Source organism: Collinsella sp. BM28 (assembly GCF_054551995.1).
In genome coordinates, this window is record NZ_JBTOLJ010000001.1 from 688,464 (window position 1) to 745,380 (window position 56,917).

Annotated in this window: 53 protein-coding genes (2 of these 53 only partly in view); 25 read left to right on the forward strand and 28 right to left on the reverse strand. The window is 63.3% G+C overall.

The window, feature by feature from the left end:
* A protein-coding gene (locus ACX9NZ_RS02910) for a metallophosphoesterase (protein WP_294159833.1) crosses the window boundary here: on the forward strand, positions 1-4 show its final stretch. The gene continues 866 nt to the left of window position 1, outside the view; 4 of the gene's 870 nt are visible here — the last part of the coding sequence; the start codon falls outside the window, past its left edge; the stop codon is at positions 2-4.
* A 26-nt stretch (positions 5-30) separates the two neighbouring features.
* Here the strand turns inward: ACX9NZ_RS02910 and ACX9NZ_RS02915 are convergent, their stop codons facing one another.
* Positions 31-1,518, reverse strand: coding sequence for a lipopolysaccharide biosynthesis protein (locus ACX9NZ_RS02915; protein WP_199588866.1), 1,488 nt, complete (start codon positions 1,516-1,518; stop codon positions 31-33).
* Between the two features lie 259 nt (positions 1,519-1,777).
* Here ACX9NZ_RS02915 and ACX9NZ_RS02920 point away from each other — a divergent pair, with 259 nt between their 5' ends.
* The gene (locus ACX9NZ_RS02920; RefSeq protein WP_407495874.1) at positions 1,778-3,349 is read left to right on the forward strand and encodes an L-lactate permease; all 1,572 of its coding nucleotides are present in this window, start codon (positions 1,778-1,780) and stop codon (positions 3,347-3,349) included.
* A 285-nt stretch (positions 3,350-3,634) separates the two neighbouring features.
* On the opposite strand, the gene pckA is transcribed toward ACX9NZ_RS02920, so the two are convergent.
* From pckA to ACX9NZ_RS02945, 5 genes are all read right to left on the reverse strand, one after another.
* Positions 3,635-5,236, reverse strand: a complete 1,602-nt coding sequence (gene pckA, locus ACX9NZ_RS02925) for a phosphoenolpyruvate carboxykinase (ATP) (RefSeq protein WP_118653157.1) — start codon at positions 5,234-5,236, stop codon at positions 3,635-3,637.
* 236 nt (positions 5,237-5,472) lie between these two features.
* Positions 5,473-5,952 (reverse strand): hypothetical protein, encoded by a 480-nt coding sequence (locus tag ACX9NZ_RS02930; RefSeq protein ID WP_118653159.1) that lies wholly within the window; start codon positions 5,950-5,952, stop codon positions 5,473-5,475.
* A gap of 139 nt (positions 5,953-6,091) precedes the next feature.
* Entirely contained in the window at positions 6,092-6,364 is a 273-nt protein-coding gene (locus ACX9NZ_RS02935; protein ID WP_118653161.1) for a metal-sensing transcriptional repressor, read from the reverse strand.
* A gap of 7 nt (positions 6,365-6,371) precedes the next feature.
* Positions 6,372-6,593: a heavy-metal-associated domain-containing protein gene (locus ACX9NZ_RS02940; protein WP_118653163.1), complete on the reverse strand. Its 222-nt coding sequence runs from the start codon at positions 6,591-6,593 to the stop codon at positions 6,372-6,374.
* 200 nt (positions 6,594-6,793) lie between these two features.
* Positions 6,794-9,133 (reverse strand): heavy metal translocating P-type ATPase, encoded by a 2,340-nt coding sequence (locus ACX9NZ_RS02945; RefSeq protein WP_407495880.1) that lies wholly within the window; start codon positions 9,131-9,133, stop codon positions 6,794-6,796.
* Positions 9,134-9,673: 540 nt separating this feature from the next.
* On the opposite strand from ACX9NZ_RS02945, the gene ACX9NZ_RS02950 reads away from it, so the two are divergent.
* From ACX9NZ_RS02950 to ACX9NZ_RS03020, 15 genes are all read left to right on the forward strand, one after another.
* The gene (locus tag ACX9NZ_RS02950) at positions 9,674-11,461 is read left to right on the forward strand and encodes a DEAD/DEAH box helicase (RefSeq protein ID WP_118653167.1); all 1,788 of its coding nucleotides are present in this window, start codon (positions 9,674-9,676) and stop codon (positions 11,459-11,461) included.
* A gap of 268 nt (positions 11,462-11,729) precedes the next feature.
* Complete coding sequence (locus tag ACX9NZ_RS02955) at positions 11,730-12,431, forward strand: hypothetical protein (protein ID WP_118653169.1); 702 nt, start codon at positions 11,730-11,732, stop codon at positions 12,429-12,431.
* Positions 12,432-12,657: 226 nt separating this feature from the next.
* Positions 12,658-13,515 (forward strand): DegV family protein, encoded by an 858-nt coding sequence (locus ACX9NZ_RS02960; protein ID WP_118653171.1) that lies wholly within the window; start codon positions 12,658-12,660, stop codon positions 13,513-13,515.
* A 72-nt stretch (positions 13,516-13,587) separates the two neighbouring features.
* Positions 13,588-15,279, forward strand: coding sequence for a glucose-6-phosphate isomerase (gene pgi / locus ACX9NZ_RS02965; protein ID WP_294122920.1), 1,692 nt, complete (start codon positions 13,588-13,590; stop codon positions 15,277-15,279).
* Positions 15,280-15,471: 192 nt separating this feature from the next.
* A complete protein-coding gene (locus tag ACX9NZ_RS02970; protein ID WP_118653175.1) occupies positions 15,472-16,308 on the forward strand; it encodes a Cof-type HAD-IIB family hydrolase in 837 nt (278 codons plus the stop codon).
* 75 nt (positions 16,309-16,383) lie between these two features.
* Positions 16,384-17,142: a GntR family transcriptional regulator gene (locus ACX9NZ_RS02975; RefSeq protein ID WP_407495884.1), complete on the forward strand. Its 759-nt coding sequence runs from the start codon at positions 16,384-16,386 to the stop codon at positions 17,140-17,142.
* Between the two features lie 363 nt (positions 17,143-17,505).
* Positions 17,506-17,925, forward strand: a complete 420-nt coding sequence (locus ACX9NZ_RS02980; protein WP_294122917.1) for a PTS sugar transporter subunit IIA — start codon at positions 17,506-17,508, stop codon at positions 17,923-17,925.
* A gap of 102 nt (positions 17,926-18,027) precedes the next feature.
* Entirely contained in the window at positions 18,028-18,495 is a 468-nt protein-coding gene (locus ACX9NZ_RS02985; RefSeq protein ID WP_294122914.1) for a PTS sugar transporter subunit IIB, read from the forward strand.
* Positions 18,496-18,707: 212 nt separating this feature from the next.
* Entirely contained in the window at positions 18,708-19,493 is a 786-nt protein-coding gene (locus ACX9NZ_RS02990) for a PTS mannose/fructose/sorbose/N-acetylgalactosamine transporter subunit IIC (RefSeq protein ID WP_294159044.1), read from the forward strand.
* Positions 19,477-20,328, forward strand: coding sequence for a PTS system mannose/fructose/sorbose family transporter subunit IID (locus tag ACX9NZ_RS02995; RefSeq protein ID WP_118653185.1), 852 nt, complete (start codon positions 19,477-19,479; stop codon positions 20,326-20,328). The genes ACX9NZ_RS02990 and ACX9NZ_RS02995 overlap by 17 nt, the downstream gene beginning before the upstream one ends.
* Positions 20,329-20,495: 167 nt before the next feature.
* Positions 20,496-21,617: an SIS domain-containing protein gene (locus tag ACX9NZ_RS03000; RefSeq protein ID WP_407495890.1), complete on the forward strand. Its 1,122-nt coding sequence runs from the start codon at positions 20,496-20,498 to the stop codon at positions 21,615-21,617.
* A gap of 128 nt (positions 21,618-21,745) precedes the next feature.
* The gene (locus ACX9NZ_RS03005) at positions 21,746-22,423 is read left to right on the forward strand and encodes an HAD family hydrolase (RefSeq protein ID WP_118653189.1); all 678 of its coding nucleotides are present in this window, start codon (positions 21,746-21,748) and stop codon (positions 22,421-22,423) included.
* A gap of 50 nt (positions 22,424-22,473) precedes the next feature.
* Positions 22,474-23,244: a GntR family transcriptional regulator gene (locus ACX9NZ_RS03010; RefSeq protein WP_233546074.1), complete on the forward strand. Its 771-nt coding sequence runs from the start codon at positions 22,474-22,476 to the stop codon at positions 23,242-23,244.
* Positions 23,229-24,041: a GntR family transcriptional regulator gene (locus ACX9NZ_RS03015; protein ID WP_294122904.1), complete on the forward strand. Its 813-nt coding sequence runs from the start codon at positions 23,229-23,231 to the stop codon at positions 24,039-24,041. The genes ACX9NZ_RS03010 and ACX9NZ_RS03015 overlap by 16 nt, the downstream gene beginning before the upstream one ends.
* Positions 24,042-24,256: 215 nt before the next feature.
* Positions 24,257-25,318: an SIS domain-containing protein gene (locus tag ACX9NZ_RS03020; RefSeq protein WP_407495894.1), complete on the forward strand. Its 1,062-nt coding sequence runs from the start codon at positions 24,257-24,259 to the stop codon at positions 25,316-25,318.
* A gap of 702 nt (positions 25,319-26,020) precedes the next feature.
* Here the strand turns inward: ACX9NZ_RS03020 and ACX9NZ_RS03025 are convergent.
* On the reverse strand, positions 26,021-26,857 hold the full coding sequence (locus ACX9NZ_RS03025) for a TatD family hydrolase (protein ID WP_407495897.1): 837 nt from the start codon (positions 26,855-26,857) through the stop codon (positions 26,021-26,023).
* A gap of 47 nt (positions 26,858-26,904) precedes the next feature.
* Positions 26,905-27,723: a tRNA threonylcarbamoyladenosine dehydratase gene (locus ACX9NZ_RS03030; RefSeq protein ID WP_294122899.1), complete on the reverse strand. Its 819-nt coding sequence runs from the start codon at positions 27,721-27,723 to the stop codon at positions 26,905-26,907.
* Between the two features lie 420 nt (positions 27,724-28,143).
* Here ACX9NZ_RS03030 and ACX9NZ_RS03035 point away from each other — a divergent pair, with 420 nt between their 5' ends.
* A complete protein-coding gene (locus ACX9NZ_RS03035; protein WP_294122894.1) occupies positions 28,144-29,448 on the forward strand; it encodes an O-acetylhomoserine aminocarboxypropyltransferase/cysteine synthase family protein in 1,305 nt (434 codons plus the stop codon).
* Positions 29,449-29,605: 157 nt separating this feature from the next.
* Positions 29,606-31,285: an energy-dependent translational throttle protein EttA gene (gene ettA / locus ACX9NZ_RS03040; protein WP_118653203.1), complete on the forward strand. Its 1,680-nt coding sequence runs from the start codon at positions 29,606-29,608 to the stop codon at positions 31,283-31,285.
* A gap of 232 nt (positions 31,286-31,517) precedes the next feature.
* Here the strand turns inward: ettA and ACX9NZ_RS03045 are convergent, their stop codons facing one another.
* The 10 genes from ACX9NZ_RS03045 to ACX9NZ_RS03090 all read right to left on the reverse strand — a co-directional run bounded on the left by ACX9NZ_RS03045 (position 31,518) and on the right by ACX9NZ_RS03090 (position 42,049).
* Positions 31,518-32,798, reverse strand: coding sequence for a hypothetical protein (locus tag ACX9NZ_RS03045; protein ID WP_407495902.1), 1,281 nt, complete (start codon positions 32,796-32,798; stop codon positions 31,518-31,520).
* A 39-nt stretch (positions 32,799-32,837) separates the two neighbouring features.
* The gene (locus ACX9NZ_RS03050; protein ID WP_294122891.1) at positions 32,838-33,779 is read right to left on the reverse strand and encodes a hypothetical protein; all 942 of its coding nucleotides are present in this window, start codon (positions 33,777-33,779) and stop codon (positions 32,838-32,840) included.
* A 125-nt stretch (positions 33,780-33,904) separates the two neighbouring features.
* Positions 33,905-35,023: a glycosyltransferase family 2 protein gene (locus ACX9NZ_RS03055; RefSeq protein WP_407495905.1), complete on the reverse strand. Its 1,119-nt coding sequence runs from the start codon at positions 35,021-35,023 to the stop codon at positions 33,905-33,907.
* Positions 35,024-35,032: 9 nt separating this feature from the next.
* The gene (locus tag ACX9NZ_RS03060; RefSeq protein WP_407495908.1) at positions 35,033-36,169 is read right to left on the reverse strand and encodes a glycosyltransferase; all 1,137 of its coding nucleotides are present in this window, start codon (positions 36,167-36,169) and stop codon (positions 35,033-35,035) included.
* 163 nt (positions 36,170-36,332) lie between these two features.
* Positions 36,333-37,724, reverse strand: coding sequence for an aminopeptidase (locus ACX9NZ_RS03065; RefSeq protein WP_302741889.1), 1,392 nt, complete (start codon positions 37,722-37,724; stop codon positions 36,333-36,335).
* A gap of 228 nt (positions 37,725-37,952) precedes the next feature.
* A complete protein-coding gene (locus ACX9NZ_RS03070; RefSeq protein WP_118653215.1) occupies positions 37,953-39,035 on the reverse strand; it encodes a coiled-coil domain-containing protein in 1,083 nt (360 codons plus the stop codon).
* Between the two features lie 193 nt (positions 39,036-39,228).
* Entirely contained in the window at positions 39,229-39,597 is a 369-nt protein-coding gene (locus tag ACX9NZ_RS03075; RefSeq protein WP_199588870.1) for a GtrA family protein, read from the reverse strand.
* 264 nt (positions 39,598-39,861) lie between these two features.
* On the reverse strand, positions 39,862-40,254 hold the full coding sequence (locus tag ACX9NZ_RS03080) for a GtrA family protein (RefSeq protein ID WP_118653219.1): 393 nt from the start codon (positions 40,252-40,254) through the stop codon (positions 39,862-39,864).
* 61 nt (positions 40,255-40,315) lie between these two features.
* Positions 40,316-40,771, reverse strand: a complete 456-nt coding sequence (locus tag ACX9NZ_RS03085; RefSeq protein ID WP_302741892.1) for a YhcH/YjgK/YiaL family protein — start codon at positions 40,769-40,771, stop codon at positions 40,316-40,318.
* 189 nt (positions 40,772-40,960) lie between these two features.
* The gene (locus ACX9NZ_RS03090; RefSeq protein ID WP_118653223.1) at positions 40,961-42,049 is read right to left on the reverse strand and encodes a beta/alpha barrel domain-containing protein; all 1,089 of its coding nucleotides are present in this window, start codon (positions 42,047-42,049) and stop codon (positions 40,961-40,963) included.
* 206 nt (positions 42,050-42,255) lie between these two features.
* On the opposite strand from ACX9NZ_RS03090, the gene ACX9NZ_RS03095 reads away from it, so the two are divergent.
* Complete coding sequence (locus ACX9NZ_RS03095; protein ID WP_294122876.1) at positions 42,256-42,411, forward strand: hypothetical protein; 156 nt, start codon at positions 42,256-42,258, stop codon at positions 42,409-42,411.
* A 26-nt stretch (positions 42,412-42,437) separates the two neighbouring features.
* Here the strand turns inward: ACX9NZ_RS03095 and ACX9NZ_RS03100 are convergent, their stop codons facing one another.
* From ACX9NZ_RS03100 to ACX9NZ_RS03120, 5 genes are all read right to left on the reverse strand, one after another.
* Complete coding sequence (locus tag ACX9NZ_RS03100; RefSeq protein ID WP_407495915.1) at positions 42,438-43,397, reverse strand: RsmB/NOP family class I SAM-dependent RNA methyltransferase; 960 nt, start codon at positions 43,395-43,397, stop codon at positions 42,438-42,440.
* Between the two features lie 79 nt (positions 43,398-43,476).
* Complete coding sequence (locus ACX9NZ_RS03105) at positions 43,477-44,223, reverse strand: energy-coupling factor transporter transmembrane component T family protein (RefSeq protein ID WP_407495918.1); 747 nt, start codon at positions 44,221-44,223, stop codon at positions 43,477-43,479.
* Entirely contained in the window at positions 44,216-45,979 is a 1,764-nt protein-coding gene (locus ACX9NZ_RS03110) for an ABC transporter ATP-binding protein (RefSeq protein ID WP_317440213.1), read from the reverse strand. Before ACX9NZ_RS03110 ends, ACX9NZ_RS03105 begins: the two co-directional genes overlap by 8 nt.
* 106 nt (positions 45,980-46,085) lie before the next feature.
* Positions 46,086-46,661: a hypothetical protein gene (locus ACX9NZ_RS03115; protein ID WP_118653231.1), complete on the reverse strand. Its 576-nt coding sequence runs from the start codon at positions 46,659-46,661 to the stop codon at positions 46,086-46,088.
* Positions 46,662-47,131: 470 nt separating this feature from the next.
* Positions 47,132-48,043, reverse strand: a complete 912-nt coding sequence (locus ACX9NZ_RS03120) for a diacylglycerol/lipid kinase family protein (RefSeq protein ID WP_407495921.1) — start codon at positions 48,041-48,043, stop codon at positions 47,132-47,134.
* A 93-nt stretch (positions 48,044-48,136) separates the two neighbouring features.
* Here ACX9NZ_RS03120 and rnd point away from each other — a divergent pair, with 93 nt between their 5' ends.
* Together rnd and ACX9NZ_RS03130 are read left to right on the forward strand one after the other, a co-directional pair.
* Positions 48,137-49,270: a ribonuclease D gene (gene rnd, locus ACX9NZ_RS03125; RefSeq protein WP_294123264.1), complete on the forward strand. Its 1,134-nt coding sequence runs from the start codon at positions 48,137-48,139 to the stop codon at positions 49,268-49,270.
* Positions 49,271-49,298: 28 nt separating this feature from the next.
* Complete coding sequence (locus ACX9NZ_RS03130) at positions 49,299-50,066, forward strand: Cof-type HAD-IIB family hydrolase (RefSeq protein ID WP_294159012.1); 768 nt, start codon at positions 49,299-49,301, stop codon at positions 50,064-50,066.
* Positions 50,067-50,194: 128 nt separating this feature from the next.
* Here the strand turns inward: ACX9NZ_RS03130 and ACX9NZ_RS03135 are convergent, their stop codons facing one another.
* From ACX9NZ_RS03135 to rnhA, 4 genes are all read right to left on the reverse strand, one after another.
* Complete coding sequence (locus ACX9NZ_RS03135) at positions 50,195-50,614, reverse strand: Fur family transcriptional regulator (RefSeq protein WP_118653239.1); 420 nt, start codon at positions 50,612-50,614, stop codon at positions 50,195-50,197.
* A gap of 104 nt (positions 50,615-50,718) precedes the next feature.
* Complete coding sequence (locus tag ACX9NZ_RS03140; RefSeq protein WP_294123268.1) at positions 50,719-51,150, reverse strand: acylphosphatase; 432 nt, start codon at positions 51,148-51,150, stop codon at positions 50,719-50,721.
* 10 nt (positions 51,151-51,160) lie between these two features.
* The gene (locus ACX9NZ_RS03145; protein ID WP_407495924.1) at positions 51,161-52,246 is read right to left on the reverse strand and encodes a Gfo/Idh/MocA family protein; all 1,086 of its coding nucleotides are present in this window, start codon (positions 52,244-52,246) and stop codon (positions 51,161-51,163) included.
* 77 nt (positions 52,247-52,323) lie between these two features.
* Entirely contained in the window at positions 52,324-52,812 is a 489-nt protein-coding gene (gene rnhA, locus ACX9NZ_RS03150; protein WP_199588880.1) for a ribonuclease HI, read from the reverse strand.
* A gap of 179 nt (positions 52,813-52,991) precedes the next feature.
* Here rnhA and ACX9NZ_RS03155 point away from each other — a divergent pair, with 179 nt between their 5' ends.
* The 3 genes from ACX9NZ_RS03155 to ACX9NZ_RS03165 all read left to right on the forward strand — a co-directional run bounded on the left by ACX9NZ_RS03155 (position 52,992) and on the right by ACX9NZ_RS03165 (position 56,011).
* Entirely contained in the window at positions 52,992-54,158 is a 1,167-nt protein-coding gene (locus tag ACX9NZ_RS03155) for a Gfo/Idh/MocA family protein (RefSeq protein WP_407495927.1), read from the forward strand.
* On the forward strand, positions 54,155-54,829 hold the full coding sequence (locus ACX9NZ_RS03160; RefSeq protein WP_407495929.1) for a pentapeptide repeat-containing protein: 675 nt from the start codon (positions 54,155-54,157) through the stop codon (positions 54,827-54,829). The genes ACX9NZ_RS03155 and ACX9NZ_RS03160 overlap by 4 nt, the downstream gene beginning before the upstream one ends.
* Before the next feature lie 306 nt (positions 54,830-55,135).
* A complete protein-coding gene (locus tag ACX9NZ_RS03165) occupies positions 55,136-56,011 on the forward strand; it encodes a deoxyribonuclease IV (RefSeq protein ID WP_407495931.1) in 876 nt (291 codons plus the stop codon).
* Between the two features lie 274 nt (positions 56,012-56,285).
* Here the strand turns inward: ACX9NZ_RS03165 and ACX9NZ_RS03170 are convergent, their stop codons facing one another.
* Positions 56,286-56,917: the 3' portion of an ABC transporter ATP-binding protein gene (locus ACX9NZ_RS03170; RefSeq protein ID WP_407495933.1), read on the reverse strand. The gene runs 1,174 nt beyond the window's last position; only the last 632 of its 1,806 coding nucleotides appear in the window; its start codon lies off the right edge, out of view — the gene reads right to left on this strand; it ends in the stop codon at positions 56,286-56,288.

Sequence of the window (56,917 nt, forward strand, 5' to 3'; positions counted from 1 at the left end):
GTAACCCCTGCCGCATCGCAGCGCCGTGCATCAAGAGCGGAACGGCGAACGGTTGCGCTGCGAGAGGTTTTGCCTGATGCGGTAGTACTTGATGCCGAGGAGCGTCAATAGGAGTGTCATCGACGCGAGGTAGCCTATGACCGCGCCGTCGAGGCCTATGATCCAGATGAGCGCCGTGGGTACGACAAGGGCGAACGCGAAGGTGATGAGATAGGGTTTGGTCGCCGAGCTCTGATGACGCAGGACGGTGATGATGGCGTAGAGAAAGTCGATCGACGCGCTCACGCCTCCCGCGATGATCATGAGGTTCGCCGCCACACGGTATCGCTCGAAATCGATGCCGTACATGAAACTCATGACCGATATGCCTATCCAGCCCATGAACACGAGGGTCCCCAGGGTGAGCAGGGTGATGACGCCCAACATGGCGAGCACGATGAGGTCAAAGCGCTTGCGACGGCGTGGGTTGGACCAGATGTTCGCCAGCCTGAGCAGCTGGGGTTTATACATAAACCCGGAGGCGAGCAGAATGCCCTGCGCGGGAAAGAAGAGCGCGTTGAAGTAGAGCTGGTTATCGTAAGAGAGCATGCCCTCCATGGCGAACTTGGGCAGGCTCTCGATGAGGTTGAAAAGGAAAACCGCGGAGAACAGCGGGAAGCAGTGGCGGAAGAGGGAACCCACCTCTCCCATATTCCACGGGCGCGACCCTTCCGTTTCGAGCAGCGCGAGGGGAATGGAGACGAGGATGAGCGAGGCGACGGCGGCGATGGCCATTCCTGCCGCCGCGACGGCGCAGCTCCTGGTGAGGAACAGCAGGATGCAGAATGCCGCCATGGAGGCAAGGGAGCGCAGTGCCTGGCTGATGCCGGCGAGATAGAGTTTGTCCGCCTGCTGGAGACGACCCTCGTATACGTCGGCGAGGCCGTCGACGATCTTGTAGACGTAGACGCCCATGGACAACATGAGCATGCCGGGGCCGTAATCGCGAATGGTGCAGTACAGGAGTCCCATCACGAGTGCGATGATCGAGGTGATCCAGCGATTGAGCTGATAAGAGGCGAAGGAGTTCTTCTCGTCGATGTCAGATACTTGGAACGTCCGCACGCCGTAGTTCGACAGGAACATGAGCAGGGTGCCGGCGGCGAACGCCATGGAGAAGCGTCCTGCCTGTTCGGTGCCGGCGAGTTGGGTGGCGACGACGGTGAGCACGGGAAAGACCATGCCCCATACGCCGATGCCGATGGTGTTCCACACGTAGTCGCGCCGTGTTTCGCCGCTTTCGTACTCTGCCTCCTGTGCGGAGAGCCCACCGTCGTAAATCGATTCGATAAGCCGCGTCCACCAGGCATTCGCCAGGCGTGCGAGTGGACCAGGTTCGCGCGGGGAGGGTTGTTCCGCGGCTTCCGTGCGCGAGCTGCTGGGTCGTCCGCCTGCGATATACGCGCGGTTGCCATCTCCGTGACGCGTGTGGAGATCGCGGATTTTGACACGGAGGTTGTCGAGCGGATGTGAAGGCACGGGCATTCCAATCGGTTGGGTTGCTCGGAAGTATAGCCCCTTTGTTTTCCGAAGGGCGGCGTGGACGATTTGGAAGCGGCCCGATACGGACGGAGTCGACCGGAGCGTACGGCGGTGCGTCCCGACGGGGCGTCGGTTGGGGTGAGCGGGTGAGTGGTACTATGGTCCGGCGCGCGGCGGTGCGGTTGTTCAGCACGAGGCGTATGGCTCGTCGCGCATTGGACTCATTGTCGGATATCGGATGTCGTTAGGAGCCGTTTTGTCAATTGCCGACCTTGCCATCCCCTTCATATTGGCCCTTTTGCCCATCGTCTGGTTGATCGTCGCGCTCGTGGCGCTTCGCCTTCCCGCGTGGAAGGCGGCGTCGGGATCGTTCGTCATTTCCTGTGTGCTCGCGCTTGCATGGTGGGGCATGCCCATCCCCGAGGTCGCCACGGCGAGTCTCGAGGGCTTTCTCATGGCGCTGTGGCCTATCGTGCTCGTGATCATCGCGGCGGTCTTTACCTATAACCTGTGCGTCCGCACGGGGGCCATGGACGTGATCGGGTCGATGATCACCTCGCTCTCGACCGATCGCCGCGTTCTCGCATTGCTGGTCGCTTGGTGCTTTGGTGGCTTCATGGAGGGCATGAGCGGATTCGGGACCGCCGTGGCGATTCCGGCGGGCATGCTCGCGGCACTCGGTTTCCCAGCGTTGCAGGCAGTTCTCATCTGCCTGGTCGCCAATGGCGTTCCCACCTGCTTCGGTTCCGTGGGCGTTCCCACCGTGTCGCTCGCGGGCCTCACGGGGCTCGACCCGGTTTGCCTTGCCTTTACCGAGATGGTTCAGCTTGCGCCATTTTTCGTCATCGTTCCGTTCATCGTCGTGTTCCTCGCCGCCGAGACCGGTGAGGAGTGCGCGCCGGGTGCCGGCGTGGGTACGCGTCTCGGCGGCGTTTGGCATATCGCCCTGGCGTCGGGTGTCGCCTACGCGCTGCCGTCCTTGGCGGTCGCGGCGTTCGTGGGGCCTGAGCTCACGGTTGTGGTCGGCTCCCTGTGCTCGCTTATCGTCACGGCGTTGTTGGCGCGCCGTCCGGGCGCGGCACGCGACGAGTATCGCATGGAGATCGCATCGACCGAGAAGGCGACCTTGGCAGGTGCCCTGCGTGCATGGTCGTGCTTTATCTTGATCTTCGTGCTGCTGCTCGCGACCTCGAAGCTCGTGCCGTCCCTGAACGCGTGGCTCGCCCAGTTCTCGAGCTCGGTCACGATCTTCTCTGGTTCCGATCCCTCGACCGTCACGTTCACGTGGATCAACACACCCGGCGTTTGGATCTTCATCGCCGCGTTCATTGGCGGCCTCATCCAAGGTGCGGTTCCGCGCGTGATGGGCGAAGTGCTTGCCGCCACCGTCAAGCAGATGATGCCCACGGTCATCACCATGCTCGCCGTACTCGGCTGCGCGAAGGTCATGGGATACGCCGGCATGATTTCGGCCGTGTCGTCGTTTTGCATCGCGGTCACCGGCTCGTTGTTCCCGTTGATGGCGCCGGTCATCGGCGCGGTAGGCGCGTTCGTCACGGGGTCTGGCACGAGCTCGGGGCTGTTGTTCGGCTCGGTGCAACAGCAGGCTGCGGAGGCACTCGGCATGGACTCCTACTGGATGGTGGCGCTCAACTCGCTCGGCGTGGGCGCGGGCAAGATGATCTCGCCGCAGACGCTCGCCATTGGCCTGGCTGCCGTCAAGACCGTGGGTGTGGAGGGAAAGCTCCTTGCCCGCGTGATGCCCATCGCCATCGTGTTCATGGTGTTGATGGCCGCCCTCGGCCTGGGTGGGGCGCTGCTGCTCTAAGTGCGGCTGATCCCGTCGCCGCGAGGCCCTGCGGGTTTTCCCTTCGCGCGTGGTTCCGCTTCGCTCCACAAAAACGCGCTGCGGGGAAACCCTCCGGCGCCTCGCGGCTGCGTTGCCGTAGCTCAGGCTCCGGGGCATTCTCCCGTAGACCGTTTTGTGGAGCGCAGCGGAACCACGGTCGAAGGGAGTATGCCCTGGAGCCTGAGCGGTGAGGTCGCCGGCGAAGAAGGAGCCCCGTGCAGGTGGGTGCACGGGGCTCCTTTTCGCTTGCTATGACGTGGGGCCTTAGGCGCGCGGGCCTGCGTTCTTCACGTTCTCGGGCAGGTGGGCGTACTTCTTCTCGAAGTTCTCCTGGAACATGCCGGCGAGCTTCTTGGCCGTGGCGTCGTACTCTTCCTTGCTGGCCCAGCACTTCCACGGGACCATGACGTCGTCCGGCACGCCGGGGCAGGTGGTGGGGATGTCCAGGTTGAAGACCTCGTCGTGGATGAACTCGGCATCCTCGAGCGAGCCGTCGAGCGCGGCGTTGACGTTGATGCGGTTGTAGACGAGCGGGATGCGGTGACCCACGCCGTAGGAGCCCTCGACCCAGCCGGTGTTGACCAGGTAGACGCGGGTCTTGCCTTCGGCGATGCGCTCGCCGAGCATGTCGGCGTAGACCATCGGGTCAAGCGGCATGAAGGGCTCGCCGAACAGGGCGGAGAAGGTGGGCACGGGCTCCTTGATGCCGAGCTCGGTGCCGGCGACCTTGGAGGTGAAGCCGCTCACGAAGTGGTACATGGCCGCATCGGCGGACAGGCGGGCGATGGGGGGCAGCACGCCGAAGGCGTCGCAGGTGAGGAAGATCACCGCGGTGGGCTCGCCGCCCGCGCCCTCGAGGCAGCTGTTGGGAATGTGCTCGACGGGGTAGCCCACGCGGGTGTTCTGCGTGAGGGAGACGTCGTCGTAGTCGGGGTCGCGGTGCTCGTCGAGGATGACGTTCTCGCACAGGGCGCCGAACTTGACGGCGCGGAAGATCTCGGGCTCGCGCTCCTCGGTGAGGCCGTCGCACTTGGCATAGCAGCCGCCCTCGATGTTGAAGATGCCCTCGCCCATGGCCCAGCCGTGCTCGTCGTCACCGATGAGCAGGCGCTTGGGGTCGGCGGACAGGGTGGTCTTGCCGGTGCCGGACAGGCCGAAGAAGACGGCGGTGTCGTGCGTGGCGGGGTCCATGGAGGCCGAGCAGTGCATGGGCAGCACGTGGTCCTCGACGGGCAGGAGGTAGTTCATGACGGAGAAGACGGACTTCTTGATTTCGCCGGAGTACTCGGTGCCGGCGACGACCACGGTGCGCTCGGAGAAGTTGACGAGCACGGCGGCCTCGGAGTTCAGGCCCTCGATGGCAGGATCGCACTTGTAGCCGGGGGCGGCGAGGATGGTGAAGTCGGGCTCGCCGTAGGCGGCGCGCTCCTCATCGGTGGGGCGGACGAGCAGTTGGGTGATGAACAGGGCCTGGCTGGCGCGCTCGCAGGCGACCATGAACTTGCGGGCGTGGCCGCGGTCGGCGCCGGCGAGGCCGCGCACCACGTAGAGGTCGCGCTCGGAGAGGTAGGCGGCGACGCCGTCGCGTACCTTCTCGTAGCTTTTCTGGGAGATGGGAACGTTGACGTTGCCCCAGGCAATGGTGTCGTGGACGTCGGGGGTGTCTACCACGAAACGGTCCTTGGGGCTGCGACCGGTGTACTTGCCGGTTTCGACCACAAGGGATCCGTTGGAGGCGAGCTTGCCCTCGTGATGGGCGAGGGCCTGCTCGACGAGTTCGGCGGGGACCATGTCCACATGGACAGAGCCCTCGGCAGCGTTGACGCCGTAGCGGTCCAGCACCTGGGTGACGGAATCAATAGACATGTCGATCCTCCTAAAGGACGAGCGGGGCAGCGGTCATTCGATGTGCCGTCTCGATGCCGCGCGCTCAAGCGCGTGCGCCACCTGTCGTTTGCGAGAATCTGCGCACCGAAAAACGTTTTACCGTTCCAACGCTCCTATTGATACCCCATGCGCCGTGCGGACATGTGATGGAGTCGGCAAGGGTTGCGCGTCATTCGGCGAGCGGTAGTTTATTCAGTAAGCCGGCCATGGGCGCCTTAGGACTTGGTTTCCATTTTGGAGTGGCAGCGCGGGCAAGTGACGCGGATCTTGCCCTTACCCTTGGGGACGGAGAGGATCTGACCGCAGGTGGGACATTTGAGGAAGTGCGAGGTCTTGCGCTCTTTCCACATCTTTTGGGCGGTGCGCTTGGCACGGTTGAAGTCGGTTCCGGCGGGTTTTGCGGCATTGCGTGCGGATGTCCTGGCACCCGCACGACTTGCCCCGACGCTCTTCACGTAATCGCCGAGGACAGGCACACGCGAGGCGAGGGAGAGAAAACCGTCGTTTTCCTTGCGGCGGGCCGCCTCGTTCTTTGAGAACGCGCGGGCGAGCGCGACGAGGATGCTCGCGAGCGCCAGCCACGTGAGCGGGTCGAACTTGGCGATGGTGCCGATGAGGGCGAGCAGTAGCCCCAGCGCGCCCAGGACCCCGGTGAGCTCGTCGACGCCGTAGCGGTCTTTCATGAAGTCGTTCATCTGTGCCTTCCGTTCCTACGTGTGCGCCTGGTTGCGGGCTGCCTTGGCGGTGCTGCGCTCCTCGGTGCGGCGGTGTGTCGTCGGCGTGTCCATTGCCGTTACCGTACCCGATAATAGCCCGCTCGTGCCGCTCAATATCCTATTTCGCGAGCTTTTCGATAATCCTCTCGACTTCGGCGAGTTTCTCGGCCTGCTCCGCCTCGGTTCCGCATGTCGCCGCGCGGCGCACGCAACCTTCGATATGGGCCTTGAGGACGTCGGCATTGATGCGCCCGATGAGCGACTGGGTCGCCATGAGTTGCGTGGAGATGTCAACGCAGTAGCGGTCGTCCTCGACCATCTTGATGATGCCGTCGATTTGCCCCCGCGCTGTTTTGAGGAGTCTCAGCGTGCGCTCGTGGTCGGCCATCATGGCGCGCTTACACCTCCTCTACGGTCAGGGCGTGGAATTTCTCACCGGCAGCCTCGACGGCGGCGGTAAGCTGATCGGGCGAGACGGCATCGGAGCATTCGACGGTGACGGTCTGCGTCTCGTGATCGGCCTCGGCGTCCGTCACGCCCGCAACGTTGAGCAGGGCGGTCTCGACGGAGGCATCGCAATGGCCGCACATGAGGCCTTCGGTCTTGATGATGTAGTTCATGTTCGTTCCTTTCCTTGTTGGAAGCCGCGAATCGGGCGATTTTGTAACGAAAAACGGAATGCATCGAGTATAGGGCGGTTTCGCCACCATATGACCAGCGGTTATTCCGATGAACAGACCTCTCTACTCGGAGCGTCTCGATATTCGTTACATAATCGTCCGATTTGCGGCAAGTTGACGGTCTGGAATCCGCTTGCGCGTCAAGTTCGGGGCTTGAAGCCGCGCAGGCGCAGGGCATTCCCCACCACGCACAAGCTCGACAGGCTCATCGCCGCTGCGCCGAACATCGGTGAGAGCTGCCAGCCGAGCATGGGATAGAACACACCCGCAGCCAGCGGGATGCCCAGGGAATTGTAGAACAGCGCCCAGAACAGGTCCTGCTTGATGTTGCGGATGACGGCGCGGGAGAGCTCGATGGCGCGAGCGACGTCGAGGAGGTCACTTCTCATGAGCACGACGTCCGCCCCCTCCTTGGCGACGTCGGTGCCAGCTCCGATGGCGAGGCCCACATCGGCGCGGGCGAGGGCAGGGGAGTCGTTGATGCCGTCGCCCACCATGGCGACCGTCTGGCCGGCAGCCTGCAGCTCGCGTACCACACGCTCCTTGTCGGCGGGTAGGACGTCGGCGATGACGTTGGAAACGCCCACGCGCTCGGCGATGGCGCGCGCGGTGAGTTCGTTGTCGCCGGTGAGCATGATGGACTGGATTCCTAAATGCCTCAATGCCGCGATGGCGTCCGTGCTGGTTGGTTTGACCTCGTCGGCGACGGCGATGATGCCCATGATCTCACCGTTCTTGGCGAAGAAAAGGGGTGTCTTTCCTTGAAGGGCGAACCGTTCGAGTTCGTCGCGGTCGATGTCGATGCCCTCATCTGCCATGAGTGTGGCGTTGCCCGCAGCAATGCGGTTGGCCCCCTCGAATGCAGTCACGCCGCGGCCGGGGATGGCTTGGAATGCTTTTACCGAACGCGCGACGATGCCGCGCTCGTCCGCGCACGCCATGATCGCCTCGGCGAGCGGATGCTCACTGCTGCGCTCGAGGGCGGCGGCGAGTTTGAGGAGTCCCTTCTCGGTTATGGCGGCGGTGCCGTCCGCACGTTGTGCGGGAAGGATGTCGGTTACGGAGGGTTTGCCCTGCGTGATGGTGCCGGTCTTGTCGAGCACCACTGTTTTCACGTCACGCAGCGTCTCGAGGGCCTCGGCGCTTTTGAACAAGATGCCCATCTCGGCACCCTTGCCGGTGCCCACCATGATGGCGACGGGCGTGGCGAGTCCCAACGCACAGGGGCAGCTGATTACCACTACGGCGACTGCCGCGGTGAGTGCCTCATTGACGTTTCCGCCGGTGGTGACGAGCCATATCGCGAAGGTGGCTGCGGAGATGATGAGCACTGTCGGCACGAAGACGGCGGCGACCTTGTCTGCCAGGCGCGCGATGGGGGGCTTCGTGGCGTTGGCTTCCTCGACGAGGCGGATGATGCGGGCGAGGTTCGTATCGGCTCCGACGCGCGTTGCGCGGAAGGCGAAGGATCCCGTGCGATTGACTGTGGCGGCGCTCACGGTGTCGCCGGGTGTCTTTTCCGCCGGGATGGACTCTCCCGTGAGGGCGCTCTCGTCTATGGAGGACGAGCCCTCGAGAACCACGCCGTCCACGGGGACGGTTTCACCCGGACGCACTAAGATCACCTGGCCGGGCTTGATGTCGTCCGCGTTCACCACCGTCTCGACACCTTGCTCGTCCACGATGGTTGCGGTCTTAGGTGCGAGGTCGATGAGCGCCTCGATGGCCCCACCCGTCTTTGACTTGCTGCGGGCCTCGAGGTACTTGCCAATGGTTACCAGCGAGAGGATGGTTCCCGCGCTTTCCAGGTAGAGATTGTCCATGCCGATGGTGTGGGCACTCATGGGGTCGCCCGCCGCGAGTTCCGCCGCGATGCGGTAGATTCCGTAGATGGACCAGCCTACGCTGGCGGTGGCGCCGATGGCGATGAGTGCGTCCATGGTGGGAGCACCATGAACGAGCGACTTGAAACCGTTGATGAAGTAGGCATCGTTGACGTAGAGGATGGGTGCGAGTAGCAGCAGTTCGGTGAGCGCGAGGTTCATGACGTTCTCATGCGCGCCGAAAAATGCCGGCAGCGGCCAGCCGAGCATGTGCCCCATGCCCAGGTAGAACAGGGGGATGAGGAACACGATCGAGGTGATGAGGCGCCCGCGCATGGCACGCGCGGCGGCCTCAAGCTTCTTGGTGGGGGAGACGAGGGGTGCTGAGACGGCGTTCGCGTTGACACCGGGCATGGTTGCCCCTGCCGCGCCGGCGCCAGCTCCGCCTACGGGCGCCGCCGAGTAGCCCGCACGGTCGACGGCGTCGCAGATGTCGTCGTCGCTGAGGAGCGTTTCGTCGAAGGTGACCTGCATGCTGCCCGAGAGCAAGTTGACGGCGACGTCGGTCACGCCGTGCAACTTGCAGACGGCCTTCTCGACGTGTGCCTGGCATGCCGCGCACGTCATGCCGCCGACGTCGAATTTCTCCTGAGCCATGTGTAGCTCCTTTCGTAGCAATGTCACGGTTGAGTATACCCCACCCCCCGGGGGTATTTGATTAGAATGTCGATTTGCTTCCAAGGCGAACCCCGGGCGAGCCCGGGGCCGATCGCGACCGACCCTTGTGTCTGCGGGAACTTGGAGTGGGGTGCTCCGCGAAAGTGAACTCTCGCGGAGCATTTTGCTCGAAAGGGCGGGGAAATCGACGCGAGAGTTAACTTTCGCGATGCCTGTGCGCGGGGGGGGATGGGTACGCGTAACGTGGGGTTGTGTAATTTAGGGACAGTCCCCTTTTTGCACATCGGGTGCCCGTATACTTGCCTGCGGTGGAATCTGCTCCATGCGTTTCGCATGCGCCCGCAATAGCCTGAGAGGCTGCAGGGATATGCCGGTTGCGAACGTGCTCCACCGCGCGGACCGGCCCGCGCAATTGCTTGTTATATGAACCTCCTTGCGCGGACGGTTTGACGAGCGCGCCCCGTTGCCGGGCGCCGCTGTGTTGAGGCCCACCGCGCGGAAACGGAAATTCACACCCCCATGCCGCTGTTTATTAAGAAGAACACGAAAAAGGACGACGCCATCGAGACCGTCGAGGTACGCGAAACCAATCTCGCCTCCTCGTCCGATCAAGACGCCGGCCCCGAGACCACGTTCGCCGACCTTGGCCTGTCCGAGCAGGTCCTCTCCGCCGTTGCCGATATGGGCTATACCGCCCCGACGCCCGTGCAGGCTGCCTCGATCCCGCACGCACTCGATGGCGAGGACGTGCTTGCCGCTGCCCAGACGGGCACCGGCAAGACCGCGGCGTTTTTGCTGCCCACCATGAACAATCTGCCCCATGTGCCCCGTTCCCGCGCGCGTGGTAAGGTCGCTCCCCAGGGTCCGCTCATGCTCGTGGTCACGCCCACGCGTGAACTTGCCCAGCAGATCGAGGACGTGTGCCGCTCCATTGCGCACCACACCGGGCATACCAGCGTGACCGTTGTGGGCGGAGTGAGCTACAACCCGCAGCGTGACAAGCTCAAGCGCGGGTGCGACATCCTCATCGCCACGCCGGGCCGTCTACAGGACCTCATCGATCAGGGCGCGTGCATGCTCGACCAGGTGCAGGTACTCGTGCTCGACGAGGCGGACCGCATGCTCGACATGGGCTTTCTGCCCGCCGTTCGCCGCATCGTGGGCTACACGCGCGATGATCGCCAGACCCTGTTGTTCTCCGCAACGCTTGACGATGCGGCAGTTGGCTCGATCACCGACCTTGTGCACGATCCCGCCCGCGTCGAGATCGCCCCGGTGACCTCGACGGCGGAAACGGTTGAGCAGTACGTGCTCCCGGTTTCCCTCGAAGCGAAGAACGCCTTGCTCGCCCGTGTACTCAAGCGCGAGGGGGCGAGCCGCGTCATCGTGTTCTGCCGCACCAAGCACCGCGCCGATGCTTGCAGCCGCCGTCTTGCGCGTGCGGGCATCACCTGCGCTGCCATTCACGGCGACCGCAGTCAGGCCCAGCGCGAGCGGGCCCTCAAGGCGTTCCGCGCCGGGGAGTGCGACGTGCTCGTGGCCACCGACGTCCTCGCCCGTGGCATCGACATCTCAGATGTGCGCTACGTGGTGAACTTCGACGTCCCCACCGACCCGGTGGATTACATCCATCGCATCGGCCGCACGGGCCGCGCGGGTGAGGAGGGCTGGTCCCTGACATTCGTGACCCCCGATGATGTCGCCGAGTTCTACGACATCGAGGCAGTCATGGGCAAGACCGCCGCGCTCTTCGATGCGGACGGCTTCGAACTCGGAGCGTCCGCGCCCGAGGTCGACCCCAACCGCGTGCCCGCCAAGGCACCCGCGGGCAAGAAGGAGAAGAAACGCCGCCGCAAAGCGAAGGCCAAGGCGGGCGCCGGTTCGCGAGCCGAGTCCCGAGGCGGTTCCCGCTCTGGCTCGAATGGGGAGGCCCATGGCAAGGTGTCTTCCGATACCCGCGCGGGTGCATCTCGACGTGCTGAGGACGAGGCCAAGGCCAAGCCCTCCCGGAGGAAGCGCAGCGGTAAGACCCGGGTGCGTGCGGACGAGGGCGACGCTTCCGTCGAGCTGTTGACCGCTTCCGAGGCGCGTACCGCCTCCCGCCCCTCGCGCACTGGCGCGAATCGTCGTTCCACCTCATCAGGCGGGCGCGAGGCGTGGCGCAATTACGATGAGCCCAGCGAGCGTCGTGGTCGCGGCGGCCGAGGCGCCCGCAAGGCATCCAATCCCCACGGCGGCCGCGTCGACCGCGGGGGCTCGGCTTCGCGCACCGGTCGCCGCCCGGGGGACCGTGGTGGTCGCCGATAACCCTATTGCGCGATTTCACACGTCCTTCACGGGCGTGATACGCAAGTTCTGTGGAGGGGCGCGCCGGCTTCGTTATCGAGCTGGTGCGCCCCTCGCGCTGCAACAGGGCGTTGTCGGACTCTGGTCGGATTCGTGTCGGGACATGGTCTGGGAGCGTGCCCAATCTGTACAGGCGGCATGCCTCCGATTTGCCGCTGCACGCCGGTGACGCCCTCTCGCGCCATAGCCTAGGGGTGTACGGGCATCGCCGAGCCGTAAGGGGGGCACCATGTATCAACTATCCGCCGTCGACCGGGACATCCTTGATTTTGCCGAGTACTGGGGCGCGCGCAAGGCGCGCTGGATCGACGCCGCCTCGTCGGAGTTCGAGGAATACGTGCATCCCTTTGCGATGCGCATGAGGAGCCCCTTGCCCCGATACCTCGCCATGACGAACATCTACTTCACCGAATGGGCCTTGTTCGAGCGCCCCCTCATTGACGGGCGCACGCCGCTGCAGCTCTATATCGAGCAGTCCGCCCGCACCCTTCCCGAGGATTCGCTCGATCGTATGAGACAGGTCGAGCGCACCCAGTTCTTCTCGCGTTTCTCGATTGTCGAAAAGGATGTGGCGGCGTCTCGCGTACGGCTGGTGGATGTTTGGACGGGAAGTGCCTACGAGGTCCTCGATCCGGTGATCTGCTCGACCGAGCGTTGGCGCGAGGGCACCATCGCCGAGCGCATCGCGTGCGTGGACGGCATCTGGTGCCCTGTGGGGCAGGCGCGCCTGTACGACTGCGCCCCTGTCGGCCAGTCGATCCAAGATGACTTGGGGGAGCCTCGGGACGTTGGTGCGCAGGGCGAGGAAGCGGGCAGTTACTATCTGCACCTCCTGCGTGACGTGATTGGCGTTGATGGTCGCTTTTCCAATACGCTTAAGTTGGTGGAGGTAGATCCCGAGGCCGATCTCGAACCGGCTTCCGCCGTCTAGCACTCTGCCGCTAGGATGCCGCTCGCATACGTCTCGGCGATGGCCGGGGCGGTGGGTGAATCACTGTCTGTGGGGCCGGGAGGCATCGCGGTCGCGTTCTTCGCGCGGGAGTAGCGGGGGTCTATCCACAAGGGGCTGTTTCGAACATGTGATGACCTGATGATGGCTTGATTTAGCAGTACACTACTGCGGGTTATGTCCATTATCTAATCTGAAGGGGTCCATTATGTCCGTTCGCATCATCACCGACTCCGGTTCCGATTGCCTTCAGGGCGATCATCCCCAGCTCGACGTCCTGCCTCTTTCCGTGGGGTTCGGTACCACCACGTACCAGGCCGATGTCGAGCTCTCGCGCGAGCGTTTCTACGAACTCCTCGTCGAGGGCGATGAGTTTCCCACTACCGGCCAAGTCAACCCTTACGCGTTCTCCCAGGCCATTGAGCGTGCCCAGGCCGCAGGGGAGGACGTCGTGATCCTTGCCCTGTCCGCCAAGCTCTCCGGTACACACCAGTCCGCCTGCACCGCCGCCGCCGAGGCGAGCGACGCCACCGAGGTCCACGTGGTCGATACCAAGAGCGTCACCGTGGGCGAGCACATCCTCGTCGACTACGCTCTGCGCTTGTTGGACGAGGGCAAGTCGGCTGCCGAGATCGCCGGCGCCGTCGAGGCCGTCGTCGATCGCGTGGTCGTGGTCGGCCTGCTCGACACCCTCGAGTACCTCAAGCGCGGTGGCCGCATCTCGGCGGCGGCGGGCACGGTGGGCGAGCTGCTCTCCATCAAGCCGGTTATCACCATCGACAACGGAGAGGTGGCGGTGCTCGGTAAGGCGCGCGGGTCCAAGAACGGGCGCAACCTGCTGCGCCAACAGGTCAAGGCCGCCGGTGGCATCGATTTCTCCATGCCCGTGATGCTCGGCTATTCGGGCCTTTCCGACAAGCTTCTGCGCAAGTACCTCGACGACTGTCGCTCGGTGTGGGAGGACAGGATCGCCGAGGAGGACATCCCTGTCCTTATGGTGGGCGCCACCATTGGCACGCATGTCGGGCCGGGTGCCATTGCCTTGGCCTTCTTTAAGAGCGCATAGCTCAAGTCCCCGCCGATGCTCGGGGTGCTAAGATAGGACTATCCGTGCATACGACCACCGAGGAGGAAGCACATGACCGTTTCGGCTCCTATCGACGCCACGCAGACCCCCGCTTGGAAGGCGCTTCAAGCTCACTACGACGAGCTCCAGGCCAAGGGCATCAGCCTGAAGGACTGGTTCGCCGCGGACCCCGAGCGCGTTGGTAAGCTTACGTTCAAGGCCGGTGACCTGCACTTTGACCTGTCCAAGAACTTGATCACCGATGAGACGGTCAAGCTCCTCGCCGATCTTGGACGCGCGTGCGGGGTGGAAGAGCGTCGCGACGCCATGTTCTCCGGCGTGCACATCAACACCACCGAGGACCGCGCCGTGCTCCACACCGCCCTGCGTCGTCCCGCCGAGCAGAAGGGCGAGCTCATCGTCGACGGCCAAGACGTCGTGGCCGACGTGCACGAGGTGCTGGACCGCATGTACGCCTTCGCCGAGCGCGTCCGCTCCGGCGAGTGGACCGGTGTCTCCGGCAAGAAGATCGAGCATCTGGTCTCCATCGGCATCGGCGGTTCGGACCTTGGCCCCGTCATGGCCTATGAGGCCCTGCGCCCCTACGCCGACGCTGGGATCGACTGCCGCTACATCTCCAACATCGACCCCAACGACATGTCCGAGAAAGTGAAGGGCCTCGATCCCGAGACCACGCTCGTCATCATCGTCTCCAAGACGTTCACCACGCTCGAGACCCTCACCAACGCCCGTGAGGTCAAGGCCTGGATGCTCGAGCAGCTCCGCGCGGCCGGTGCCATCGACGGCACGCCCGAGCAGGACGCCGAGGCCATCGCGAAGCACTTCGTGGCCGTCTCCACCGCCCTCGACCTCGTCGCCGACTTCGGCATCGACCCCGAGAACGCCTTCGGCTTCTGGAACTGGGTCGGTGGCCGCTACTCCGTCGACTCCGCCGTGGGCCTGTCCCTCATCGTCGTCCTCGGTCCCGAGCGCTTCCAGCAGTTCCTCACCGGCTTCCGCGCCATCGACGAGTACTTTGAGAACACGCCGCTCGAGGAGAACGTCGTCGCGCTCATGGGTCTCATGAACGTGTGGTACGTCAACTTCTTCGGCGCCGACACGCATGCCGTGCTGCCCTACACCCAGTACCTGCATCGTTTCCCGGCATACCTGCAGCAGCTCACCATGGAGTCCAACGGCAAGCAGGTCCGTTGGGACGGCAGCGCAGTCACCTGCCACACCGGTGAGGTCTTCTGGGGCGAGCCCGGCACCAACGGCCAGCACGCGTTCTATCAGCTGATCCATCAGGGCAACGTGATGGTCCCCGCCGACTTCATCGCATTCGCCAACACGCATAACCCGGCCCAGGACAACGGCCAGGACGTCCATGAGCTGTTCTTGGGCAACTTCCTCGCCCAGACCAAGGCGCTCGCCTTCGGCAAGACCGCCGACGAGGTCCGTGCCGAGGGCACGCCCGAGGAGATCGTCCCCGCTCGCGTGTTCACCGGTAACCGTCCGACGACCTCGATCTTCGGCGACACCCTCACTCCGTTCGCACTCGGCGAGCTCATCGCGCTGTACGAGCACATCACCTTTGTCGAGGGCACTGTGTGGGGCATCGACTCCTACGACCAGTGGGGCGTCGAGCTGGGCAAGCAGCTGGCCAAGCAGATCACGCCCGCCTTCCACGACGACGAGGCGCTGGCGGCTCAGGACGCCTCCACGAAGGCCCTCATCGAGTTCTACCGCGCCACGCGCAAGTAACGGAGTCTTTGCCGATTCAAGAATTCGGTGTCGCCTCGCATAGGTTGATATGGCTACACCTATAGAGGGCGAGTCCATCCGGGCTCGCCCTCTTTGCGTTTCGAGGAGTGTTCCTCGTGGAGTCAACATCCCCTGTCTCTCACACAGGGGTATCATGTTCGCTTGGAAAACCTCCACTCGAAAGGATCTTGAATGTCCATTAAGGCAATTGCGCTCGACATCGACGGCACGCTCACCAACGATGCGAAGGTTGTCACCCCCCGTACCAAGGAGGCGCTGCTCGCCGCTCAACGTTCGGGTATCCGGCTCATCCTTTCTTCTGGGCGTCCGGTGCAGGGCCTCCGCGCCATTGCCGCCGAGCTCGAGCTTCAAGACAATGGCGGCCTGCTCGTCGCCTTCAACGGTGCGCGCGTGATCGACGCCCAGACCGACGAGGTGCTCTTCGATCAGCCCATGGAGGAACGCGCTCTGCGCGCGCTCGTTGGGCACATGCGCGACTTCGACGTCATCCCCTGGATCACCGAAGGTAAATACCTGTACGTGGAGCGCGGTTGCAGGCACACCATCACGTATCGGGACGCTCCCTTTGACATCGTCGACTACGAGCGCAGGATGTGTGACCTCGAACTCGTCGAGGTCGACGACCTGCTCGAAGTGTGCTCTCGCCCCCAGGATAAGCTCCTGTGCGCCTCCGAGCCGGAGTACCTACAGGCGCATTGGCGCGCGATGCACGAGCCCTTCACTGACACACTTTCCGGTATGTTCACGGCCGACTTCTACTTCGAGTTCATGGCCCCTGGCATCAACAAGGGCAATGCGTTGGCCGGCTCGCTGCCCAAGATCGGCATCGACGCGTCCGAGGTGATCGCGTTCGGAGACGCCCAGAACGACATCTCCATGCTCGAATGGGCGGGCATCGGCGTGGCGATGGGCAATGCGACCGATGCCGCCAAGGCTGCGGCCGATGAAGTCACCGCCTCCAACAACGAGGACGGCATCGCGCTCGCGCTCGACAAGTTTTTGGGCTAAGGACGTCTCGCCGGGGCGATTGTGGTACCGTCTCATATGATGGCTTAAGACGTATCAATACAGGAGGAGATCGATATGGCGAAGATGCTTGACGATGGTTCTTCGACGCCTCTCTATGCTCAGCTGCGCGAGCTCCTCAAAGGCCAGATTGTGGATGGCGCTTTCGTTCCCGGAGAGAGGATTCCCTCCGAGGACAAGCTCAACGGCCTGTATGGCGTGAGCCGCATTACCATTCGCCGCGCCCTGCAAGAACTCGTTAACGAGGGATATCTCGTCAAGTGTCCGGGCAAGGGCACCTATGTGAGCGAGCGTCTCCCGGGCACATCCGTTTCGTCCAAGGTCCGTGCCAAGTTCACCCAGAACAATGACGTCCAAAGCTTCACCGAGGCGTGCGAGAGCAACAACCAACGCGCCGGCGCGCATTTGATGTCGATCGAGGAGGTAGAGGGCCTCGACGATGCCCGGGCCTTCTTTGGTTTTGGCAACGAGGGACGCCTGCTGAGGGTTGTGCGCATCCGGACGGCGGATCGCACACCCATCATGGTTGAGGAGAATTACTTCCCCGCCGAAGCTTATGCGTTCCTGCGCAGTGCGGATTATGAGGACACTTCACTTTACGACATCACTCTGTCCAACGGCCATGGCGAGCCGATGCTCACCGAGCCGTGCGACCTTGATCTTGAGAAGGCGTCCGCCGAGCTTGCGCCGCATCTCGATGTTCCCGTCGGCGAACCACTCTTCTGCCTTGAGGGCCGCTATTACGATACCGACGGGTCGCCCATGTACCTTGGCAGGCAGCATATTGTGGGCACACGGTATACCTTCCGCATTTAATGTGCGCTAAGAGTGCTCCTGATTGGGGCCGGCGGAGCACCGCGTCCGTACAGCCGAATTTCGATCGGCCCCCGGGCTCTATGAGAATTAACGCCCCGATGGTGTCTCCATGGGGGCGTTACGTGTATGTGAACACCTCTGATTCCAACGGACAATGGACGCGTTGCCGGTGAAAATGGTCTTTCCTACGGAAGAAGGTAATGCTGTACTAACCTGTCATATACAAATTAGAACTAAGAAAAACCACTCACCGCGAAATACAGGCCGTTTACAGAACGCTTCCTATAACAGGATATGACAGGTTATACCCTGCCTATAATAGGTCTTGCATCGACGAGATAAGTTGGATGAGGGGAATGCATAATGGCTCAAATCATCATCGCAACGCACGGCGGGCTCTCCCGCGGCATGCTCGATTCACTCCACATGGTCGCCGGCGGTGCAGCCGACGGCATCGAGACCTACAGCCTCGAGTTCGGCCAGAATCCCAATGACTACTACGAGCAGCTCCGCGAGCGCATCTCTGCATCCGACGAGCAGTTCATCATCATGTGCGACATTAAGGGTGGTAGCGTCCACAACGCCCTGTTCCGCCTCACCGAGTTCCCCAACGTCGTGATCTTCTCCGGCCTCACCATGGGCATGGCGCTCGAGATCGCCCTTACCGCCCGCGACGGCCTCGATGCCGCCGCCGCCGAGCGTGTGCTCGAGGCTGCGCGCGAGGGCGTCACCGTCTGCATGGGCGGGGAGGTCGTCGACGAGGACGAGGACGAGGACTTCTAGCGAGGACCTCCGGGATCGCGGGATGCCCGCACGGCGCCGGCACCCGCACGCTTTCATACACCGGCAACGCCGCGTGAGCGGCTGAGATGAAAGGAAAACGACATGATCAAGATGCTCCGCGTCGATCACCGTCTGCTCCATGGCCAGGTGGCCGTTTCCTGGAAGAGCGCCCTGGATGTCGATTGCATCCTCGTCGCCAACGACTCCGTGCCCGGCGACGCCCTGCGCAAGAGCGCCATCAAGCTCGCCAAGCCCGCCGACACCAAGCTCGTCATCAAGACCATCGAGGACTCCATTACCGCCATCAACAGCGGCAAGACCGACAAGTACAAGCTCTTTATCGTCGTCGAGTCCATCGCCGATGCCGCTCGCCTCTGCCGTGAGTGCGGCATCAAGCACCTCAACCTGGGCGGCACGAAGGCTACCGCCGAGACCCGCGCGATCTCCAAGGCCATGAACGTCACGCCGGCGGAGGAGGAGACGCTGCGTGCGCTCGTCTCCGAGGGCGTTGACGTCGAGATCCAGATGGTTCCCGACGACTCGGCCGTCAAGGTGGAGCGCGCCCTGTAGGGTATCCCCCACGGTGCCGCCCGGGCTCAGCGAGCCAACACGCCCGGGCGGTCCGCAAACGCGGCGCATGACCGCGAGACGTCCCCGAAAACCAGACATGAGGGGCCCATCGGAGCATGGGCGGGGGATGTCTGCGCCTCAGGCACCGGGCTTGCTTATGCACAAAGGGGTGGCGAGGGGCCGCCTCTTGAGATATGCAGAAAGGAGCACAGATGATCGTCCAAGCCATCCTGCTGGGCCTCGTCGCCATGCTCGGCAACGCTGAGTACCTGCTCGGTACCAGTTGCCTGTCCCGTCCGCTGGTGATGGGAGCACTCACCGGCATCATCATGGGTGACATCCCCACGGGTGTCACGCTCGGTGCCACCCTGGAGCTCGCCTTCATGGGCTCGTTCTCCATCGGCGCGAGCATCCCGCCCGAGATGATCTCCGGTACCGTCCTCGGCACTGCGTTCACCATCTCGACCGGCTCCGGCCTCGAGACCGCGCTCACCATCGGCATCCCCGTGGCCTCCCTCGTCCTCATCGTGAAGAACGTCGGCATGGTCTTCATCCTCCCGCCGTTCGTCCACAAGGCCGACGACTACGCCGCCAAGGGTGATATGGCCGGCGTCGCCCGCATGCACTTCCTGGGCGGCTTCTTCGGCGTCAACCTCATCATCGGCCTGTGCGTCGCCATCGGCTTCTACGCCGGCGGCCCCGCGGTCCAGGCGCTGCTCGACACGATCCCCGAGTGGGTCTCCAACGGCCTGCAGATCACCATGGGCCTGCTGCCCGCCATCGGTTTCGCGCTGCTGCTCAAGATGATCATGAACAAGACGGTCGTCTGCTTCTTCATCGCCGGCTTCGCGCTGTCCACCTACCTTGGCATCCCGACCACCGGCATCGCCATCTTCGGCGCGGTCGTGGCCGTCGTGCTCGCCCAGATCCAGCAGAAGCTGAACGCCCGTCCCGCTCTCGCCACCGAAGGAGGTATGGACGATGACGACGACTTCTAACGACGCCGCGGTCCAGACCGCAGACGAGCGCAAGCTCACCAAAAAGGACCTCAACAGGGTCGCCATCCGCTCGCTCGGCATGGAGTGGGACTGGAACTACGAGCGGCAGATGAACATGGCGTTCTGCTACTCGATGCTCCCGATCATCAAGAAGCTGTATCCCAACAAGGATGATCAGACCGAGGCCATGCAGCGTCACCTCGAGTTCTTCAACACGACGCCGCACATGTCCACGCTCATCCTGGGCATCACCGCCGCCATGGAGGAGCAAAACGCCAACGACCCCGAGTTCGAGACCGAGTCCATCAACAACGTCAAGGTCTCCCTCATGGGCCCCTTGGCGGGCATCGGCGACTCCTTCATCTGGGGTACGCTGCGCATCATCGCCACCGGCGTCGGCGTGAGCCTCGCCGCCCAGGGCAACATCCTGGGACCCATCCTGTTCCTGCTGCTCTTCAACATCCCCGCTCAGGGCCTGCGCTTCTACCTCATGCACGCCGGCTACAAGCTGGGAAGCGGCTTCCTCGCCAAGGTGCAGGAGAGCGGCCTCATGGAGGTCCTCACCTACGGCGCCTCCGTCCTGGGCCTCATGGTCATCGGAGGCATGACCGCCGAGAACGTTGGTATCAACGTGCCGCTCGTGATCGGCTCCGGCGAGACCGCGACCACGCTGGGCGACATCTGCAACACGATCATGCCCGGCCTGCTCCCGCTCGCCTTCACGCTGCTGATGTACTGGCTTGTGAGCAAGAAGAACGTCAAGACCACCACCCTGCTCGTGGCGCTCGTGGTCGTCGGCCTCGTCGGCTCGTTCTTCGGCATCTTGGGCGTGTAGGCCGCGACCGGCCGAGGTATCGCCTGAACGGGGTGCCACGTTGTGACGGAAAGGCGGCTCGCACGGACGGGGAGCCGCGCCCCATCAACATTTGGAGCGGGGCGTCGCACCGTGGGCGTTGCGCCTGCGTGCGGCGCCCCGCTTCCCTAATTTCAAGGAGGGGACATATGGACACGTTGGAAGAGCGCGTATGGTCGATGGGGGACTACGTCGACGAATCTCCCCGCGTGGCGCGCGAGAACCTCGCCCGCGCCGATGAGCTTACCGAACCGCTCGTCGTCTGCTGCGGCGGCCGCGTCCCTGCAAGGATCCGCCTGGTGGCATCTGGCTCGTCGTTCAACGCCTGCCAGTGCGCACTGCCGTTCATGGCGTCGTGCCTTCCTGGCGTCCAGATCGATGTCGTGACGCCGCACCGGTTCACCTATTACGAGCCCGAGGTCCGCGAGGGCGAGCTCGTGGCGGTCGTGACCCAAAGCGGCCTGTCGACCAACGCGCTGGAGGCACTCGACGTCATCCGTGCCCAGGGGGCCCGCGCTGTGTGCCTGACCGGCAACGTGGGGGCTGACGCCCGCGACCATGCCGACGTCATGGTCGATTGGGGGGCGGGCACCGAGCTCGTGGGCTACGTGACGAAGGGCGTGACGACGCTCGCGCTGTTTCTCATGATGTTCGCCGCCCGCCTGGGCGGGCGCCCCGAGCGCATGGCCGACCTCGCGGCGGCGGTGGAGGTCCTGGACGCGGTGCGCGCCTCGACCTACGAGTTCTACCGCGCCCACGAGAAGGCGCTGACGTCGATGAGTCTGAGCTACAGCATCGCCGCCGACGGAGCCCGCGGCGTCGCCCTCGAGGGGGCGCTCAAAATCGGCGAGACGGTGCACGTCCCGAGCCCCGCCTACGAGGTGGAGGAGTTCATCCATGGGCCCAACCTGCAGATCACGCCCGCGTATACCATGTTCTTCTTCGATGCGCCGGATGCCGCTCGTGAGCGCTGCCGCTTGATCTACCGCGCGGCCCGCGAGGTGAGCGACGCCGCGTTCCTGGTGACGAGTGCACAGGCAGCCGAGCCCGCCTCGACTGCGGAGCTCGCCGGCGACCCGAACGTCCTTGTGGCCCCCGAACTTCCCGCTGCCGACCTCGCCTCCTTCGCCTACCTGCCGTTCGTGCAGCTGGTGAGCCATCTGGCGAGCAGCGCGCTCGGCAGCTCGAAGCAGCATCCCCTGCTCAAGCGGTTCAAGGCGATCGCCGCGGCGAAAACCGAGAACTTCGTGAACTACGACGGCGATGACTGATTTTCGGCGGAGAGCCGAAATAACCCCTACAATCATGCAGAGCGGCACGCGCGCATCCACCTGCGCCCCGGGCGGGGAGGATGCTTGGGCGCGTGCCGATTTCACTAACCGGACAGGAGACCCCGCTCATGACCCAGCCCGCCTTTCCCTTCAAGGCCGTCATCTTCGACATGGACGGCGTGATCGTCGATACCGAGAAGTTCTATTTCGACACGCTCGCCGGGATGTTCGACGCCGCCGGCATCGATGTGCCCCGCGAGTCGTTGTGCTCCGCGGTGGGCGCGTCCTTCAAGGACTTCAAGCGCAACCTGGTAGCGTGGTACGCGCTGGGCGGCGAGCAGATCACGGAGGACGAGGGGCTCGAGCGCTATAACGCCTGGGAATCCGCGCATTATCCGGATTTCGCGTCCCTACTCAACCCCGGGGTGGTCGAGACCGTCGACGAGCTCAAGCGCCGCGGCGTCCGCGTCGCGCTCGCCTCATCCTCGCCCATGGGCAACATCCGCGAGGTCCTCGCCGCATGTGGCCTCGCCGATGCGTTCGAGCTGGTCACGAGTGGCGAACAGTTCCACCAAAGCAAGCCCAATCCCGAGATCTACCTGCACACGCTCGAGAGCCTTGGCCTCATTGCGGACGAGTGCTGTTGCGTGGAGGATTCCGTCCCCGGCATCACCGCGGGCAAGGCGGCCGGCCTCACCGTGGTCGCCAAGCGCGAGGACCGCTTCGGCTTCTCCCAGGAGGCGGCCGACTATACTATCGATTCGATTCCCGACCTGCTCGAGGTCGTTATGCCGCTCGGTCGATAGAGGCTGCGGTTGCCCCGCGCGCGTGGTCGTGTTTGAGAGGAAGTGACGGCGTGGCAGATGAGCCTATGGGCATCCCGCCCAAAGACCGAGCCCAGGAGGGCATCCGGTGGTATATCCACAACGCCGGCCTGACCGGAGGGGACAAGTTGCCCTCTGAGCGTGTGCTTTCCGAGCGCCTCGGTGTCTCGCGCACGGCGCTTCGTGCGGCAATCACCCAACTCATCTCGATGCACGTGCTCGAGAGCAGGCAGGGGTCGGGCACGTACGTGTTGCCGCCTAAGCCCATCAACATCTTCCAGGAAACCCGGAACTTTTCCGATGCCGTCCGCCGCGTGGGTCGTGAGCCCGGCGCCCGCCTTCTCGACGCCCGCGTTGTGGATGCCGATGAGGTGCTTGCGGCCAAGTTCGATCTTGCCGTCGGTTCGCGCGTGTTCGAGGTCCGCCGCGTCCGCTTCGCCGACGACGTTCCCGTCGCCGTGGAGACCTCTTATATCAACTACGCGCTGTGCCCCGGTATCGAGGGGCACGACTTCTCGCGCGAGAGCCTCTACGACGTGCTGGCCCATGAGCACGGGATCCGCGTCGGGCACGGTACGGAGCGCGTCTCCATCGCCCGCGCGACTTCCCAGGAGGCGGAGAGCCTGCTGATCGACGAAGGTGAGCCGGTCTTTTTCGTGCAGGCGCTCGAGCGAACTGCCGCCGGCGTGCCCATGGAGTATCTGAAGGCCGTCTACGTACCGAGCAGGTATCGGTTTGCGAGCAACGGCTGCAAGAACGGCGAGGTTCCCGAGGGGGTGTCGAGCACATGGCTCACGTGGTAGGTCACAACGCGGTGGTGCGAGACGAAGCCGGCGTACGAGACTTCCGCCGCCATGACCTGGAGGTGACCGCCCTCGGGGCTCCATGTGTTTCGCGTCATGCCGGCGAACCCCGATACGTGCAGATTCGCCATGCCATCGAGCACCGCATCGCCGAGGGGGCCTATGCGCCGGGGTCGGCCATCCCCTCGGAGCACGAGCTCGCCGCTGCGTTCTCGACCACGCGCCTGACCGTGCGCAATGCCATCGACGGTCTCGTTGAGCGGGGGCTCATCCGCCGCGTGCAGGGTAAGGGGGCATTCGTTGCCCAGGGCGGCGCGGACTCCGGCTCGCGGGTGAGCGGATTTAGGTCCGCTGCGGGGGCGGCCCGCGAGGTCGCCTCGGTGCGTCAGCTCTCCAAATCGCTGCGTGCCGCCGGGCCGCTATACGCCCATCTCTTCGATATCGATGAGGGCGATGAACTCTACTCCATCCGCCGTCTCAACAGCACTGACGGAACGCCCGTGTCGCTCGAGCAGACGCTCGTCCCCGTCAAGCTGTTTCCGGGCATTGAAGATGTCGATGTATCGGTGTTCAGCCTTTATGAGACGTATGAAATGTGCGGTAGACCCGTTGCCCTTGCACAGGAGAAGCTCGACGTGGTCGCTTTGTCCGCGCGCGATGCGGGCTTGCTTCAGGTTGAGCCGGGAAGCCTCGCCCTTTCCCTCGAGTGCGTCAGTTTCGATGTCGATGGCAGGCCCATCGAGCACGCCTATTCATTGACGCCTGCAAACCAGGGTGGATACACCTATCAGTACTAATAGACATCGAATGACGGCGGACAGGTGCTCACGCAACCTGTTCGTCGTTGTCTGATTCAGGGGAAATAACCGCTTACGGAGAAGATGTGACCGTTCGCGGGAAACCTTCTGGCATCACCAAAATGGTATGAAAAAGCGTTAAGATGTACTCAACAAGTGGTATTAAAAACTCTCAACTTGGATATGAGAGGCCACGGCGGCGAAGGGAGCCAGCAATGAAGGAGACCGAGAAGATCGAGATCATGCACTTCGACCAGGAGGGCTACCTCGAGGACGGCAGGAACGTCTACGAGGCCGGCAAGAAGATGACCGCCCTGGCCGACCGCGTGCACGAGGAGGGCTACGACGCCGTGTTCCTCATGGGCGTCGGCGGCACCTGGGACGAGTTCATGCAGCTCGAGTACCTCATGAACAAGTTCGGCGACAAGGACCTCGAGGTCTACCTCATCCACGCCGCCGAGTGGAACGTCATGGGCCACAAGCGCATGACCGAGCGTTCCATCGTGCTGACCGCCTCCGAGTCCGGTACTACCCCCGAGGTCCTCGAGGCCATCGGCAAGATGAAGGAGATGGGCGTTCGCGTCTACGCCATGACCAACCCCGAGGGCAAGATCGGCCAGGCCGTGGGTGCCGAGAACTGCGTCATGATGGCCTCCGACCACGGTGCCGGCGGCTGCGAGAAGGGTTACTACCTCGCCGACTGCTTCGGCCTGCGCCTCCTCAACCGTCGCGGCTGCTTCCCCAAGTTCGACCTGTTCGTCGAGCAGACCAAGGACATCTGGAAGGACATGCTCGACATCCGCAAGCGCTTCGAGCCCCGCGCCGAGGAGCTCGCCCGCAAGTACGCCCTGACCGACTACACCATGTTCATCGGCTCCGGCGCGCTGTGGGGCGAGACCATCCTCTACTCCATGTGCCTGCTCGAGGAGATGCAGTGGAAGCGCATCCGCCACATCACCTCGCATGACTTCTTCCATGGTACCCTCGAGCTCCTCGAGCCCGGCGTACCCGTGTTCCTGTTCATGGGCGAGGACGAGTGCCGCGCCCTCGACGAGCGCGTCCGCGCCTTCCTCACCAGCGGCGTGACCGGTGACGAGGATTACGTCATCATCGACACCGCCGAGTACGCGATTCCCGGCCTGGACGACGACTTCCGCGTCATCGTGTCCCCCTGGATCCTCTCCGTGCTCACCACCGACCGCCTCGCCCGCAACTACGAGCTGGTTACCAAGCATAACCTCAAGTACCGTCGTTACTATCACCAGTTCGACTACTAAGAAATCAGTTGCCAAGGACCTGGTTGCTCATGCCTTAGCTGCCGCGGGTTCATCTGCTGCGAGTCCGGCTCTCAGCAGATTGGGAAATGCGGCTTTCATATGGTCAATTCTGGGGTGCCCGCCATGCTGCGGGTGCCCCATTTTCGCTATCTGCTCGGTGTGCTTGTTGAATGAGAGCGTGCGCGGAAATGCGTCGCATGCGGAGGGTTGGAGGGCTGGCAGCCTCTCGTCGTTTCGATATGTATAAAACAAGCAATTATCGCGATATTATCGCATAGAAAAACAGTGCTCCGCGGCTGGCCATCGTGTGGGTTTCCGCAATTGGTCAAAATACCTAAATAATGCGCCCGCACCGTGCGGACGGATTATCAAAAGTGCAGGTCATAAAAATCAGATCGCTGGCATAGCGGGTGGCGACGGCGGTATTGTTCGGTTCGCTCGGAAAAACCGCAGGAATTGCGAACGAGGGTCGTTATGCATGGCTAGAGATTCATTCTGATTTGCGCACTATTTGGGTATTTTGACCACAATCGCAAAATCACATGGCTCAGCTCCTGCTCGATATCGAACTTGTCGAATGCTCCCTCGCTTTGCGCGTCGAAGTATGGCAAGCACCGAGAGCCAGATCCCGTTGACGTCATTTGGATCGCTTACGCGAGTATGCGCGGGCAAACGAGTGCCGTGCGTCAAATCTTGGTGGCGTTATTTTCCGAGAATCGCCGCGCTCGTTTGTGCCATGTACGCGGCGAGTTCGCCCTGCTCGATGCCTCGAATGCGCGCGAGGGCGTTAAGCGTACGGTTCAGCGAGGACTCGAGCTCCTCGGCGGAGTAGGGGGATCCAGGCTGCGCCGGGGCGTCCGTCTCCAGGTGCAGTCGACCGAGGGGCATCTGCCGGGCGTATTCCCGTCCGCGCTTGGTGGCGAGCATGCGTTCGTTGACGGAGATGTGGCAACCGAGCTTGCGGAGGCGCATGAAGTCCTCAGAGGTTCCCGAGAACCAATGGAAGATGCAGGTGGCAAGGCGGGGAAAGTTGTGACGTTCAAGGAGGTCGAGGGCTTCGGAGGCCGCTCGTACGGCATGAATGGACACGACGCGCCCTGCAAGCGGGCTTTCGCCGCATGCATCTAGGATGCGTTCGAAGGCGGCGAGCTGGGCTGCGCGCGTGCCTATATGGGAAGGGGAGAAGTCAAGGCCGATCTCTCCGATGAATGTATCGCCCGCGACAAGAGTTGCGGCCTGCTCGACCATCAAGGGGTCTTCGTCGACCCACCAGGGGTGCAGACCTGCGCCAACGCGGATATTGTGGCGCGGCGCGAACTGTTCTCGGGCGGCGAGCGTATCTGCGGGCGTTACGGTCGTGCAGAACGCGGCGATGCCCATGCTTTCGAGCTCGGATGCCACCTCGGCGCCGTTTGCCATGCGGTCCAAGTGGCAGTGCATGTCCACGAGGTTCCAGGGGCGATGTTCACGGCCGTTCGAGCCTGCGTAAAGGGTGGTTTTGTCGAAAAAACGCTCCGAATCGGGCTCAGTTTTCGACATTTCTACCCTTTTCGAGCACGGTGTACACTCAGTCGGTACGCGCGCACTCATGCGCGTCCGCCCCGTTTGCCAGCAAGTCGGCCCTTTTGCGCAGCGTCATGCATGGCGAGTGCGGCGGAGACGTCGTCGCCCGTGCCAAGACCCGAAATATGTCGTAGGACCTCGCCGGCGATCATTTGACCCATGATGGGTGGCATGAAGCTCGCGGTGCCCAAGTCGGTGCGCTCCGAGCGCGCGGCGCCGGGCGCGGCGGCGATGCGCACCGGCTCTTCGCAGGAATAGAGCACGCGCAGGTGGCGGATGCCGCGCTTGCGGCACTCCTTGCGCATGATGCGCGCCAGCGAGCAGTTGACCGTCTTGTGCACGTCGGCGATGCGCAGGCATTCGGGGTGAATCTTCTTGGCGCCCCCCATGGAGCTGATGAGTTCAAAGCCTCGCGTTTGCGCGAGAGCGGCGAGGGCGAGCTTGGTGGACACCGTGTCGATGGCATCGACCACGTAGTCAATATGCCCATCTGCCTCTGTAAGGCAGATGTCGTAGAGGTCTTCGAGGTTCTCCGCAAGGACGAAAGCGTCATGGGCAAAGACGCGGCAGGACGGGCTGATATCTGCGATCATGGCGGCCATGACGTCGACCTTGCGCTGACCAACCGTACTCTCGAAGGCAATGGCCTGACGGTTGATGTTGGAGGGCGCGACCACATCCTTGTCGACGATGAGGAGGGTACCCACACCTCCGCGCGCGAGCGCCTCAACGCAGCTCGACCCAACGCCACCGCAGCCGAACACGAGGACGCAGGCGCCTTCAAGGCGAGCGAGGCGTTCATCGCCGAGTATAATACGCAGGCGGTCCTTCATGGTTTCCATCGGGGCTCCTTGGGAGATTGCAGGCATGCGTGGTGACCTCATATTGTAGCGTGACGCGCACGGCTTGGTGCAATGTCGAAGCGAGGAGATGGCGGGTCGTATATGAGGCGCTCGCACGCAGCGAGGCGCCGGAGCGCGTGCGGGCTGCGGCTCCAAGGCCGCCGTTGCTCTTTGATGCGGCGACGCACGCAACCTGCCGTTCGAGGCCCATGCGCTTGAACGACCACAGCTTGAAACCATGGTGAAGCGAAACGGAAATGCGACCGAAACGAACGCTTGGTCAGGTTGACGGCCGTCCTGCACCTCACTAGGATGCATTCAGCAACCCATCCGTTAGATAGGAAAAAACGGGAAGCAATGTCGCACCTGTGAGTGGGATTGCGAGGAGTAGTTTTTCGCCGAGAACCCAAGGAGCACGTTATGAGTCGTTTTACTAAGAACCCCGACCACGAGTTTGGCTTCGACACCCTGCAATTGCATGTCGGACAGGAGAGTCCCGACCCCGCGACCGACGCCCGCGCCGTCCCAATTTATCAAACGACGAGTTACGTGTTCCGCAATTCCCAGCATGCCGCCGACCGCTTTGGGCTGGCCGACGCCGGCAACATCTACGGGCGCCTGACCAACTCCACCCAGGGTGTACTGGAGGATCGCATCGCCGCACTCGAAGGTGGAGTGGCGGCGCTTGCGGTTGCGTCGGGCGCGGCAGCGATCACCCTCACCGTCCAAGCGCTTGCTCGCGCCGGGGCTCACGTGGTTGCCCAGAAGACCATCTACGGCGGCACATACAACCTGTTGGCCCACACCCTCGCCGATTTTGGGGTCGAGACCACGTTCGTGAATATCCACGATCTGGCCGAGGTCGAGGCGGCGATCCGTCCTGAGACTACGCTCGTCTATCTCGAGACCCTTGGCAACCCCAACTCTGATATCCCCGACATCGATGCCGTCTCCGCGCTTGCCCATGCCCATGGGTTGCCCGTGGTGGTGGACAACACGTTCGGCACGCCTTATCTCATCCGTCCGCTCGAGCACGGCGCCGATATCGTGGTGCATTCGGCGACTAAGTTCCTGGGCGGTCACGGGACGAGCCTGGGTGGCATCATCGTCGACGGCGGGTCTTTCGACTGGACCGTGGGCGGTAAGTTCCCGCAGATTGCCGCCGCCAACCCGAGCTATCACGGGGTTGCGTTCGCCGATGCGGCGGGCCCTGCTGCCTTTGCCACGTACGTACGCGCCGTCCTCTTGCGCGATGAGGGCCCCTGCATCTCACCCTTCAACGCGTGGATTCTGCTGCAGGGTGTCGAGACACTTTCGTTGCGCCTCGACCGTCACGTTGAGAACACGAAGCGCGTGGTTGAATACCTCGCCTCCAGCCCGTACGTGGCCAAGGTGAATCACCCGAGCCTGCCCGATCACTCTGACCACGAGCTCTACAAGCGCTATTTCCCGCGCGGGGGCGCATCGATCTTCACCTTCGAGATCAAGGGCGGCCAAGACGCCGCGTGGAAGTTCATTGACCATCTGCAGGTGTTCAGTCTGCTGGCCAATGTCGCCGACGTGAAGAGCCTGGTCATTCACCCTGCCACCACCACGCACTCTCAGCTCACCGAGGCGGAGCTCGCCGACCAGGGCATCACGCCCGCGACTATTCGCCTTTCCATCGGTACGGAGGACATCGAAGACATCATCTGGGACTTGGATCAAGCCTTTACTGCACTGTAGGCGTGTGCTAACACCTCAATTAACTGCCTGTCCCTAAATCGAGGTAATGTGTCGGGGTGGATTGGTTGCGCAATTCGTCGAGAATTCCTGCAGTTCTCGGTTTCATGCGACAATGGGGAACGTTAGACCACGTAAACCCTTGGAAACGGAGCCGTCCATGGCAGAGTTCATCTACCAGATGTATCAGGCGCGCAAGGCGCATGGCGACAAGGTCATCCTCGACGACGTGACCCTGTCCTTCTATCCGGGCGCCAAGATCGGCGTCGTGGGTCCCAACGGCATGGGCAAGTCCACGTTGCTCAAGATCATGGCGGGCATCGAGGAGGTTTCCAACGGCGACGCCAAGCTCACGCCCGGTTACACCGTGGGCATCCTCCAGCAGGAGCCCCCGCTGGACGAGGACAAGACCGTCATCGAGAACGTCCGCCTCGCCTTCGCCGACATGGTCGCCAAGGTCGAGCGCTTCAACCAGATCTCGGTCGAGATGTGCGACCCGGATTGCGACATGGACGCCCTGATGGCCGAGATGGGCCGTCTGCAGGACGAGATCGACGCCGCAGACGGTTGGGATATCGATTCCAAGCTCGGCCAGGCCATGGACGCGCTGCAGCTGCCCGATTCCGACATGCCGGTGAACATCCTCTCCGGCGGCGAGCGTCGCCGCGTGGCCCTGTGCAAGCTCCTGCTCGAGGCACCCGACCTGCTGCTGCTCGACGAGCCCACCAACCACCTCGACGCCGAGTCCATCCTGTGGCTCGAGCACTTCCTCAAGAACTACCCCGGCGCCGTGCTCGCCGTCACGCATGACCGCTACTTCCTCGACCACGTGGCCGAGTGGATCTGCGAGGTCGACCGCGGGCACCTCTACCCCTACAAGGGCAACTACTCCACCTACCTGGAGACCAAGGCAGCTCGCGCCGCGGCGCAGGGCCAGCGCGAGGAGCGGCTCGCCAAGCGCATCGCGGCCGAGCTCGACTGGGTCCGCTCGTCCCCGAAGGCCCGTCAGGCAAAGAACAAGGCGCGTCTGGCTCGCTACGAGGAGATGGAGGCCGAAGCCCGCGCCAGCCAGAAGGTCGACTACACCGACATTCGCATCCCCGTGGGCCCGCGCCTGGGCTCCAAGGTCCTGGTGGCCGAGCACCTGCATAAGGAATTCGACGGCCGCGTCCTCATCGACGATCTTTCCTTCACCCTGCCGCGCAACGGCATCGTGGGCGTGATCGGCCCCAACGGCGTCGGCAAGACCACGCTGTTCAAGACCATCGTGGGCCTGGAGCCGCTCACGAGCGGTAGTCTCGAGATCGGCGAGACCGTCAAGATCTCCTACGTCGACCAGATGCGCGGCGGCATCGACCCCGATAAGACCCTGTGGGAGGTCGTGTCCGACGGTCTGGACATCATGCAGGTGGCCGAGAACGAGGTCCCGAGCCGCGCCTATGTGGCGAGCTTCGGCTTCAAGGGCCAAGATCAGCAGAAGCGCGCCGGTGTGCTTTCCGGCGGCGAGCGCAACCGCCTGAACCTCGCGCTCACCCTCAAGCAGGGCGGCAACCTGCTGCTGCTCGACGAGCCAACCAACGACCTCGACGTGGAGACCCTCTCCGCGCTCGAGTCGGCGCTGCTCGAGTTCCCCGGCTGCTCGGTGGTCATCAGCCACGACCGCATGTTCTTGGACCGCGTCGCCACGCACATCCTCGCGTGGGAGGGTACCGACGAGAACCCCGGCAACTGGTATTGGTTCGAGGGCAACTTCGAGCAGTATCAGGAGAACCGCGTCGCCCGCCTGGGTGAGGACGCCGCCAAGCCGCACCGCGTCCACCGCAAGCTCACGCGCGACTAAACTGACTTGCATCGCCGCGTGCCAAAAGGGGGCGTACCCCTTTTGGCGCACCCTTTGGCACGCGGCGATCTTTTGACAAAGCGGGCAGAATGTCGAAATTGACGCGTTTCAATCGCGTTTTTTTCGACATTCTGCCCGCAGTGCGTTGGGAGCGGGGTCGTGTCGCCGTACCGTCTCCTGGCACCCCCGATTTTTCGGAGGGGGGTGCATGCGCGTCTCTGCGTTGCTTGGCCTACTTGACGACGAATAGCTCCCACTGCAAGCCAGGGCCCGAGCGTTTTTTGAGCGTGACCTCGATGGGCTCGGTACTGTTCGCATGCTGAATGCGCAAGGGGAAGACGACTCGGGCACGTGTACCCGTTATGAGCTCGAGCGTGCGGGCGCGCGTATAGTCCTCTGCGAGAAGCGTGAAGACATCGGTGCCGTAGGGGAGCAACTCGCAAAGGTCCGCGATGCGTTCGCTGGGCAAATACACCTCGCTGGAGAGGTTGGTGGGGTAGCTTGCGAGGACCTCAGGCGAGGGCGCGGGATTTCTCATCTCCGGAGTCGCCTCAAGCACTATCTCGGGCTCTGCTGGGGCGGCGACGCTTGATTGTGCGGAAGAGGAGGACGGCAGCTGCGTCGGAGCTTCGACGACATCGGGCAACGCCTCGAATTGCGCAGGGTCCTCGGCAGGTGCGGGAACGGTGCTTTCGGGCGTCTCAGTGCGCACCGGGGAAGGCGCGGGCGCGACGGGATGAGACTGGAGGGTCGTCTCGCGGTCGATCCCGTTGTAGGGGTCGTAGACCACGGTGAGAGATATCGCGGGTTTGGGGCCGTTGGGGAACGTCTCATCGATATCCAGTGCCACTGCCTCTTGGATTACTGGCTGCTCTGGCTGTATGTCCGCATCAGGCGCGCCGGACGGCTCGTCGGCGCCGGATGGCGCACCGGAGTCGGATGGCGCGCTCGAGCCGCTTGACGTGTCATGGAAAGACGGCGCGGTGCGTCCGGGGGCGGCAACGCTCTCCGGTGCTGAAGCGGGTTCAGGCTGAAGACCGGATGGCAGCTCGCCATCCGCCTGCGCCGATTCGCACTCGAGCTCCGGCTCCTGTGCGGGCACGGGCTTCGGTTCGGGCTCCGGGCGCTTTGCGCGTTTGGGGCGCACCGGCTTGAGCGTCTTGTCGGCCTTCTTGCGTTTCCACGGTTTGCCGGAAGATTCTCCCGCAGTCTTTTTGCCATCCGTCGCCTCAAATACGGCGAGCGCCTCGTCCCATGTGGGCTGGGCAATGATGGTCGCGTAGATTCTGCCACCCTTGAAAATGGTCAACTTGACGAACACCTCAAGCGCTTCGAGTAAGTCGCGCGTCGAATCAAATCCCAAGTCATCAGCGGTCATCTGATCGGATGCGAGGACCTCCTCCACGGCGGGGAGAAACGTCTGCCTCCCACACCCGAGTTCTTGGGACAGAAGGCGATACAGGTATATAAGGTTGTTCGCAGTTAGGTTTGCGGAGGATTTCGCTCGTGCCATGGTGGCCTCTTTCAATCGATTGCGCTCACCATGGTAGCATCATGCGCCGGCGTTCACCTCGGTGCCGTTATCGGTTGACTGCGTCCCTGCTCCATTTGAGCTATCAGATGAGGACCCGTCTGTGTTGCCGTCACTGGAGTCCGAGCTCGTTGAGCCACCGGAGTTTGTATTGGAGTTCGACGAATCGCCAGTGCCTGTGCTTCCCGTGCCCGACGTGGAGCCCGATCCCGATGTGGCATCGGTGCTGGACGTGGCGCTGCCATTTGTCGTGTCGTTGCCGTCTTGCGTTGCTTGCGGGGCTGACGTCGAAGGCGTCGTCGGGGCAACTTCATCCGCGGGATTTGTCGGCGGCTGATCGGTGGACGTTGAGGCACCGAACACGGATGGCGTCTTCGTGCCCAGGCCCTCTCCCGCGGTGGCGAGCATGACGGCGCCTGCGCTGATCACGACGGCCAGAACGGCAATGAGAATTGATGCAAAGGTCACCTTTCGCTTGGACGCGCTTCGCTCTGCGGCTGCCCTTGCCTGCAGCTTGGTAGGCGCGATGCGGATATGCGGGGTGCGGGTGTCTCCGTACGCCGCTTCGGGGCTCATGTTCGTCGTTGACGAGGCGGCGCTGGTCCCGTAGGCGTCGAGCGTATCGAGGACGCGCTCTTGCGCTTGGTAGGCTCGCATCGCTTGTTTTGCCTTGAGCTTTCGCGCACTCGTGTCGAGTGCGTTGCGATAGAGCTGGGAGCACACGACGGTCACCACGGAACTCACGGCTGCGCCGATGACGGACCCCGCGATGCCGATTTTTGATGAGAGGAGCATGGAGGTCACGGCGGCCGCCGCCGCGGCGATGATTTGCGCGACAGAGATGCCGTCGAGGAGCCCCTTGCGCAGCGCGATGGGCTGCGTCGCCCCGATGTGCGTGTCGGGTGAGCCCAGGTACGCGCTATACGGACTGCGGGTGGTCTGTTCTGTATCGTTTGAAGTCATAGGGTACACCTCTCGTGATCGCTCACGAGATTCTCGTACCCATGCGCGCGCAATACCACCCCGTCGCGCAAAGCAACGCAAAGTCCTAACAGACGAGGAAACCCTGTGAAGGTTGTCGAATGTGACTAGCGGTTGGCCTTGAGCTTGGCAAACAGCGTGGGCGCCGTCCCGCGGACCCATTCGATGAACATGCCGGATAGCAGGCAGAGCGTCGCGCTGTTCATGCGATAGGGGATGAGCATGACGCGCATCTTCGCACTACGGGGTCGAGCCGCCCTAAGGGAGGGGCGCACCGCCGGCGAGCTCAGCATCTCTTTGACCTTCGCGCGTTTTTGGGAGAACGACTTGGGGTTCTTTGGGGAGCATTCGTTGGCCACGCAGCCAACGAGGCGCTCGATGTACCGGCGGCTCACCATCTCGTCGGCGTTTGCGTCGTCCTCCATGTTCCAGTGGCGGTACAGCTCACGCATCCAGTCGTTTTCCGTCTCGCGCTTCTCGAACACGCCATCGCGGTAACGGGCGGTTTCCGAGTCGGCGCGGCGACGGAAGAAGCGGTACAGGGGCTCGCTCGTCATGCTGACGCTCTGGACATCCCTGATGTAATCGAGCACAAAGGGGAAGTCGTCCCAAAAAACGTCGCGATAGCGGATGCCGAGCTCATTGAGGCGGCTGGCGAGGAACATCTTATTCCACGGTGGATAGAACATGTTGTTGTCGAACAGCGCGGGCGAGGCGCGATGGAAATCCTCCGCCGTTGCATATGCCGCATCCGGAACCTGCTTGACCTCAACATAGGTATCGTCACCGGAGTCATCGCCATTGCCGTATCCCGTGGTAGTGACGATTTCGAAGCCGCAGACCGCGAGATCGCAGTGATCTCGCTCCATGATGGAGGCGAGGTGTTCGAGCATCGTGGGGGCGCACTCGTCGTCGGCATCCACGAATACGAGGTAGCGTCCGCGCGCCCGGTCGATTGCGAGGTTGCGCGCTGCAGGTGCCCCGCCGTTTGGGACATGGAGAGCAGTGAGGCGCGGGTCCTGCAGGGCCATGCGATCGAGAATCGCCCCCGTTTCGTCGTGCGATCCGTCGTCAACGACGATGACCTCAATGTCTGTGAGGGTCTGGTCCAGGACGGAGCGAACGGCCGCCTCGACGTACGCCTCGACGTTGTAGGCGGGAATGATGACAGATACCAGGGGATTCGCCTCGTTCGTTGCGATGGCGGGGGATGAATCGGCGGTCACGGATGCTCCTTAGGAGATGTGCTGGGTCTTGGCTGGATGACGATGGAGGCCGGCGCGCTCGCAGGCGAAGAACATGCCGTTCTCCCGCCAGGAATACAAGAGTTCGCGGATCATGGCCATGCGATACGTCATCGCTTTGCCAATGTCTCCGTTTTGATGTGTGGCATCGAGATAGCGTTGCTTTGCCGCTGGCGACACATCGTCAAGTGAGAGCGCGATGTCGAGGGGTATGGCGCCGAGCACGCACTCGAGGAGCTTGGTAACCTCGGGATCGCGCGCCTCGGGAGTATTCCACAGATGTGACGCGTAGCGAAAACCGATGCTCGCAAGTGAGGTGAGGACACCATCGTCTGTCGCCCAGCGGCTTTGAGCGACCTCGTCCGCCATTTGCAGCCAGCGTGTGAGCGAGAGGGTGGGCGCCTTGGTGACGCTGCTCGACCCCGGTCGGTCCTCACGATAGCAATACCACGCATCGTCGGTGAACGCTATGCGGTCCGCCTGGCACATGGCCCGCATCACGAAGGGGTTGTCTACCCATCCCGCGCCCGGTGCCTCGATGAAGCGCGTGCCCGTTGATGTGAGGAAGTCGCGACGGTAGATTGCCGACCAGACCGAAGGGTGCCAGCGGACAAGCAGGGGAGACTCTCCCAGGTTGGTACAGCCCCGCCTCCAAGTGCGCACACCGCGGTGACGCAGCAGGGAGCCCCATATGCGCTGCTCCGGGGTATCGGGCATCCAGACGCGCTTGTAAGTTGATTTGACGATGTCGGGCATATCGGTCGCCTCGGCAATGGCGTAAAGCTCGCCGAAGAGGTCTCCGGCAAGGTAGTCGTCGGGCTCGACGATGCCGACGTACATGCCATCGGACTCATCGAAGCCCCTGTTGACTGCAGCGCCGTACCCGCCATTGGGCTTGGTCACGATGGAGACATCGGGCAGGTGCGGGTCGCTTTCGGCGCGTTGCGCGAAGGCCTCGGCAATGGCGAGGCTCCCATCGGTGGAGCCATCGTTGACGATGACGACTTGCAGCTGCTTTCCGAGCGAAGAGCGTATGGAATCGAGGCACTGTGCGAGGTAGTGCTCCACGTTGTACACCGGCACCGCAACCGATACCAAGTGGCCTGTAGTGCCTTGTGCGCTGCTCACGAGGGTGTGCCGTCCTTTAACGCGTAGGGGCATGAACGCCTTATATCCTACCGCAAGGAGGCCGACTTCCCAAAGCGCGCGGTCGGCCTGCGCATGGACGCGGACGAAAAAGCCGCGGGTCGGAAAATCCGGCCCGCGGCGAAGCAGATGGAGCTGATGAGGTCTACGCGCGCGTGATGAACGCCTTGTAGCCCTTGTAGGCCTCGAAGATGTCGGCCTTGTTGGTGGCCTCCCACAGGGCGTGCATGGACAGGACGGCAACGCCGGAGTCGATGACGTCCATACCGTACTCGGCGAGGATGTAGGCGATCGTTCCGCCGCCGCCGGCACCGATGCGCCCGAGCTCGCAGGTCTGGTAGTCGACGCCCGCCTCGTCCATGATGTCGCGGATGAGGGCGAAGTACTCGGCGTCCGCATCGTTGGAGCCACCCTTGCCGCGGCTTCCGGTGTACTTGTTGAAGCACAGGCCGTGGCCCATGATGGCGGCGTTCTTCTTCTCGAAGCGGTCGGCGTAGAGGTGGTCGAAGCCCGCGGAGACGTCGGAGCTGAGCATGCGGGAGTTCGCGAGCGCGCGGCGCAGGGCCAACGGTCCGTCCTCGCCGGCGAGCGCCATGATCTCGGCGATGGCGTTCTCGAAGAAGCGGCTGGTCATACCGGAAGCGCCCACGCTCCCGATCTCCTCCTTGTCGACGAGCAGGGTGACGCTCGTGGTTTCGACCTGGGGCACGTCGAGCTGGGCAGCAAGGGACGTGTAGGCACACACGCGGTCGTCCTGGCCGTGGCCGAGGATCATCGAACGGTCGAAGCCCATCTCGCGGGCGGGACCGGCGGGAACGACCTCGATCTCGGCGGAGAGGAAGTCCTCCTCGTCGATGTCGTACTTCTCCTTGATGATGTCGAGGAACATCTGCTTGACGGGCTCCTTGGCCTCCTCGTCGCCCTCGATCACCACGGGGCGGCCGCCCACGATGACATCGAGGTTCTCGTGGTCGACCGCCTTGCCCGCGGGCTTCTCCATCTGCTCGCTCGCGAGGTGGATGAGCAGGTCGGAGATGCAGAACACGGGGTCGTCGGCATCTTCGCCCACGGCGATCTCGACGGTCATGCCGTCCTTCTTGCAGATGACGCCATGCAGGGCGAGCGGGGTCGCCACCCAGTGGTAGGCCTTGACGCCGCCATAGTAGTGCGTGTCGAGGTAGGCCATGTCGCCGGCCTCGTACAGGGGGTTCTGCTTGAGGTCGAGGCGCGGGGAGTCGATGTGGGCACCGAGGATGTTCAAGCCCTGCTCCATGGGACGGGTGCCCAAGTTGACGAGCATGAGCGTTTTGTTGTGACTGACGGCGTAGACCTTGTCCCCCGCCTTGAGCTCGCGGCCCTCGGCGACGCAGGCGGCGAGGTCGACGTAACCTGCAGCCTCGGCGAGCTGGATGGAGGCGGTCACGCACTCGCGCTCGGTCTTGTTCTCGCTGATGAAGGCGCGGTACTTGCCGCAGAGGTCCTCGAGCTCGGCGAGGGCCACATCATCATATTTCTTCCAAGCGTTCGGTCGCTCCATGAAGAGTTCCTTTCGATCGTCCAGATATATCCTCAGTTATGGTAGCACGGAGGGAACGGGCAAGCGGCGTTGCGCGCGTTCAGCGATGCGCATTTGAATCAGCGGTTGCCATGTGCGTGACAAAAACAAAAACACGGGCGGAACCTATTGGGTTCCGCCCGTGGGCTTACACGCTCTGCAGCGATGCATTGAAAGATGTGGGAACGTTGAAGTTCGTCGAGTCGTTCGCTAGATGCGGTTCATCTCGGAAAGCGTGTTGTTGTACCAGTTGAACCAATTGGGCGGGCAGTACTTCTTGGCACCCGCGACGCTGATCGTGTAGCCGTACCCACGGGCGAGGCCGGCGACATGCGCATCAATGGCCTCCTCCCAGCTGCCCCAGCTGGAGCTGCCCCAACCCCAAGCGTTGTAGGGAAGGAAGCAGTGACGCCCCTTGGAGCTTTCCGTGTTGGAGATGGCAGGGGAGAAGCGCGGGTCGACGCCATACTTCCACGCGGCGTTGGCAAACGTCGTTCCCTGGCCTTCGAGCGGCGATCCGGCAAGATACGCGTCGATGCGGGGGGCCCACTCTGCAATGAAGGACGCCTGATCGGTGTCCCAGCTCACGGCACCGTTGTCGGGGGTCGTGACATTTCCGGGAGTCGTGTTGGAACCGGCTTCGTTTTGAGCGGCCTCTGCGGCGGCCTGCTGGAGCGCGGCGAGCTCGGCGGCAGCCTCGGCGTCCGCCTTCGCCTGTGCAGCCTCGCGCAGGCTCTGCGCCTCGGAGAGGGCCTCTTCGGCGGACTGCTTCTCGGTCTCAGCTTGGGCCTTGGCAGTGCTCAGCTTGGTCTTCTCTGCCTCAAGCTCTGCCTGCATGTCGTTGAGCTCCTGCAGGGCCTCGATGTTGGCGTCCTTGACCTGATCCAGGTACTTCATGCCGGAGATGAATTCATCAAGGCTCTGCGTGTTGAGGACAAAACTCATCAGCGGATTGGAGCCCTTGCTGTGCTTGTACATCTCGCGCATGGCGCGACTCGCCTTCGCTTGGGCGTCGGGGAGTTTTTCCTCGAGCTCGGCGATACGCGCCTCGTTGTCGGTGATCTTCGCCTGCAGCTCTTCGAGGTTCTTGTTGGCCTCGTCGAAAGCTGCTGCGGTCTCTTCGACTTTCTTTTGGGTCTCGGTGAGCGTGGCTGCGGTTTCGGTGGTGATTGCTCTTGCCGGGACGGGGAGGAGCACGCTTGCGGCGAGCGCAGCCGTGATGCCGGCGCCGGTGATGAGGCGGCGGGTGCGGCTGGTGCGCCACGTGGCGTGCAGGCTAGGAGTTGCGTCCATGTGCTTCCTCGTCTTGTCTGCTTACCATTTGACAAAAAGCATAGTAGCACTAGGTTCGAGTTCAACTTGAACGTTAGAGAATGTTTAAGGTTCAAGTTGAAGGTTGAGGCTTCAGCTACCTGCGGCAATGATGAAATATGGAGCAACTTTGGAGTTTCAAGTTCACCTTTAAGGTGAGGGTTCACGCCAGGTTTTAGCCGCGTCCGCCGTCGAGGAACTTGCGGCGGCTGAAGTAGTTGTACCAGGTGACGAAGAAGGTCGAGATGAGCTTCATCGCCATGGTTCCCATGTTGAGCAGGCCGACGCCGATGAACATGTACAGGTCATTGAGGCCCAGGCCGATGGCTGAGAGGATCGCGAAGATCGTGAACTCACGCTTTCGGCTCATGTCCTCCTTGTGGGAGAACACGAATTTCATGGACAAGATGTAGTTCACCACGATCGAGATGGCGAACGAGAGGGTCGTCGCCAGGAGGTAGCCCATTTCCAAGATGTTGAGGAAGTAGCCGAGGAACAGGTACTCCACCGCTAGAGAGGCGAACCCCACGACGGCGAACTTCATGAATTGGCGGGTCTGCGGATGTGCGAAGGCTGCGCGCAAAACATCACTTCCTGAGAGCGACGGTTAAAGCACCATGAGTACGGTGAGCGCGGGAAACTATACGTCTTCGGTAAGCGGATTGTAAGGCTTTGCACAATAAGCATACGAATGCGCCCACCGATTGCATGGGTCGGTGGGCGATGTGGTTTGGTCGGTGGATGGCGTTATGGGGCGATTGGCCTTTCGGTACGGCTCAGGCAAACGGGACGGAGGGGGGACGTGATTTTAAGCTTGGGTACCGTCAAGGAAGATTTTGCGCGTGATGAAGTTGTACATCATGACAAGGGCTGTTGCGGCGATCTTTGCGAGGTTCGCCTCGAGCGCCAGGCCCTTGTTGAGAGCGACCACGATGCCGTCGTTGAGCAGCAGGCCCACGACGGACAAGACGACGAAGATGACGAACTCGCGGCGCCTGCTCATGCCCTCGCGATGCTCGAACACGAACTTCATGCTCGCGAGATAGTTGAAGATGAGCGAGATGACGAAGCCCGCGGTGTTGGCGATGAGGATGTCGAGTTGCAGGCCGTAATGCAGCAGGTTCATCACGCCGAAGTCGATCACGGTTGCGATAACGCCGACGACGCCGAATTTGGCGAGTTGCGTAAGAAGGGTTTTCATGCGGCTCCTGGCTTGGGGATGATGGGGTCCGCTCGGAGAGATGCGCCGGTGGGGTCGACGGTTACGCGCGGACCTTCACGACGATCTTGCGGACATGTGTGGGCTCGATGAGGGTGCAACCGGGTTTATGGGCGTCTTCGGGAGCAAAGATGGCCAGCTCTCCCGCGTGCAGCGCGATTGACGTGACGGGTTCCGGTGTTTTGAGCAGGCAGTAATCGTCCACCGCGTCATATGCCTGAACGGTCGCGAGACCGTCTGCGGTCGCGTACTGGAGCATCTCCTCGCCGCTTGCCACGTACTGGACATCATAGTAGTCGTGATGCGCCTCGAGCTCTTTCTCGGCTGCGGGGACCGTGTCGTATTCGAGCACGTTGGCGTACACCTCATCGCCGTCAATCTCGTTGCGGCCCAGGGGGAGGTCGCAGAGGTCGGGACGCGCGAGGAAGGCATATGCCTTGCGGAAACGTTCGGAAAGGTAATCGTTGTCGGTGATGGATGAGAGAGGCGTGACGAGCATGGTGGATCCTTTCGCAAGTTGACGATGGGACAATGGTGCATCGGGTAGGCTGCGGCACGGGGTAGACAAAGGGACCACTCCCGACGCGTGAGTCGAGCGACTTGGTTCACGGCCGCGGAGCGGTTCTACTGGGGGTCCGGGTACCTCCGGGTGTCCCTGGCGATTCCCTCTGGGCGGCTGTGGGGGGTATTACCGGCGCTTACCCTTAAAGAACAGCGGCAGCGGTCTCGGGCGCTTGCGTCCGCTCGTGGTTGCCTTGGCGATGAGCTCGTCGGGGATGGGGACGTCGGCTCGCGCGCTCTCGAGCGGGTTGACGTCGGCGGCAGCGACGGGGTCCATAACGGGGACTTCGGGCTTGACTTCCGCCTCGCGGTACCGGCGCATCATATCGGCCTGCAGCTGTTGTGCCGAGGGTGGCGTCCAGATGACGGCGTTGGCACCCGCCTGCACCGTCTCGCGAACCGACAGGGACGAGCGTCCGCCGGAGGCGATGAGGGGCAGGTTCGGGTACGCCTCGCGCAGCTCGCGCAAGACGGCGGGCGTGTCTTTGCCGGCGGCGACGTTCAGGATCTTCGCGCCCGCCTTGACCTTGGCGTGCGCGATGGCGTCACAGCGCACGACGGTGGCTATGACGGGGATGTCGATGATGGCGCAGATCTGCTCGATCATCTCGGGCGGTGCGGGGGAGTTGACCACCACGCCGGCCGCGCCCTGCATCTCGGAGACCGCGGCCAGCTGCACGGCGCGCTTGCCGGTGGTGGTGCCGCCGCCCACGCCCACGAACACGGGTGCCTCGGAGGCGGTGAGCAGCGCCTGCGTGATGGCCGGCTGCGCGGTGAAGGGGTACACCGCGAAGATGGCGTCGGCATTGGAGTTGCGGATGACCGCGACGTCCGTGGTATAGAGCAGTGATTTGATGCGACGCCCGAACAAGGTGAAGCCGCCGCACTCCTCGAGCTCGTCGGGCACGCGCAGCGGGGCCTTGCGCAGACGGCCCTCGATGGGGGAGGGCTCCATGGGCAGGAGGCCACCCGGTGTCACGGCAAGTTCGGGCTCGGAGAACTCGTCTGCCAACTCGACCTCGGAGAAGTCGATAGTCGCCTCGATGGTCTCGGGAACCTCGGCACTGACCGCGATGGGTCCATCGACGGCGTCCCCCGGCTCCAGATCCTCAGCGCGCTCTTCGCGTTCGATCGCGGGCACCGTGGGCATGACGGCATCGGGCCGGGGGTCCGGTGCGATACGGGGGGCGTCGGCGCCCGGTTTTGTTTCAGTCATGAGAGCTCCCTCAGGAGAGAAGGATATACGATGCACAATTGTACCCGCACGCGAGGGGCCAAAACGCCTCGACGTGCATACATCGCGTCTCCATTCCTTTGCGGATTCGGTTGTCTTGCGGGTGTTTCTCGCCAATCTGCTATGCTGAACCGAATGCGGTATCGTCAGCGTGACCGACGGCAAAATGGAAAGGAACGGTGCCCGACATGACTGTTCTCGATATCTTGGTGCCCGTTCTCATGGTCGTCGGCGCCATCGCCGTCGTGGCGCTCGTCTACCTGGTTTTCACCATGCTCAAAGACCGTGGTGAGCGCCGTCGCGACGACCAGCTCATGGACGAATTGCGCTCTAAGCGCTCCTGAGCGACACGGACGACTACGCCTCGCGGTTACCTGCGAGGCTTTTTTCGTATGACGGCGACGTAAAAGCCCTCGAACAGCCGGCTCGGCGCGATGGTCAGCGTTCCGGGCAGTGCGTTCGAGTGCGGAAGCACGGGCAAGGCGCAAGGCCCGTTCGTCGCCTGGTCGAGCACGATGGGGCGCGGCCCGTCCTGGGCATCCGAGGAGGGCTTCTCGAATAAGATGGGCACGACTTCGCAATCCCGATGACGCTTGAGGGCGCCGCGCACCTGCTCGTCGTTTTCCTCCGCGAGAATCGAGCATGTGGAGTAGACGAGTGTGCCGTCGGGCTTGAGGATGGTGAGCGCACGGTCGAGGAGCGCCCGCTGGGATTTGGCGACTTTGGCGAGCAGCTGGCGCGTCATGCGCTTCTCGGCGCGTTCATCGCCCGCCCGAAGCGTGCCCGTGCCCGTGCACGGGGCGTCGAGCAGGATTTGGTCGAAACTGAAGAACTCATCGAGGCGACGCGCGTCCGTTCGCATGACGTTCACGTTCGCGGCTCCGAGTTTTTCGAGGTTGTGCACGAGCTTGTCGGCGCGTGGGTTGCTCATCTCACAGGCGGTGAGGTGCGCGGCGTTGCCCGTGAGTGCGGCGATCTGTGCGGTTTTACCGCCCGGCGCGGCGCACATGTCAAGGACGTCGGTGCCTGGACGAGGCCCCATCAGCAGCGGCGGCAGCATGGATGAGAGGCTCTGCAGGTACACATGCCCGTCTCGATAGATGTCGAGGTTCCAAATGTCGCGCTCGCGTACATCGTCCAAAACGAGCGCGTCGGCATACCAGGGCACTCGTCTGTATGTGAAGCCACTCGCCTCAAGCACGGTACAGACCTCGCCGATCGAGGACTTGAGCGTATTGGCGCGCAGTGTGACGGGGCGTTCGCGGGCCTCGTCGAAGCCCGTCAGAACGCGGGCGCGGGTCTGCTCATCGAGGAGGTCAATCAGTTCCATGGGGGTCTCCTGCCATACGGCGCGCATCGCGCGCGAACGGGGTGGTGGCAGACACCATCATACGTTGAGATGGACGGCTTTAGAAGATGAACCCGAGGGCGATAATCGCGGCGCAAAAGACAAGGGCCATGGCGTCGGCGGCCCGCAACGGGTACCGCTTGTAGGAGCTTTCGCGCGTGCGGAGGTAGAATCCGCGCTGCTCCGCCGCAAGGGCGGTCGCGTCGGTCTTGCCCACGGAGGTTACGAGCAGAGGAATGCAGACGGGAAGCATGAGCGACATTTTCTTGAAGGGGTTCTTGGTGTCGAATTCCACGCCGCGTGCCGTCTGCGCTTCCATGATGGCGTTCATCTCCTGCGTGAAGATGGGGACGAACCTAAGCGCGGTCGTGAAGGTGAACGCGTACTTGTAGGGGACGTGCAGCACCTCGACGCATGCGTTGGCGAGATCGGTGAGCTTGGTCACGGTGAGGACGAGCACGAGCGGCAGCGCGACGCCAACGAGGCGCAGGCATGCCCGCCCTCCGGTCGCGAGTCCCTCGGTCGTTGCGAAGAGTAGCACCTGATCGCCTCCGCGCACGAAGGCGAGTTGCAAGATGAGCATGAGCAGGGCGATGGGCGTAAGCACCTTGAGCAGGGACACCAGGCGGGTGATGACGCCGGCGTATGCGCCGAGGGCGAGGGTCAGCATGAGGAGGCCCACGAGCATCGCCCAGCTTTGGGAGAGGAACGTCGCGAGGATGATGGACGCGGCGAGGGCAAGTTTACTTACCGGGTTCATGCGATGCAGCAGGCTCGCGCCAGGGACGTAATCAATGACGTTAAGCACGGTGCTTCAACTCCTTTACGCGCGCGACGAGATCGGAGACCTCGGTGATGCCCGCGAACGATGGGTCGACGATGTCCGCGAGGCGTTCGGAGAGGTCGATTACCTGTGGCGGCGTGATGCTCGCCTGTTCGAGCAGGTCCGATTGGGTGAACAGGCGGTGTGTGGGCCCGCAGTCGAGGATGCGTCCCTGCGCCATGATGGCGATGCGCGTCGCGAAGTCGCTCACGACCTCCATGTCGTGGCAGATCATGATGACCGCTGCGCCCATATGGGCGCGCTTCCGAACCGTTTCCATGACCGTCATGCACTCGCGGTAATCGAGGCCGCTCGTGGGCTCATCGAGGATGATGAGTTCGGGATCGAGCACAACGACGCCGGCGAGGGCGACCATTTGTCGCTGTCCGCGCGATAGGGAGAAAGGCGCGGATTGGGCGGGGAGGCCGAACCGCTCGATCACGGCCTCCGCGCGCTCGCGCGCCGTGGTGGTATCGACGCCGTGCAGCTCAAGGCCGAAGGAGACTTCTTCGAGCACGGTGTTGCGGCATAGCTGCCGATCGGGATTTTGGAAGAGCGTCGCCACATGGGTGGCAAGCGTGCTCACGGGGGTCGAACGTGTGTCGAGTCCGGCGATTCGGACGCTACCCGAGACGGGCTTGAGCAGGCCGTTCAGCAGCTTGGTGAGCGTCGTCTTGCCGGCCCCGTTTTGCCCCACGACCCCCAAGATCTCACCGGGGCGCACCGTGAGGTCGATGTCGTCGACGGAGGCGCAGCCCGCGCCATAGGAAAAGCTGACGCCCTCGAGCTCGACGATGGGGGCCGTTCCGCGTGATGCGCACGCACCCGTCTCCCGAGTGTCGCGAGGCGCGTCCGATCGAGTGCGCATGTCGCTGGTGGGCGCGGTGCGTCCGTCCAGCGCCTGCATGACGAGTGCCTGCGCCTCGTCGACGGTAAGTGCGGGGCGCTCGACTTCGACGAGGCCGAGCGATGCGAGGCTGTTGGAGATGCGGGCGGTTCGCGGGCTGTCGACGCCGATCGCGCGCAGCTCGTCCGAGTGGCCGAACACGTCGTGCGGTGTGCCATCGAGGGCGACGGAGCCGTGGTCGAGCACGATGATGCGATCGCAGAACTCCGCAAGCAGCGCGACCATCTGCTCGATGACGACCACGGTGACACCGGTGAGGCGCTGGGCCTCCCGCAGCACGTCGAAAACCGCTCGGGAGCTGATGGGGTCGAGGGCGGCGGTGGGCTCATCGAGGACGAGGACGCGCGGGGCGAGCGCCAGAATCGCGGCGATGGCGACCTTCTGTTTTTGCCCACCAGAAAGTGAGGCAATCTCTCGTTCACGCAGTTCGGCGATGCCAACCGCGCTCAGTGCGTCTGTGAGGCGCTGTTCGATCTGGTCGCGGGGCACGTCGAAGTTCTCGAGACCGAACAGGATCTCGTCCTCAACGACCGAGGCGACCATCTGGGCGTCGATGTCTTGGAGCACGGAGCCCACAATCGTCGCGATGTCGGTGAGGGACGCCTCGCAGGTATCGAGCCCGGCGACGCGAGTTTCCCCGTACAAGCGCCCCGTATAGTGATGGGGGATTGCTCCGGACAGCACGCTCGCGAGCGTCGACTTGCCGGCGCCGGAGGGTCCGATGACGCCCACGAACCCGCCTTCTTCGATGGTAAGGTTCAGGTCTTTGAGCGCGAGTGATTCTGTTTGCCCGTAGGCGAACGACACCTCGCGTAACTCGATGATCGCGGCCATGAGATCCCTTCTGCGCGTGGGGAGGTGGGTGGATGGTCGATGCGGTGCGAAAACGACCGAAGGCCCGTCGCGAGGACGAGCCTTCGACATCATATCGCGAGTAGGACTAGTCGTTCAGGCCGAGTGCCTTCCTCACGGGGAGGCAGAGGGCTCCGACAAGGATGGCGTTGAACACCGCGGTGAGGGCGATGACGGGCATCATGACGGCGGCGAGCTCGGTGGCGAAGCCCATCATGGCCATCTTGATGACCATGAAGATGAAGCCGGAAAGGAAGGTGGTGACGAACGTGCCGACGGTGGGGATGATCGCCTTGGCACCGGTACTCATACCGGCGTTCACAATGAGGGCCATGACGACGGCGGCGACGCCCTCGGCGACGAAGTCAATGCCGGGGGAGGTGGTGGTGACCTGGATCACCGCGGCGGAGATGAGGCCGATGACGAGCGCCTGCAGGAGGTTCGGACGGACGATGAGGATTGTGAGGCAGAAGGCGGAGATGATGAATTCGGGGGCGATGGCGCCACCGGACACCGCGGATATGGCCTTGCCGACGGTGAAGTTGAGGATGAAGCCGGCGGCAAGCAAGACGGCGAGGAGCACAAGGCTCTTGATGTCGAGGCCGCCGCGGTCGACGGCGTTGACGGTGCGGGCGGAACCGGTGGGCTGAGTGTTCTGGGACATGATGCTCTCCTTGCTGAGTGAGATGGCGGTAATCGTCAATGGCGTGGATGTTCGAGTACTGAGGGTGCATGACACGAAGGGGCACGAAAAAGGCCCCCGGTCAAACCGGAGGCCTCGTATACCTTCTATGGCATAAGCGTGTGAGGACTCACCGTTGACCGGCCGAAGACGCGTCATGCCACCACCAGTTGTTGAGGGAGAGGGCGATGTTCTTCTTCATGGTGATGGCTCCTTTCGATTCCTTGAGGTGCTTAGTATGGTTGGCACTATAGCACAGTGGAGTGCCAGCGCAACATGGAGCGCGGAACTGTTTCGTGTCCGTTACGGGCCGTTCGCCGGGGACCGCCGCGGGCCGATGACATCCGGCGCTCGGGCAGTCCTGCTCGCACGAAGGGCCCACTGGGCCCTTCGGCTTGTGCGGAACTCGCGGCGGACGTCATCGGCCCGCGGCGGTCCCCGGCGAACTCTTGCTAAAACTTAGCGAAGTCGTCCACGATGAGATCGAGGCATTGGGGTAGCACGCGCGCGCCGAACACGCCCGTGTTGTTGTGGATGAGCTCGCCGTCGAACTCCATGCCGAGCGAGGGGGTGCAGGTGATGCGTGCCTCCTTTGCCTGGAAAAGCGTGAATTGCGGACGGCCGAGTCCCTTGCCGGCGGGGTCGAGCACGCCGGCGATCAGCGTGGGCAGCAGCTCGACGGTCTTGGCGGGCTGAATGACGGCGATGTCTATGAGGCCATCGTCCATGCGGCAGTCGGGGAATAGGTTGATCTCGTTTTGGATGAGGGCGGTGTTGCCGACCATGCAGCCGATGCCGTCGAGCTCATCGACCTCACCGTCGTGCTCGATGGTGAAGTGGGCGACGGTGGGAGCGGGCGTGGCGAGGGCAGAGAGGAAGTAGGCGATCTCGCCCATCTCGGACTTGGTGGCGTCTGCCTTGTGCATGATATCGGCGTCGAATCCCGTGCCCGCGATGATGATGAAGCCGTGTCGCTGTACGCCGCCCTCGGCGTCCTCCCAGAACAGTTCGCCCATGTCCACGCGTTTGGTTCTGCCCGCACGGCAGGCCTGTGCGAGCGCCGCGGGCTCGGGTGCGTTGCCGATGTTGTTGAAGTAGAGGTTTGCGGTGCCCGAGGGGAAGATCAAGATGGGCACGTGCGTGTCGCGTAGATGGTCAAGCACGTTGGAGACGGTGCCATCGCCGCCCGATACGACCACGCGGTCGAACGAGCGGACATCCGCGGAAGCGTCTGCGGGCTCCATGCCGTCGCCGATGAAGCGCATCGTGACCTCGTCGCCGCCCTGCGCAAGCGCTCGTGCGAAGTCGAAGATCTCGTCCGATCGCGGGCCGGACGCGGGGTTGTGGATGATGAGGCAACGCATGGGAGTTCCCTGTTCTCACGAGTGCGGGTATAGTTAGAGAATGACGTAATCCTACCCGTGTCGCGTACGGGTAATCTCCAACTTGGGACGCAGATGTACATCTCCACATATGAGGAATTGGCCGCGTTTTGCGGACGCGCCCGCGGGTTCGCCGCGGTGGCGATCGATACCGAGTTCCTGCGTGAGCGCACGTACCACGCCAAGCTCTGCCTGGTGCAGGTCGCCACGCCCGAGGAATGCGCGGTCATCGACCCGCTCGCCATCGAGGACTTGGCCCCCCTCGCCGATCTCATGGTCGACGTCGATACGCTCAAGGTCTTCCATGCTTGCTCGCAAGACATGGAAGTGCTCAACCACGCGCTCGGCGTATGCCCGACGCCGATCTTCGACACACAGGTCGCCGCCGGGTTCCTCGGCGAGCGCGCGCAATGCTCGTACCACAATCTCGTGCATTCGTTTTGCGATGTCTCGCTTCCCAAAACCGAGTCGCTCACCGATTGGTCGCGCCGCCCGCTCACGCCCCAACAGGTCGAATACGCCATCGACGACGTGCGCTACCTCATCGACGCGTATCGCGTGATCGAGTCCAAGCTTCATTCGCTGGGCCGCACCGCATGGGTTCGCGATGAAATCCGGCCCCTGGCGGATCCCGCGCATTACCGCAGCGACCCGCGTTCAGCCTTCAAGCGCGTCAAGCGCGTTAACTCCTGCACGCGCCGTCAACTGGCGGTTGCCCGCGAGCTCGCCGCGTGGCGCGAGCAGCGCGCCGAGACGCGGGACATTCCCCGCAAGTGGATTATGTCCGATGAGGTCCTTCTCGCCCTGTGCAAGCGCGCTCCCAAGACCGTCGAGGACTTCCGCGCCGTTCGCGGTACCGAGCAGCTCAGTGTACGCGATGTCGAGGTCGCCCTCGACGCGATTGGCCGGGGACGGCGCTGTCCTGTGGAGAACCTCCCGTCCATCGGTCGCACGCACCGCACGCCCGCGCCCGAGCTCGAGAGCGTCATCGACCTCATGTACGCGCTCATCCGCTTGGTTTCGGACCGCTCGGGCGTCGCGACCTCGCTCATCATCTCGCGTGACGGCCTGCTCGACTATATCGACCATCCGCAGCGCAGCCCCTTGCGCGAGGGGTGGCGCTTCGAGCTCGTGGGCACGCTCATCGATGACTTGCTGCGGGGCGATATCGGGCTCACCGTCAAGGACGGGGCGCTCGAGATTCTGTAAGACTCATGTGAAGGTGAGGGGAGCGGGCGTGATCAAGGCCGCGTTTTTCGATATCGATGGAACGCTCGTAGGGTTCAAGACGCATAGGGTCGCCGAGAGCACCTGGCGGGCGATTGAACGCATGCGCGAGCGGGGCATAAAGGTCATCATTGCGAGCGGACGTTCCATGTCCGAGATGCAAGATGAGCTCAAGGGCAGGTTCGATGCGTACGTGACCATGAACGGCCAGCTGTGCTTCGATGCCGAGGGAACGTATCGCGATGCTCATATTGATAATGAGGATGTGCGTGTGCTCGTCGAGCAGGCGCGCGAGGGCTTGTACGACCTGTATGTGATGCAGGGCGTCCGTTCATTCGTCAACCATCGCGGGCCGCTCGTTGAGGAGCTTGGGCGTCAGGTTGGCCTCGAGTACGAACTGGGGTCCCTTGACATGGCGTTCGAGTTGCCGGTGTATCAGTTCAACGTGTTCGGCGGTCCCGAGGTCGAGGATGTGTTCCTCTCGAAGACCGAGCACGTGGTGGCGACGCGTTGGAACAAGCTGTTCTGCGACGTCATCCCCGCCGAAGGCGGCAAGGACTACGGCGTGCGCGCCACGCTGGAACGTTACGATATTGCGCCGGAGGAGGCAGTGGCGTTCGGCGACGGCGAGAACGACCTGTCGATGTTCGACGTGGTGGGAACGAGCGTCGCGATGGGCAACGCCTGGGATATCGTGAAGGAGCGCGCGAGCCACATCACGACGGACGTCGATGACGATGGCATTTGGAACGCCTGCGTCGAGCTGAGGCTCGTCTAGGTCGATTGTGGGTGTAGATGCGCGGGTCGGAATATTGAACGTACTTCGATGTCTCGAGTCGCGCTCAGCTCGGCAAAAGGCCAGTTGATGGAAAAGAGCGGCAACTCAAGTCAGTTCAATTTTTCGCTTTACTCGGATACCGGGGCGGCGCAGTGCGGGCACAGGCCCTCGAACACCATGATGTGCGAGTCGATGGCGAACCCCGTTGCCTGCGACGCGGCCGCATCGAGGGAGGCGTCGTAGGCAAGAGGCGCGTCCGCGACGACACCGCAGGATCGACAGACGACATGACCGTGGCTGTCGCAGCGGCGGTCAAAGCGCATGGCGCCCGGAGCCTTCACGGTGGCGATGACGCCTGTCTCGGCAAGGAGATTGAGGTTGCGATAGACGGTGCCCCGACTCACGCGCTCATCGATGGTGCGAACATCGAGAAAGATGTCTTCGGCGGTGGGGTGATCGCACCGTGCGCGCACGGCGTCGAGAACCAATTGGCGCTGGCGCGTGTTGCGTCGCAGCGTCGGTCGTTGTGAGCGTGGCTGTGAGTCCATGGGGCCTCCCTTCCGTTACTAAACTCATAACATTTCAACAGAAGGAAGGTTGCAAGACAAGTGCTCGTGCCGGACGCTTTAAAATGATGGTGAAGTTGTGATACTTAATAGCGCACGTCAAAGGCATTGTCGTGGGGAATGGTAGGCAGCTCATTGGCGTCTTCGAGCCATATTCGATTGCCAAAACGCGCATAGTAGGCATGGATGCGCTCGAGATGGGCGACCAGGGCGCGCGGAGCTCCCTGGATTTCCATTTGCACGGTGCCGTCGGGCAGGTTCTTGACCCATCCCACTAGATGCCGCTCGTGCGCGAGGCTCTGGTTGGTCCAGCGAAACCCCACGCCCTGCACGTCGCCGCTGAACAGCAGCGCAAAGCGAAGTACGGTGGTGCATGCTTCGGCACGCCGCCCGAGTTCCTCGCGAAGGCCATCCTCGCATGGGCTCAAGCGTCCGGCGCTTTTCACGTCGGTGTCCGAAAGGCCCGTCGCCCGGGAAAACTCCCGTGCATGTCCCATCATCTTTTCAAAGAGCCCCATTGCCGCCTCCTTACTCGTCTGCGGGGAACGCCACACCCATCGTGCGCCGTGCCTCATCCATAAGCGCGAGGGATGCGAGCGTCACCTCATGGAAATGCGCGAGCATCCCAAAGGGACCACAGGGAGCCTCGGCCAAGGGAGTTCCCGCCTGCGTGGCACCGACTGCCTCGATGAAGTCGGCGAGTTCGTAGATCATGGTGTTGTCCGCATGCGGCAGCTCGATTTCGCGCGTGGAGGTCTGCGCACTCGAGTATCCGACGGTGTCTGCCGCGGCCTTTATCACGCGCATCTCCAGATACGCGCGTTCGGGCGCGGAGATACCCTCGATGACAAGGGTGCCGAGCTCACCCTCAATTTGGCTGGGTGAGCAGTCGTTGGTGATTTTAGAGTGATGCAGCGCGGCGATCATGTTCGGATAGCTCGCCACGATGACGCCCGCACCGTCGATGGGGCCGCCGGTGAGGCCGCGGGTTTGCTCGTCAAGTAGGGATGCGGCGGCGCAGGCGGAGATTGGAGCGCCGAACAGCTCGATAAGCGGCTCGACGGTGTAGATGCCGATGTCCATGAGCGAACCGGACGCCATTGAGCAATCGAAGATATTTGTGCGTCGACCGGCAAGCACCTCGTCGTAGCGCGAGGAGTATTTGCCAAAGCGCAGGGTTGCGCGGCGGATGGTGCCGAGCTCGTCCAGGGCGTTCTTGAGGGCATGGAAGGCGGGATCGTGCAGGGGCCGCATGGCCTCAAGCGCCACGACTCCCGCGCGTCCGGCCGCCTCGAGGACCTCGCGGACTTGGCGTTCGTTGGCGCAGAAGGGCTTCTCGACCAGGACATGCTTGCCGCCCGCGATGCAGGCGAGTGCCTGGTGGTGGTGCAGCGCGTTGGGGCTGCCAATGTAGACCGCATCGACCTCGTCGCTTGCGGCCAACTCATCGAGTGAGGTAAAGGGGCAGGTTCCGCGGTGCTTTGCTGTGAAGGCGGCGGCGCGCTCGGCATCGCGTGAGAGCGTGCCCACGAACTCGACGCCATCGACCTGAGCGAGTGCCATAAGCAAGTTCTCGGTAATGGAGCTGGTCCCGATGGTGGCAAGGCGGATCATGACAGGTCCTTTCCGCGGCGGTTTTCGATGCGTTTATTGTAGACAAGCTACAAGGGCTTCTCGCTCGTCGGTCGGGCTTACTCCGATTCGCCCTCGACGAAACCCGTGTCGACTGCGCGATTCGCGCCGTCGGCGGCCTTCGTGGCGAGCTCGTCGCAGCGCTCGTTGAACTCGTGGCCTGCATGTCCCTTTACCCAATGGAACGACACGCTGTGGGGTTCCTTGGCGGCGAGCAGGCGCTTCCAAAGGTCGACGTTCTTGACTGGCTTTTTCTGTGAGGTCTTCCATCCGCGGCGGATCCATCCCTCGACCCAATGCTGGTTGAAGGCGTTGCAGACATACTGCGAATCGGAGTGGACCTCGACTTCGCAGGGGCGATTGAGGGCCTCCAGCGCGCTGATGACGCCCAACAGCTCCATGCGGTTGTTGGTGGTGCGGTCGTAGCCGCGGGAGAGCTCGAGCGTGTGCAGTTTGCCTGAGGGTGCGGTGTAGCGCAGCACGGCGCCATAGCCGCCCGGTCCCGGATTGCCGCGCGACGAGCCGTCGGTGTAGACGATGACCTTCACATGGTTCCTTTCGATTTGTGAGCCTTCATTATAGGGGCGAGGCGGGACGGTTGCGACGATTCGTTTGGCGCCTGCGGGTCATGCGGATCCCTGCCGATTCCCGTGCTCGCGTTGACGCAGTGCGCGACCGGGCGGGAGGGTATGATTGCGGGGAATGATTCGCGTGAACGGAGGCGGACGTGGGACAGATTCGTTGGGGCATCATGGGCGCGGGCGGCATTGCCGGCAGGTTCGCGCGAGCGCTCGCGCATGTCGAGGGCGCGCGGCTGGTTGCGATCTCGGGGCGTCGCGCCGAGCGGCTCGACGCTTTTGCCGGGGAGTTTCACGTTGATACGGCAAAGCGCTATGCGAGTGCCGAGGATAACGGGGCGTCCGCGCACCTTCGCCTCGTGGAGGATCCGGACGTGGATGCGGTCTACCTCGCGCTGCCCCACGGCATGCATGAGGAGTGGACGGTTCGGCTCCTGCGCGCCGGCAAGGCCGTGCTGTGCGAGAAGCCGGCCGTGCTCAGCGAGCGAGAGGCGGCGCACGTTGCGGAGGTGGCCCACGAGACGGGATCGCTGTTCATGGAGGCGATGAAGCCCCGTTTCATGCCCGCGCGCGAGCAGGTCGATGCGCTGCTCGCTCGTGGAGACCTCGGCGCCATCGCATCCATCGACATCGTCCATCGCGTGAACTACGGCGATCAGACTGGCCGCTATCTGCTCGATCCGGTGCAGGGTGGCACGTTATACGACTTGGGCTGCTATGGCGTGGGCTGGGCGGAGGACCTCCTTGCAGGAGAGGTCGAGGTCGACTCCTGCCGCACGCGGTGGATGCCCGCGGCGGAGGGAGGGTGCATCGACATCGCCGATGATGCGCGCCTGCGTATCGGCGGGGTGCCCGTGCACTTCGATTTCGCGGGCGATGCGGACGAGTTCGAGGTGGTCTGCCGGATTTGCTGCGAGCGCGGCGAGATCGAGGTCCCGGTGCTGCATCGCCCGGTGTCGTACGTCGTGAGGAAGTTCGTTGACGTTGACGGGGAGCGTATGGGCATCCGTGATGCGGACGCGGGTGAATCCGCCGCATGCGGCAATGTGTCGCCTGAGCTCGTCGAGGCTCCCGCTGTGGTGGACGACTTTTATGGCGAGATCGCCCATTTTTGTGGCTTGATGCGTGCGGGGGCACATGAGAGCTCGGTCATGCCGCTTGCGTCGACGGTGCGAATCGCGCGGACTATCGACGCGATCCGTGCGTCTTGGCCACCGGTCGGGCAGCGTGTTGTCGACGGCGCGCCCGAGCGGGACGTTGTCGACGGTGCGTTTGAGCAGGCTTCGGAGCGCTCCGTCGAGGGGAGCGGGCGATGAGCGCCCGCGCGGAGCAGGCCCCATCGGGATACGCCGCCGTGGGCACCATGTCCGAGCGCATGGGAAGCGATGAGCTCATCGCGGTGTTCTCTGAGGGTGACGGTTACGCCTCCCGTGCGCTCGTCGAGGATGTGGAGCTCGCCTACGAGTGCGCCGACGACGCGACGTTCGAGCACATGGTGTTTCGCGATTGCCTTTTCGAACAGGTCGATTTTCGCGACTGCACGTTTCGCGACGTCCGCTTCGAGGGCTGCCGCCTCATTGGCTGCACCATGGACAAGGCGTGGCTCAACCGCGTTGACCTGCGAGATTGCTCCGCGCTGGGGTTGAGCCTCCTCCAGGCGCGGCTCGCGCAGGTGAGCGTGCGCGCCTCGGACCTCTCCTACGCTAATCTCTCCGAGGCGTCCATCGACCATCTGACGGTGCACGACTGCAAGCTTCGTGAGGCGGCGATACAGCGCGCGAAGCTCAAGCACGTGCGCTTGGATAAGACCGACCTCACGAGGCTCGACGTGTTTGGAACGCCGCTTTGCGGCATCGATGTGTCGACGTGCGCGTTTAGCGCCCCTGTGCTCTCGACCGACTATCGCGAGCTGCGCGGGGCGCAAGTGAGTGCGGAGCAGGCGATGGACATCGCGTTACTCCTCGGCGTGCGGATCGCCGAGGAGTAGTCGGGCCGCTGCGTCGAGTGGCATGCGGACTGCTTGCCGTGCCGACCTGCGGACCACTGCGCTGAGGGGCTGGTTGCCTGCCGTTCCGACGTTCGGGCCGCTGCACTGAGGGGCTGGCTGCCTGCTGTGCCGACGCGCGGGCCGCTGCGCTAAGGGCTGGTTGCCTGCCGTGCCGACGCACTGGCTGCTGCGCCGTGGGGCAGGCCACCCGCCGTGCCGATGCGCCGCTGCGTCGATTGCGGAGATGCGACACGGCCCACCCCAATCAGGGATAATAGGGGACCCCTCGATATCGAAAGGACACCAATGCTAACCATAGGTTGCCATCTTTCAACCACTAAGGGCTATACCGCCATGGGCGAGGCCGCCCGTTCCATCGGCGCGAACACGTTCGCGTTCTTCACGCGCAACCCGCGTGGCGGCAGCGTGAAGGCGCTCGACCTCGATGACGTCGCGGGACTGCGGCGCATCTTGGAGAAGGATGGTTTCGGCCGCCTGGTGGCGCATGCACCTTACACGTACAACCCGTGCTCTGCCAAGGAGCGTGCGCGCGAGTTCGCGCTCGAGGCCATGGCCGAGGATCTGCAGCGCATGGAGGCACTCCCGGGCCAGCTCTACAACTTCCATCCTGGGGCGCACGTGGGGCAGGGGGTCGACGCGGGCATTGAGCTCATCGTCGACGCGCTGTGTCAGGTGATGTTCGGGGGGCAGCGCACGTGCGTGCTGCTCGAGACCATGGCGGGCAAGGGCACCGAGGTGGGGCGCACCTTCGAGGAGCTCGCGCGCATCATCGAGGGCGTGGGGGCCCGTCGCCCCGAGCTTGCGGGCGCCGACATGATCGGCGTTTGCCTGGACACCTGCCACATCTCCGATGGCGGGTACGATATCGTGCACGACCTCGATGGCGTGCTGGAGGAGTTCGACCGCGTGGTGGGCGCCGAGCGCCTGCAGGCAGTGCATATCAACGACTCCAAAAATCCGTGCGGTGCGCACAAGGACCGGCACGAGGTCATCGGTGCGGGGTACCTGGGCAATCCCGAGCTCGGTGGCGGGGAGCACGTGCTACGCGCCATCGTGACCCACCCTGTCCTGCGTGACCTGCCGTTCATCCTGGAGACCCCGCACGACGATCTGGCGGGCTATGCCGGCGAGATCGCCTACCTGCGTGGGCTGGCGGGGTAACGCCAGGCGCCCCTGCGCTGAGAAGTTGAGGTTTTTCGTATCGTTTTTAAAAAGGATGAAGTAGTGTGGGAACTTGGTCTAACAAAACTGCAGGTCGCAGTCAGTCTTCGATCGCGTATATTTGACTAATCCCAAAATGAGTACGAAAAAGCTCTCGCATCCTCGAGCGGGGGCTCGTCGCAGCTTGGTGAGTTGCATTCCGGCAGGATATGCCTCCTCGTAACCTCGCACGTCCGTCCTCGGCCCGGCTTGCCCCGCCACAACTTCGCCCGGTTTATTCCCCGTCCAAAAACGCGCCGGTCTGGCGGTTCCACAGGGCCGCGTACTCGCCGCCGGCCGCCGCGAGCTCGGCGTGCGTGCCGTCCTCGACGATCTCGCCGTCGGCGAGCACCACGATGCGGTCGAGTGCCGCCACGGTGGACAGGCGGTGCGCCACCACGATGGAGGTGCGCCCGCGCATGAGGTTCTCGAGCGCGTCCTGCACGAGCGCCTCGCTCTCGGAGTCAAGCGCGCTCGTGGCCTCGTCGAGCACGAGGATCGGCGCGTCGGTGAGGATGGCGCGCGCGATGGCGACGCGCTGGCGTTGGCCGCCGGAGAGCTTCACGCCGCGTTCGCCCACAAGGGTGTCGAGGCCCGCGGGCAGGCGGTCGATGAACTCCAGTGCGTTCGCCAGCTCGGCGGCGCGACGGATCTCTTCCTCGCTCGCGTCGGGGCGCCCGTACGCGATGTTCTCGCGGATGGAACGGTGGAACAGCAGCGCCTCCTGCGGCACGTAGGCAATCTGGCGGCGCAGGCTCTGCTGGGTGCAGGCTGAGATATCCTGGCCGTCCACGTACACGTGGCCATCCTGCACGTCGGACAGGCGCAGCAACAGCTTGGTGAGGGTCGTCTTGCCCGAGCCGGAGC

What these genes read in the sequence shown, in the direction of transcription:
- pckA (WP_118653157.1), bottom strand. Translation starts at nt 5,236, where the DNA reads ATGTCTATTGATTCCGTCACCCAGGTGCTGGACCGCTACGGCGTCAAC.
- ACX9NZ_RS02930 (WP_118653159.1), bottom strand. Translation starts at nt 5,952, where the DNA reads ATGAACGACTTCATGAAAGACCGCTACGGCGTCGACGAGCTCACCGGG.
- ACX9NZ_RS02935 (WP_118653161.1), bottom strand. Translation starts at nt 6,364, where the DNA reads ATGATGGCCGACCACGAGCGCACGCTGAGACTCCTCAAAACAGCGCGG.
- ACX9NZ_RS02940 (WP_118653163.1), bottom strand. Translation starts at nt 6,593, where the DNA reads ATGAACTACATCATCAAGACCGAAGGCCTCATGTGCGGCCATTGCGAT.
- ACX9NZ_RS02945 (WP_407495880.1), bottom strand. Translation starts at nt 9,133, where the DNA reads ATGGCTCAGGAGAAATTCGACGTCGGCGGCATGACGTGCGCGGCATGC.
- ACX9NZ_RS02950 (WP_118653167.1), top strand. Translation starts at nt 9,674, where the DNA reads ATGCCGCTGTTTATTAAGAAGAACACGAAAAAGGACGACGCCATCGAG.
- ACX9NZ_RS02955 (WP_118653169.1), top strand. Translation starts at nt 11,730, where the DNA reads ATGTATCAACTATCCGCCGTCGACCGGGACATCCTTGATTTTGCCGAG.
- ACX9NZ_RS02960 (WP_118653171.1), top strand. Translation starts at nt 12,658, where the DNA reads ATGTCCGTTCGCATCATCACCGACTCCGGTTCCGATTGCCTTCAGGGC.
- pgi (WP_294122920.1), top strand. Translation starts at nt 13,588, where the DNA reads ATGACCGTTTCGGCTCCTATCGACGCCACGCAGACCCCCGCTTGGAAG.
- ACX9NZ_RS02970 (WP_118653175.1), top strand. Translation starts at nt 15,472, where the DNA reads ATGTCCATTAAGGCAATTGCGCTCGACATCGACGGCACGCTCACCAAC.
- ACX9NZ_RS02975 (WP_407495884.1), top strand. Translation starts at nt 16,384, where the DNA reads ATGGCGAAGATGCTTGACGATGGTTCTTCGACGCCTCTCTATGCTCAG.
- ACX9NZ_RS02980 (WP_294122917.1), top strand. Translation starts at nt 17,506, where the DNA reads ATGGCTCAAATCATCATCGCAACGCACGGCGGGCTCTCCCGCGGCATG.
- ACX9NZ_RS02985 (WP_294122914.1), top strand. Translation starts at nt 18,028, where the DNA reads ATGATCAAGATGCTCCGCGTCGATCACCGTCTGCTCCATGGCCAGGTG.
- ACX9NZ_RS02990 (WP_294159044.1), top strand. Translation starts at nt 18,708, where the DNA reads ATGATCGTCCAAGCCATCCTGCTGGGCCTCGTCGCCATGCTCGGCAAC.
- ACX9NZ_RS02995 (WP_118653185.1), top strand. Translation starts at nt 19,477, where the DNA reads ATGACGACGACTTCTAACGACGCCGCGGTCCAGACCGCAGACGAGCGC.
- ACX9NZ_RS03000 (WP_407495890.1), top strand. Translation starts at nt 20,496, where the DNA reads ATGGACACGTTGGAAGAGCGCGTATGGTCGATGGGGGACTACGTCGAC.
- ACX9NZ_RS03005 (WP_118653189.1), top strand. Translation starts at nt 21,746, where the DNA reads ATGACCCAGCCCGCCTTTCCCTTCAAGGCCGTCATCTTCGACATGGAC.
- ACX9NZ_RS03015 (WP_294122904.1), top strand. Translation starts at nt 23,229, where the DNA reads ATGGCTCACGTGGTAGGTCACAACGCGGTGGTGCGAGACGAAGCCGGC.
- ACX9NZ_RS03020 (WP_407495894.1), top strand. Translation starts at nt 24,257, where the DNA reads ATGAAGGAGACCGAGAAGATCGAGATCATGCACTTCGACCAGGAGGGC.
- ACX9NZ_RS03025 (WP_407495897.1), bottom strand. Translation starts at nt 26,857, where the DNA reads ATGTCGAAAACTGAGCCCGATTCGGAGCGTTTTTTCGACAAAACCACC.
- ACX9NZ_RS03030 (WP_294122899.1), bottom strand. Translation starts at nt 27,723, where the DNA reads ATGGAAACCATGAAGGACCGCCTGCGTATTATACTCGGCGATGAACGC.
- ACX9NZ_RS03035 (WP_294122894.1), top strand. Translation starts at nt 28,144, where the DNA reads ATGAGTCGTTTTACTAAGAACCCCGACCACGAGTTTGGCTTCGACACC.
- ettA (WP_118653203.1), top strand. Translation starts at nt 29,606, where the DNA reads ATGGCAGAGTTCATCTACCAGATGTATCAGGCGCGCAAGGCGCATGGC.
- ACX9NZ_RS03045 (WP_407495902.1), bottom strand. Translation starts at nt 32,798, where the DNA reads ATGGCACGAGCGAAATCCTCCGCAAACCTAACTGCGAACAACCTTATA.
- ACX9NZ_RS03050 (WP_294122891.1), bottom strand. Translation starts at nt 33,779, where the DNA reads ATGACTTCAAACGATACAGAACAGACCACCCGCAGTCCGTATAGCGCG.
- ACX9NZ_RS03065 (WP_302741889.1), bottom strand. Translation starts at nt 37,724, where the DNA reads ATGGAGCGACCGAACGCTTGGAAGAAATATGATGATGTGGCCCTCGCC.
- ACX9NZ_RS03070 (WP_118653215.1), bottom strand. Translation starts at nt 39,035, where the DNA reads ATGGACGCAACTCCTAGCCTGCACGCCACGTGGCGCACCAGCCGCACC.
- ACX9NZ_RS03075 (WP_199588870.1), bottom strand. Translation starts at nt 39,597, where the DNA reads ATGAAGTTCGCCGTCGTGGGGTTCGCCTCTCTAGCGGTGGAGTACCTG.
- ACX9NZ_RS03080 (WP_118653219.1), bottom strand. Translation starts at nt 40,254, where the DNA reads ATGAAAACCCTTCTTACGCAACTCGCCAAATTCGGCGTCGTCGGCGTT.
- ACX9NZ_RS03085 (WP_302741892.1), bottom strand. Translation starts at nt 40,771, where the DNA reads ATGCTCGTCACGCCTCTCTCATCCATCACCGACAACGATTACCTTTCC.
- ACX9NZ_RS03090 (WP_118653223.1), bottom strand. Translation starts at nt 42,049, where the DNA reads ATGACTGAAACAAAACCGGGCGCCGACGCCCCCCGTATCGCACCGGAC.
- ACX9NZ_RS03095 (WP_294122876.1), top strand. Translation starts at nt 42,256, where the DNA reads ATGACTGTTCTCGATATCTTGGTGCCCGTTCTCATGGTCGTCGGCGCC.
- ACX9NZ_RS03100 (WP_407495915.1), bottom strand. Translation starts at nt 43,397, where the DNA reads ATGGAACTGATTGACCTCCTCGATGAGCAGACCCGCGCCCGCGTTCTG.
- ACX9NZ_RS03110 (WP_317440213.1), bottom strand. Translation starts at nt 45,979, where the DNA reads ATGGCCGCGATCATCGAGTTACGCGAGGTGTCGTTCGCCTACGGGCAA.
- ACX9NZ_RS03115 (WP_118653231.1), bottom strand. Translation starts at nt 46,661, where the DNA reads ATGTCCCAGAACACTCAGCCCACCGGTTCCGCCCGCACCGTCAACGCC.
- ACX9NZ_RS03120 (WP_407495921.1), bottom strand. Translation starts at nt 48,043, where the DNA reads ATGCGTTGCCTCATCATCCACAACCCCGCGTCCGGCCCGCGATCGGAC.
- rnd (WP_294123264.1), top strand. Translation starts at nt 48,137, where the DNA reads ATGTACATCTCCACATATGAGGAATTGGCCGCGTTTTGCGGACGCGCC.
- ACX9NZ_RS03135 (WP_118653239.1), bottom strand. Translation starts at nt 50,614, where the DNA reads ATGGACTCACAGCCACGCTCACAACGACCGACGCTGCGACGCAACACG.
- ACX9NZ_RS03140 (WP_294123268.1), bottom strand. Translation starts at nt 51,150, where the DNA reads ATGGGGCTCTTTGAAAAGATGATGGGACATGCACGGGAGTTTTCCCGG.
- ACX9NZ_RS03145 (WP_407495924.1), bottom strand. Translation starts at nt 52,246, where the DNA reads ATGATCCGCCTTGCCACCATCGGGACCAGCTCCATTACCGAGAACTTG.
- ACX9NZ_RS03160 (WP_407495929.1), top strand. Translation starts at nt 54,155, where the DNA reads ATGAGCGCCCGCGCGGAGCAGGCCCCATCGGGATACGCCGCCGTGGGC.
- ACX9NZ_RS03165 (WP_407495931.1), top strand. Translation starts at nt 55,136, where the DNA reads ATGCTAACCATAGGTTGCCATCTTTCAACCACTAAGGGCTATACCGCC.